This window comes from Nocardia neocaledoniensis (assembly GCF_029868625.1).
GTDB lineage: Bacteria > Actinomycetota > Actinomycetes > Mycobacteriales > Mycobacteriaceae > Nocardia > Nocardia neocaledoniensis_A.
Genome location: NZ_JARWOJ010000336.1, coordinates 1 through 50,143, shown reverse-complemented (window position 1 = coordinate 50,143; position 50,143 = coordinate 1). Strand labels below are relative to the sequence as shown.

The 50,143-nt window shown below is 70.4% G+C and carries 51 protein-coding genes and 1 riboswitch; of the genes, 23 read left to right on the top strand and 28 right to left on the bottom strand.

The window, feature by feature from the left end:
• Window positions 1–1,057, bottom strand: a 1,057-nt coding sequence (locus tag QH270_RS26040; protein ID WP_280346707.1) for an acyl-ACP desaturase, incomplete at its 3' end; no start/stop codon positions are given.
• A gap of 203 nt (window positions 1,058–1,260) precedes the next feature.
• Between QH270_RS26040 and QH270_RS26035 the strand changes: the two genes are divergently transcribed.
• Together QH270_RS26035 and fadD32 are read left to right on the top strand one after the other, a co-directional pair.
• Window positions 1,261–2,481 (top strand): KasA/KasB family beta-ketoacyl-ACP synthase, encoded by a 1,221-nt coding sequence (locus QH270_RS26035; RefSeq protein ID WP_280346706.1) that lies wholly within the window; start codon window positions 1,261–1,263, stop codon window positions 2,479–2,481.
• Between the two features lie 81 nt (window positions 2,482–2,562).
• The gene (gene fadD32 / locus QH270_RS26030) at window positions 2,563–4,446 is read left to right on the top strand and encodes a long-chain-fatty-acid--AMP ligase FadD32 (RefSeq protein WP_432420431.1); all 1,884 of its coding nucleotides are present in this window, start codon (window positions 2,563–2,565) and stop codon (window positions 4,444–4,446) included.
• A gap of 52 nt (window positions 4,447–4,498) precedes the next feature.
• On the opposite strand, the gene QH270_RS26025 is transcribed toward fadD32, so the two are convergent.
• The 5 genes from QH270_RS26025 to QH270_RS26005 form a co-directional block, all read right to left on the bottom strand.
• Window positions 4,499–6,091, bottom strand: coding sequence for an LCP family protein (locus QH270_RS26025; protein WP_280346705.1), 1,593 nt, complete (start codon window positions 6,089–6,091; stop codon window positions 4,499–4,501).
• Window positions 6,088–7,290, bottom strand: a complete 1,203-nt coding sequence (locus QH270_RS26020; RefSeq protein ID WP_280346704.1) for a L,D-transpeptidase — start codon at window positions 7,288–7,290, stop codon at window positions 6,088–6,090. The genes QH270_RS26025 and QH270_RS26020 overlap by 4 nt, the downstream gene beginning before the upstream one ends.
• Window positions 7,291–7,318: 28 nt before the next feature.
• Complete coding sequence (locus QH270_RS26015; protein WP_280346703.1) at window positions 7,319–7,864, bottom strand: YceI family protein; 546 nt, start codon at window positions 7,862–7,864, stop codon at window positions 7,319–7,321.
• Window positions 7,865–7,953: 89 nt separating this feature from the next.
• Window positions 7,954–8,148 (bottom strand): hypothetical protein, encoded by a 195-nt coding sequence (locus QH270_RS26010; protein ID WP_280346702.1) that lies wholly within the window; start codon window positions 8,146–8,148, stop codon window positions 7,954–7,956.
• Entirely contained in the window at window positions 8,145–9,371 is a 1,227-nt protein-coding gene (locus QH270_RS26005) for an MFS transporter (protein WP_280346701.1), read from the bottom strand. The genes QH270_RS26010 and QH270_RS26005 overlap by 4 nt, the downstream gene beginning before the upstream one ends.
• Window positions 9,372–9,475: 104 nt before the next feature.
• Here QH270_RS26005 and QH270_RS26000 point away from each other — a divergent pair, with 104 nt between their 5' ends.
• Window positions 9,476–10,318: a DUF72 domain-containing protein gene (locus QH270_RS26000; RefSeq protein ID WP_280346700.1), complete on the top strand. Its 843-nt coding sequence runs from the start codon at window positions 9,476–9,478 to the stop codon at window positions 10,316–10,318.
• A gap of 218 nt (window positions 10,319–10,536) precedes the next feature.
• Window positions 10,537–10,905: an Rv3235 family protein gene (locus QH270_RS25995; protein ID WP_280346699.1), complete on the top strand. Its 369-nt coding sequence runs from the start codon at window positions 10,537–10,539 to the stop codon at window positions 10,903–10,905.
• 5 nt (window positions 10,906–10,910) lie between these two features.
• Here the strand turns inward: QH270_RS25995 and QH270_RS25990 are convergent, their stop codons facing one another.
• The 3 genes from QH270_RS25990 to QH270_RS25980 form a co-directional block, all read right to left on the bottom strand.
• The gene (locus tag QH270_RS25990; RefSeq protein ID WP_280346698.1) at window positions 10,911–12,284 is read right to left on the bottom strand and encodes a metallophosphoesterase; all 1,374 of its coding nucleotides are present in this window, start codon (window positions 12,282–12,284) and stop codon (window positions 10,911–10,913) included.
• Window positions 12,285–12,456: 172 nt separating this feature from the next.
• Entirely contained in the window at window positions 12,457–12,912 is a 456-nt protein-coding gene (locus QH270_RS25985) for a DUF4254 domain-containing protein (protein ID WP_280346697.1), read from the bottom strand.
• A gap of 210 nt (window positions 12,913–13,122) precedes the next feature.
• Window positions 13,123–14,268 (bottom strand): acyl-CoA dehydrogenase family protein, encoded by a 1,146-nt coding sequence (locus QH270_RS25980; RefSeq protein WP_280346696.1) that lies wholly within the window; start codon window positions 14,266–14,268, stop codon window positions 13,123–13,125.
• Window positions 14,269–14,507: 239 nt separating this feature from the next.
• On the opposite strand from QH270_RS25980, the gene QH270_RS25975 reads away from it, so the two are divergent.
• Window positions 14,508–15,797 (top strand): hypothetical protein, encoded by a 1,290-nt coding sequence (locus tag QH270_RS25975; protein WP_280346695.1) that lies wholly within the window; start codon window positions 14,508–14,510, stop codon window positions 15,795–15,797.
• Between the two features lie 77 nt (window positions 15,798–15,874).
• Window positions 15,875–17,179 (top strand): hypothetical protein, encoded by a 1,305-nt coding sequence (locus QH270_RS25970; protein WP_280346694.1) that lies wholly within the window; start codon window positions 15,875–15,877, stop codon window positions 17,177–17,179.
• A gap of 8 nt (window positions 17,180–17,187) precedes the next feature.
• On the opposite strand, the gene QH270_RS25965 is transcribed toward QH270_RS25970, so the two are convergent.
• On the bottom strand, window positions 17,188–18,693 hold the full coding sequence (locus QH270_RS25965) for an AIM24 family protein (protein ID WP_280346693.1): 1,506 nt from the start codon (window positions 18,691–18,693) through the stop codon (window positions 17,188–17,190).
• Between the two features lie 159 nt (window positions 18,694–18,852).
• A riboswitch (guanidine-III (ykkC-III) riboswitch) is annotated at window positions 18,853–18,921 on the top strand.
• Between the two features lie 15 nt (window positions 18,922–18,936).
• On the opposite strand from QH270_RS25965, the gene QH270_RS25960 reads away from it, so the two are divergent.
• Both QH270_RS25960 and QH270_RS25955 read left to right on the top strand, forming a co-directional pair.
• Window positions 18,937–19,251 (top strand): DMT family transporter, encoded by a 315-nt coding sequence (locus QH270_RS25960; RefSeq protein ID WP_280346708.1) that lies wholly within the window; start codon window positions 18,937–18,939, stop codon window positions 19,249–19,251.
• Window positions 19,252–19,300: 49 nt separating this feature from the next.
• Window positions 19,301–20,725 (top strand): amidase, encoded by a 1,425-nt coding sequence (locus tag QH270_RS25955; RefSeq protein ID WP_280346692.1) that lies wholly within the window; start codon window positions 19,301–19,303, stop codon window positions 20,723–20,725.
• On the opposite strand, the gene QH270_RS25950 is transcribed toward QH270_RS25955, so the two are convergent.
• Window positions 20,726–20,956 carry a hypothetical protein gene (locus QH270_RS25950; protein ID WP_110041479.1) on the bottom strand — a complete coding sequence of 77 codons (231 nt, stop codon included), beginning with the start codon at window positions 20,954–20,956 and terminating at the stop codon, window positions 20,726–20,728.
• Between the two features lie 185 nt (window positions 20,957–21,141).
• Complete coding sequence (locus QH270_RS25945; protein WP_280346691.1) at window positions 21,142–21,618, bottom strand: MarR family winged helix-turn-helix transcriptional regulator; 477 nt, start codon at window positions 21,616–21,618, stop codon at window positions 21,142–21,144.
• Window positions 21,619–21,675: 57 nt separating this feature from the next.
• Here QH270_RS25945 and QH270_RS25940 point away from each other — a divergent pair, with 57 nt between their 5' ends.
• The 8 genes from QH270_RS25940 to QH270_RS25905 all read left to right on the top strand — a co-directional run bounded on the left by QH270_RS25940 (window position 21,676) and on the right by QH270_RS25905 (window position 27,185).
• Window positions 21,676–22,059: a cupin domain-containing protein gene (locus QH270_RS25940; protein WP_280346690.1), complete on the top strand. Its 384-nt coding sequence runs from the start codon at window positions 21,676–21,678 to the stop codon at window positions 22,057–22,059.
• 58 nt (window positions 22,060–22,117) lie between these two features.
• Window positions 22,118–23,035, top strand: a complete 918-nt coding sequence (locus QH270_RS25935) for a metal ABC transporter substrate-binding protein (protein WP_280346689.1) — start codon at window positions 22,118–22,120, stop codon at window positions 23,033–23,035.
• The gene (locus tag QH270_RS25930; RefSeq protein ID WP_280346688.1) at window positions 23,032–23,763 is read left to right on the top strand and encodes a metal ABC transporter ATP-binding protein; all 732 of its coding nucleotides are present in this window, start codon (window positions 23,032–23,034) and stop codon (window positions 23,761–23,763) included. Before QH270_RS25935 ends, QH270_RS25930 begins: the two co-directional genes overlap by 4 nt.
• Before the next feature lie 7 nt (window positions 23,764–23,770).
• Window positions 23,771–24,646: a metal ABC transporter permease gene (locus QH270_RS25925; protein WP_280346687.1), complete on the top strand. Its 876-nt coding sequence runs from the start codon at window positions 23,771–23,773 to the stop codon at window positions 24,644–24,646.
• A gap of 87 nt (window positions 24,647–24,733) precedes the next feature.
• Complete coding sequence (locus QH270_RS25920) at window positions 24,734–25,255, top strand: hypothetical protein (RefSeq protein WP_280346686.1); 522 nt, start codon at window positions 24,734–24,736, stop codon at window positions 25,253–25,255.
• A gap of 39 nt (window positions 25,256–25,294) precedes the next feature.
• On the top strand, window positions 25,295–25,636 hold the full coding sequence (locus QH270_RS25915) for an MmcQ/YjbR family DNA-binding protein (protein ID WP_280217024.1): 342 nt from the start codon (window positions 25,295–25,297) through the stop codon (window positions 25,634–25,636).
• 20 nt (window positions 25,637–25,656) lie between these two features.
• Window positions 25,657–26,199, top strand: a complete 543-nt coding sequence (locus QH270_RS25910) for a YaeQ family protein (protein WP_280346685.1) — start codon at window positions 25,657–25,659, stop codon at window positions 26,197–26,199.
• Between the two features lie 59 nt (window positions 26,200–26,258).
• Entirely contained in the window at window positions 26,259–27,185 is a 927-nt protein-coding gene (locus QH270_RS25905) for an alpha/beta hydrolase (RefSeq protein ID WP_280346684.1), read from the top strand.
• Here the strand turns inward: QH270_RS25905 and QH270_RS25900 are convergent.
• Window positions 27,160–27,741 carry a TetR/AcrR family transcriptional regulator gene (locus tag QH270_RS25900; RefSeq protein ID WP_280346683.1) on the bottom strand — a complete coding sequence of 194 codons (582 nt, stop codon included), beginning with the start codon at window positions 27,739–27,741 and terminating at the stop codon, window positions 27,160–27,162. The two genes, QH270_RS25905 and QH270_RS25900, sit on opposite strands and share 26 nt — an antisense overlap.
• 90 nt (window positions 27,742–27,831) lie before the next feature.
• Between QH270_RS25900 and QH270_RS25895 the strand changes: the two genes are divergently transcribed.
• Window positions 27,832–28,869 (top strand): beta-ketoacyl-ACP synthase III, encoded by a 1,038-nt coding sequence (locus QH270_RS25895; protein ID WP_280346682.1) that lies wholly within the window; start codon window positions 27,832–27,834, stop codon window positions 28,867–28,869.
• Between the two features lie 32 nt (window positions 28,870–28,901).
• Here the strand turns inward: QH270_RS25895 and QH270_RS25890 are convergent, their stop codons facing one another.
• Window positions 28,902–29,237 (bottom strand): hypothetical protein, encoded by a 336-nt coding sequence (locus tag QH270_RS25890; protein ID WP_280346681.1) that lies wholly within the window; start codon window positions 29,235–29,237, stop codon window positions 28,902–28,904.
• Window positions 29,238–29,327: 90 nt separating this feature from the next.
• Window positions 29,328–30,026 carry a class I SAM-dependent DNA methyltransferase gene (locus QH270_RS25885; protein ID WP_280346680.1) on the bottom strand — a complete coding sequence of 233 codons (699 nt, stop codon included), beginning with the start codon at window positions 30,024–30,026 and terminating at the stop codon, window positions 29,328–29,330.
• Window positions 30,027–30,062: 36 nt separating this feature from the next.
• Here QH270_RS25885 and QH270_RS25880 point away from each other — a divergent pair, with 36 nt between their 5' ends.
• The 4 genes from QH270_RS25880 to QH270_RS25865 all read left to right on the top strand — a co-directional run bounded on the left by QH270_RS25880 (window position 30,063) and on the right by QH270_RS25865 (window position 32,969).
• The gene (locus QH270_RS25880; RefSeq protein ID WP_280346679.1) at window positions 30,063–31,160 is read left to right on the top strand and encodes a winged helix DNA-binding domain-containing protein; all 1,098 of its coding nucleotides are present in this window, start codon (window positions 30,063–30,065) and stop codon (window positions 31,158–31,160) included.
• Window positions 31,161–31,375: 215 nt separating this feature from the next.
• A complete protein-coding gene (locus QH270_RS25875; protein WP_280346678.1) occupies window positions 31,376–32,044 on the top strand; it encodes an MspA family porin in 669 nt (222 codons plus the stop codon).
• A gap of 40 nt (window positions 32,045–32,084) precedes the next feature.
• Window positions 32,085–32,753 (top strand): MspA family porin, encoded by a 669-nt coding sequence (locus QH270_RS25870; protein WP_110041494.1) that lies wholly within the window; start codon window positions 32,085–32,087, stop codon window positions 32,751–32,753.
• A 27-nt stretch (window positions 32,754–32,780) separates the two neighbouring features.
• A complete protein-coding gene (locus QH270_RS25865) occupies window positions 32,781–32,969 on the top strand; it encodes a hypothetical protein (protein WP_280346677.1) in 189 nt (62 codons plus the stop codon).
• Between the two features lie 9 nt (window positions 32,970–32,978).
• Here QH270_RS25865 and QH270_RS25860 read toward each other — a convergent pair whose 3' ends face one another.
• From QH270_RS25860 to QH270_RS25850, 3 genes are read right to left on the bottom strand one after another with little or no spacing between them, the layout of a single operon-like run.
• Window positions 32,979–34,373: a sensor histidine kinase gene (locus QH270_RS25860; protein WP_280346676.1), complete on the bottom strand. Its 1,395-nt coding sequence runs from the start codon at window positions 34,371–34,373 to the stop codon at window positions 32,979–32,981.
• Window positions 34,360–35,067: a response regulator transcription factor gene (locus QH270_RS25855; RefSeq protein WP_280346675.1), complete on the bottom strand. Its 708-nt coding sequence runs from the start codon at window positions 35,065–35,067 to the stop codon at window positions 34,360–34,362. The genes QH270_RS25860 and QH270_RS25855 overlap by 14 nt, the downstream gene beginning before the upstream one ends.
• Window positions 35,068–35,120: 53 nt before the next feature.
• Window positions 35,121–35,702, bottom strand: a complete 582-nt coding sequence (locus tag QH270_RS25850; RefSeq protein WP_110041497.1) for a TerD family protein — start codon at window positions 35,700–35,702, stop codon at window positions 35,121–35,123.
• A gap of 132 nt (window positions 35,703–35,834) precedes the next feature.
• On the opposite strand from QH270_RS25850, the gene QH270_RS25845 reads away from it, so the two are divergent.
• Complete coding sequence (locus QH270_RS25845) at window positions 35,835–37,538, top strand: SulP family inorganic anion transporter (protein ID WP_280346674.1); 1,704 nt, start codon at window positions 35,835–35,837, stop codon at window positions 37,536–37,538.
• A gap of 150 nt (window positions 37,539–37,688) precedes the next feature.
• Here QH270_RS25845 and QH270_RS25840 read toward each other — a convergent pair whose 3' ends face one another.
• The 10 genes from QH270_RS25840 to QH270_RS25795 all read right to left on the bottom strand — a co-directional run bounded on the left by QH270_RS25840 (window position 37,689) and on the right by QH270_RS25795 (window position 49,277).
• Window positions 37,689–38,294, bottom strand: a complete 606-nt coding sequence (locus QH270_RS25840; protein WP_280346673.1) for an ABC transporter permease — start codon at window positions 38,292–38,294, stop codon at window positions 37,689–37,691.
• A 167-nt stretch (window positions 38,295–38,461) separates the two neighbouring features.
• Window positions 38,462–39,484: a medium chain dehydrogenase/reductase family protein gene (locus QH270_RS25835; RefSeq protein ID WP_280346672.1), complete on the bottom strand. Its 1,023-nt coding sequence runs from the start codon at window positions 39,482–39,484 to the stop codon at window positions 38,462–38,464.
• Between the two features lie 73 nt (window positions 39,485–39,557).
• Entirely contained in the window at window positions 39,558–40,130 is a 573-nt protein-coding gene (locus tag QH270_RS25830; protein ID WP_280346671.1) for a TetR/AcrR family transcriptional regulator, read from the bottom strand.
• 40 nt (window positions 40,131–40,170) lie between these two features.
• Entirely contained in the window at window positions 40,171–41,640 is a 1,470-nt protein-coding gene (locus QH270_RS25825) for a serine/threonine-protein kinase (RefSeq protein WP_280346670.1), read from the bottom strand.
• The gene (locus tag QH270_RS25820) at window positions 41,633–42,859 is read right to left on the bottom strand and encodes a DUF7373 family lipoprotein (RefSeq protein WP_280346669.1); all 1,227 of its coding nucleotides are present in this window, start codon (window positions 42,857–42,859) and stop codon (window positions 41,633–41,635) included. The genes QH270_RS25825 and QH270_RS25820 overlap by 8 nt, the downstream gene beginning before the upstream one ends.
• 4 nt (window positions 42,860–42,863) lie before the next feature.
• Window positions 42,864–44,318, bottom strand: a complete 1,455-nt coding sequence (locus QH270_RS25815) for a serine/threonine-protein kinase (protein WP_280346668.1) — start codon at window positions 44,316–44,318, stop codon at window positions 42,864–42,866.
• A 27-nt stretch (window positions 44,319–44,345) separates the two neighbouring features.
• Window positions 44,346–45,902: a serine/threonine-protein kinase gene (locus QH270_RS25810; protein ID WP_280346667.1), complete on the bottom strand. Its 1,557-nt coding sequence runs from the start codon at window positions 45,900–45,902 to the stop codon at window positions 44,346–44,348.
• Window positions 45,903–45,907: 5 nt separating this feature from the next.
• Window positions 45,908–47,092 carry a DUF7373 family lipoprotein gene (locus QH270_RS25805; RefSeq protein ID WP_280346666.1) on the bottom strand — a complete coding sequence of 395 codons (1,185 nt, stop codon included), beginning with the start codon at window positions 47,090–47,092 and terminating at the stop codon, window positions 45,908–45,910.
• 11 nt (window positions 47,093–47,103) lie between these two features.
• The gene (locus QH270_RS25800; protein ID WP_280346665.1) at window positions 47,104–48,573 is read right to left on the bottom strand and encodes a serine/threonine-protein kinase; all 1,470 of its coding nucleotides are present in this window, start codon (window positions 48,571–48,573) and stop codon (window positions 47,104–47,106) included.
• Window positions 48,574–48,728: 155 nt separating this feature from the next.
• Window positions 48,729–49,277 carry a TerD family protein gene (locus tag QH270_RS25795; protein ID WP_280346664.1) on the bottom strand — a complete coding sequence of 183 codons (549 nt, stop codon included), beginning with the start codon at window positions 49,275–49,277 and terminating at the stop codon, window positions 48,729–48,731.
• Window positions 49,278–49,722: 445 nt separating this feature from the next.
• On the opposite strand from QH270_RS25795, the gene QH270_RS25790 reads away from it, so the two are divergent.
• Window positions 49,723–50,103: a hypothetical protein gene (locus QH270_RS25790; protein WP_280346663.1), complete on the top strand. Its 381-nt coding sequence runs from the start codon at window positions 49,723–49,725 to the stop codon at window positions 50,101–50,103.
• Window positions 50,104–50,143: the final 40 nt, after the last annotated feature.

Sequence of the window (50,143 nt, the reverse complement as noted above, 5' to 3'; positions counted from 1 at the left end):
CCCCCCCCCCCCCCCCCCCCCCCCCCCCCCCCCCCCCCCCCCCCCCCCCCCCCCCCCCCCCCCCCCCGCCGCGCGGGCCGGCGCGCCGCGCGGCGCGCGCGAGCGAGCGGTCGCGCTGTTCCTCGAAGCGCGCCACGTCGGTGCGCAGGCGGTCGAGGAAGGCCGCGAGGTCTTCGCGGGCGCGCTCGCCGACGGCACCGAAATCGTTGCGCTCGAAGATGTTCCACTTGCGCAACACCGGCAGCAGGACTTCCTCCAGATGCTGGCGCAGGTCGTAGATGCCGTGCTTGGCCATCAGCACGCCGTTGCGCCGCCACCCCGGCATGCCGGCGCCGGGCATCTGGAAACCCTGCACGATCGTGTTGATGGCCGCCATGGTCTGGTCGGGCGCCAAGTCGAGCGCGGCCGCGCACAGGTTGCGGTAGAAGATCATGTGCAGGTTCTCGTCGGCCGCGATGCGGGCGAGCATGCGGTCGGCGATCGGGTCGTCGCAGACCCGGCCGGTGTTGCGGTGACTGACGCGGGTGGCCAGTTCCTGGAAGGTCACGTACGCGACGGAGTACAGTAGGCCGGCGCCGGGATCGGGCCGGATGTCGGCGCCGCGCGCCTTCTCGTCGACGACGGCCATCGCCGAATAGCCGTTGGTCATGTGGATCATGCGGGCGTTCTCGAGGGCGACCGGATCGACGCCGCGGGTGACGACCAGATAGTCGCGGATGACGATGCCGTGGCGGTTCTCCTCGGCGGTCCAGCGGCCCACCCAGGTGCCCCAGGCGCCGTCCTGGGAGAAGTTCTCGGCGATCTCGCGGTGGTAGGAGGGCAGATTGTCCTCGGTGAGCAGGTTGGTGATCATCGCCGCTCTGGCGACCTCGCCGAGCGCGGATTGCCCGGTGTCCCAATCGATGCCACCCAGCGCCGCGAAGTTGCGGCCCTGGTCCCACGGCACGTAGTCGTGTGGGTGCCAATCCTTGGCCATCGACAGGTGCCGGTCGACGTTGCTCGCCGCGATCGGCTCCAGTTCGATGAGCAGTTCCAACTGGGTGAGGTTCCTGGCCACGCTCGTACCCTTTCGGTCCGGTAGTGTTGCCCGTCGTCGCCGACAATAGACCCGGCACATCGCACCTCCGAACGACACGGGTGCGGAGGGTACTGTTTCGGAATTTGGGCGCGTCGCGCCGCGTGCATATACGCTCCACCAGTTCAGCTCCATCAGCGGTTCCCGATCAGTCGTGGCATAGCTAGAGAGAGTGAGCGAAAAATATGACGGACATCGTGGTCACAAGCCTCGCGGCGACCACATCGATCGCGGGTGACGTCGATTCGACCTGGAAGGGTCTGCTCAACGGCGAAAGCGGAATCGATGTCCTCGACGACTCCTTCGTCGACGATTTCGAGCTGCCGGTGCGGATCGGTGGCCACCTGAAGGTGTCCCCGGCCGCCGCGCTCACCAGGGAGGAAGCGCGCAGGCTGTCCTATGTCGAGCAGATGGCCGTGGTCCTCGGCCGCGAGGTGTGGCGCAACGCGGGCAATCCCGAGGTGGATCGCGACCGGCTCGGGGTCTCGGTGGGCACCGGACTGGGCGGCGCGGAATCCCTGATCTACGCGCGCGACAAGCTCAGCAACGGCGGGTACCGCAAGGTGTCGCCGTTGACGGTCGGGGCGATCATGCCCAACGGGCCCGCCGCCTGCATCGGCCTCGAATTGGGCGCGCGGGCCGGGGTCTCCACGCCGGTGTCGGCCTGCTCCTCCGGCTCGGAGGCGATCGCCAACGCGTGGCGGATGATCGTGATGGGCGATGCCGACATGGTCGTCACCGGCGGGGTGGAGGGCTCCATCCAGGCGCTGCCGATCGCGGCGTTCACCCAGATGCGCGCCATGAGCACGCGCAATCACGATCCCAAGGCGGCCTCGCGGCCCTTCGACGCCGATCGTGACGGCTTCGTCTTCGGCGAGGCGGGCGCGATGATGGTGATCGAGACCGAGGAGCACGCCAAGGCGCGCGGTGCGACCATCCACGCGCGGTTGCTCGGCGCGGGCGTCACCTCCGACGGCTTCCACCTCGTCGCCCCCGATCCCGAGGGCAGCGGTGCCGCGCGGGCGATGACCAGGGCGCTGCAGACGGGCGGGATCGGCAGTGCCGACGTCACCCACATCAACGCGCACGCCACCGCGACCCCGATCGGCGACACCGCCGAGGCCAACGCCATCGGCAAGGCGATCGGCGACCACGCCTCGGTGTACGCGCCCAAGTCGGCGCTCGGGCATTCGATCGGCGCGGTCGGTGCGCTCGAGGCGGTGCTGACCGTGCTCACCGTGCGCGACAGCATCATTCCGCCCACGTTGAACCTGGAGAACCAGGACCCCGAGATCGACCTGGACGTGGTCTCCGGTGAAGCCCGCCGCGGGCGGATCGACTACGCGGTGAACAACTCCTTCGGATTCGGCGGGCACAACGTCGCCATCGCCTTCGGTCGGTATTGACGATCGCCGCGGCGACGCCTGCCACTGCATTGCACGAGTTCAGCCTCTCGGCGAGGCATTGTGCGTTGAAAAGGATAGGGAATGATCGGCGACACTTTCGACGACTATGTGGACGAATCGGGCAATATCCGGATTCCCGGTGACCAGACCCTGATCGACTTCGTCGACAAACACAGCGAGGCCAACGGGGACGATCTGGCCTACCGCTTCATCGACTATTCACGCGAACGTGAGGGGGAATACCAGGAACTGACCTGGCGGGAATTCGGCGTCCGGCTCCGCGCGGTGGCGGCGCGGCTGCAGCAGGTGACCGAGCCGGGCGATCGGGTGGCGGTGCTCGCGCCGCAGGGGCTGGACTATGTGGTCGCGTTGTTCGCCGCCGTGTACGCCGGGAATGTGGCCGTGCCGCTGTTCGACCCGGAGGAGCAGGGCCACAGCGATCGGCTGCACGCCGTCCTCGGTGACTGCGAACCCGCGGCGGTCCTGACCGTCGGCACCGCGGCGGCCGGGGTACGCAAGTTCTTCCGTGAGCAGCCCGCCGCCCAGCGACCGCGGATCATCGCGGTGGAGGCGATTCCCGACACCGTCGGCAAGACCTGGCGCAGGCCCGACATCAATATCGACAGCGTCGCGTACCTGCAGTACACCTCGGGCTCCACCCGGGTGCCCGCCGGCGTCGAGATCACCCATCGCGCCGTCGGCACGAATCTGCTGCAGATGGTCGACGCGATCGGGATCACCGAGAACGCGCGCGGGGTCACCTGGCTGCCGCTGTTCCACGACATGGGGCTGCTCACGGTGATCCTGCCGACCATCGGCGGCAAGTTCATCACCATCATGTCGCCGAGCGCGTTCGTGCGCAGGCCCGCGCGCTGGATCAAGGAACTCGCTGCCCAGGCGGACGGCGCCGAGATCTACTCGGCGGCACCGAACTTCGCCTTCGAGCACGCCGCGGTGCGCGGGGTGCCCAAGGGCGACGAATCGCTCGACCTGTCCAATGTGATCGGCTTGATCAACGGCAGCGAGCCGGTCTCGGTGTCGTCCATGCGCAAGTTCAACGAGGCGTTCGCGCCGTACGGGTTGTCCAAGACCGCGATCAAGCCCTGCTACGGCATGGCCGAGGCGACGCTGTTCGTCTCGGCGACGCGCCGCGACGACGAGGCACGGGTGGTCTATGTCGATCGCGGACAGCTCAACTCCGGCCGGATGGTCGAGGTCGACGAGCACTCCGCCAACGCGGTCGCCCAGGTGTCGTGCGGGTACGTGGCGCGGTCGCAGTGGGCGGTGATCGTCGACCCGGACACCGGGATCGAGCGCAGGGACGGCGAGGTCGGCGAGATCTGGCTGCACGGCGACAACATGGGCATCGGGTACTGGGGCAGGGCCGAGGAGACCGCGCAGACGTTCCACAACCGGGTGATCGCCCGCCTGCCCGAGGGCAGCCGCGCCGAGGGCGCGCCGGACGACGCGCGCTGGATGCGCACCGGCGACTTCGGCGCCTACCACGACGGCGAGCTGTTCATCACCGGACGGGTGAAGGACCTGGTGATCGTCGACGGCCGCAACCACTATCCGCAGGATCTGGAGTATTCGGCGCAGGAGGCGAGCACGGCGCTGCGGCCCGGGTTCATCGCGGCGTTCTCGGTGCAGGCGGGACAGTTGCCCGCGGCGGTGCGCGAGGCGGGCGCCGACGCCGACGACACGGCCGAGCGGCTCGTCGTCGTGGCCGAACGGGGCACGGGTGCGGCCAAACTCGACCCGGGGCCGATCGTGGACACGGTGCGCGCGGCCATCGCGCGCAGGCACGGCGTCACCGTGCGCGATCTGCTGCTGGTGCCCGCGGGGTCGATCCCGCGGACGTCGAGCGGCAAGATCGCCCGGCGGGCCTGCCGGGCCGCGTACCTGGACGGCACGCTGCGCGGCGGGCACCGGCAGGACGCCTATCCGGACGCGCCCGAGGAGTGATCGGGGTTCGGCCACCGGGCCCACCGGTGGCCGAATCACGGTGTGGCCGTGATCAGTTGACGCAGGGGATGGTGTCGCCGATCGAGGTGGTCACCGGTTTGCCCGCGTCGGGCAGCGGCAGGGTGGAGGCGCCCGATGTGGTCGGGGTGGCGGTGGTGGTCGCCGTGCTCGGGCTCAGTTCGGCGGGCATCGTGAAGTCGGCGCCGACGACCACCCTGACATGGCCGTCCGCCACCGACGATGACGCGGAAACCGGTAGACCACCGAGGGTTTCGGCCAGCGCCCGAGCATCATCGGCCGCGCCCGGACCGTAGGTGACGGCGGAGATCGGGTCGTCCCCGGCGCCGTTGCCGACCTCGCCCGCCCGATAGCCGCGCGCGGTCAATGCCGTGGACAGGGCCGCCGCCTGCCCCGCGGCACCGCCCACGTTGTGGACATCCACGGTGCTGGTCGGCACCCGCGGTGGGGCGGTGGTTTTCGGCGCCTCCTGGCCGAACGCGGCCCGCACCTCACGCTTGATCGCGGCCGGGTCGACGATATTGACGTCCTGGCCGTTGATCACGTCGTAGCGCAGCACCGGCAGCGTGCGGAACTCCACCGGTAGCGAACCCGCCGCGCCCAGTTCGCGGGCGAAGTCGAACAGATTCCAGCCGTCGGAGAGCACGACATCGCGATGGGCCACATCCATCAGCTCGGCGAGCCTGCTCAGATTGGTGAGCGTGCCGGAATCCTTGAGCGACTTGGCCACCGAGGTGAGGAAGGCCTGCTGCCGGTGGGTCCGGTCCAGATCGCCGTTGCGCAGCCCGTGTCGCTGCCGCACGAAGGCCAGCGCCTGCGCGCCGTCGAGATGCTGACGACCCGCGGGGAACACGGCGCCGGAGAACTCGCTGTCGTTGACGGCCTGGTTGAGACACACGTCGACGCCGCCGACCGCGGTCGCCAGGTCGTAGAACCCGGCCAGCGAGATCTCGGCGAACCGGTCGATCGGCACCCCGACCAGATTGCGGACGGTCGTGACGATCGAGGCGCGACCCGCCTCCCTGCTGCGCCGCTCGAGCACCACCGGGTCGGTGACGCCCTGGTCGAGCAACTGGGCGTGCACGGCGGCCTTCTTCAGGCCGTACGCCTCCTTGATCTTCACCTGGGAGTAGCCGGGAATGCCGGTCACCGCCACGTAGTCGTCGCGAGGGATGGAGAACGCGACGATCTTGCTCAGGTCCGCCGGAATATGCAGCAGGATCAGGGAATTGGCGTTGTAGCCGCCCTCGGTGCCGTCGCCGGCGTGCAGCTGGTCGAGGACCTCCTTCGGCAGATCGTTGCCGTCGAGATCCTTGCGGGTGTCCAGGCCGATCAGCAGGACGTTGACGTCACCGCCACGCGAGCGCGGCGCGTCCTCACCGAGCGCGGTGGAATGGGTGAAGCCGGAATCGAAGCCGTTCTTCGCCGACCAGGCCAGGCCGGTGCCGGTGAGGACGGCCAGTGCGGTCGTCGCGCCGATCATCCTGGCCATGATCAGCCCGGCACGGCGCAGCCGGGCGCCGCGGGTGCGCTCGGTGCGCGCGACCCGCCTGCCGATGCGCTGTGGGCGGGGCACGGGTGGTTCCCGGCGCGGCAGGGGCGCCGTGCTGTCGTCGTCCTGGTTCACCGCAGTGCGCTACCCGCCTGCCACTGATCCCACGGCACGCTCCAATCGCCGTTCTGCCACACCTCGAGCGGGGCGCCACCGGTGTTGCGGATCTCCACTATGTCACCGGGTCGCGAGAATTCGTAGAACCAGCGGGCGTTCTCGCCGCTGAGGTTCAGGCAACCGTGGGAGACGTTGGTGTTGCCCTGTGCCCAGATCGTGTCGTCGAGCTGGTGCAGGTAGATGCCGTCGGTACTGATCCTGGTGGCCCAGCCGATGGCCTCCTTGTAGCCGAGGCGGGAATTCACCGGCAGGCCGTAGGTGGAGGAGTCCATGATCACCGGGTTGGCCTTGTCCATCACCGTGTAGGTCCCCGGCTGGGTCCAGAAGGTGATCGTCTTGCCCGCGACGACCTCGCTGCCGCCCATTCCCATCGACGTGGGCATGGTGCGGATCAGGGTGCCGTTCTCGAACACCCGCACCTGCTTGTCGTTGTCGTCGACGATGGAGACGTGTGAGGGCCCGATGGTGAAGCTGGTCCTGGTGTCCTCCTGGCCGTACATCCCGCCCCCGAGGTCCTTGCCGTAGATGTCGGCGGCGAGGGTGACCCGCGTGCCCGGCTGGTAGTAGTTCTCCGGGCGCCAGTGCGCGTTGCGGTCGTCGAGCCAGTACCAGGACCCGGGCACCGGGGGATCGGTGCCGACGGTCAGGTACTTCTCCGCGGTCGCGCGGTCGGGGACGTCCTCGTCGAAGTGCGCGACCACCACCGTGCCGACGCCGTAGCTGCCGTCCGGCGACAGCGGGGCGCCGCCGGTGGTGCGGAAGTACACCTTCGTCTGGTTGTTCGGCGCGAGCGTCGAGAACGACGAGGTGATCGGCCCGACCGTGCCGGTGACGGTGAGCGCCTCGGCCCGCACGGTGTAGGTGCGGCCGTAGCCCAGGGGCTCGGCGGGTTTCCATGCGGTCTGATCGGGGGTGAAGACGCCGTCGACGGTGCCGCCCTGCTCGTTGGTCATCGTGACCGCGGTGAGCTTGCCGTCGCTGGTGGCGACCCGGACCGGCGCGAGCGGGTCGATCTCGGTCGCGCGGTCCGTCGGCTCGACCGAGATCACCGGGGCCGGTGGCGCGGAGTCGGTGCCCTGGTCGGTGGTCGAGCCGCTACAGGCCGCGAGGAACAGCGCGAGCCCGGCGGCGAGCCCGGCCCGCCAACGTCTCCTCATGCGCCCCTCCTGTGCTCGGTGCCCGCCCTCAGCCCTGCAGACCGACCTCGACGTCGAGGGTCAAGGTGATCTTGTCGCCGATCACGGCGCCGCCGTTGGCCATCGGCATCTCGGTGGTGATGCCGAAGTCGCGGCGGTTGATCGTGGCGGTGGCGGTGTAGCCGGCGACCGGCGCGTCGGTCATGCCCGGCCCGGAACCGAGGAACTCGACCTCGAGGGTGACCGGGCGGGTGGTGCCGCGAATGGTGAAATCGCCGGTGACCTCGAATTCGCCGCTGACCGGACGGAATCCGCGCGCGGTGAAGGTGGCGACCGGATAGTTGCTCACGTCGAAGAAATCGGCGGTGGCCAGGTGTCCGTCACGCTGTGCGTTGTCGGTGGTCACCGAGGCGACCTGGATCTCCACGTCGGCGTCGGCGGTGCCGTCCGGGTGGACGACCAAGGCGCCGCTGAAGTCCTTGAACCGGCCGCGCACCTTGCTCACCATCAGGTGGCGCACGGAGAACTCGAGGGCGGAATGGGCCGGGTCGATGACCCATGTACCCGCGGACAGTCCCTGGGTGGGTGCCGACATGATCTCTCCTCACTGAACGGACCGGCCGCGAGGCCGACAAACGGTGAAGCGATGACGGCCCCCAGCCTAGCTCGGCGCGGGCGCCCGAGTCAGTCCTCGCTGCTCGTGCGTTCGCCGAGGAAGCGCAGCAGAGCCGGATCGGCGGAGGTGAAGCGGTCGACCTCCTGGCCGCCCGTGCATTCGAACAGGCCGACGGTCACCGCGTCGGCGGAGCGGTGCAGCACGCGCCACAGCGCGCCCGAATCCTGCCAGCGCCGCAGGACCTCGATCGGATCGGTGTTCACACCCGTTCACGGTAGTTGGCGGCGACGAGGGCGAGGCAGGCCGCGGCGATCAGCGCGGTGACCAGATACATGGCGGGATAGCCGAAGCCGAGGCCGCCGTGCAGCGCCGACAGGACGGCGGGCACGCCGAAGCCGAGGTAGCTCACCGAGTAGAAGACGGCGTTGAGCCCGGCCAGATCACCCGGACCGGCGATCCGCTCGATCTGCTGGAGACCGGCGACCAGGCCGATGCCGTAGCCGCTGCCGAGGACCACGGCCGCCAGCAGGGTCACCCACACGCTGAGGGTGGCCGCCGTCCACGCGGCGAGCACCATACCGACGGTGAGCAGCACCAGCGCGATCACCCCGGCGCGGGCGGTGCCGGGCCGGTCGATCCGCCGCGCCACCGACTGGATGAGGAAACCGCAGCCGAGCGCCACCATGGTGACCAGGGCCGAGAACGCGATCGGGGCCTGCTGCACGCGCGGCAGCATGAGCGTCGGCAGCACGGCGTAGGCGGTGGCGTTGGCGGTGAACAGCCACAGCGCGATCGGCACTGCGACGCGCAGGAACCGTCGGTGCCCGGCCGCGGGGATCTTCAGATCGTCGCGGAACCGGCCCGGATTCGGCTGCCGGAGCACCGTTTCCGGGGTGCGGCGCAGCCCGACGGCGGCGACCAGACACAGCGCGACGTTCACCAGGTAGGCCGTCGAATTCGGCAGCGGTCCCCACTGGGCGAGGAGCCCGGCCACGCCCGCGCCGAGCGCGAATCCGGCGGTCAGGCTCATCGCGGAGCGGCGCGCCCCGGAGCCGGCCGCCGAGGCGGTGTACGGCGCCTGGGACAGCTCCTTGACCCAGCTGCCGCCCACCGCCATGGCCAGGCCGAGCGCGACACCGCAGAGCATCCGCCCGGCCGCCAGCATCGGCACCGAGGCCGCGCCCACCGCCAGCAGCAGCGAACCGGCGGCCGCGATGAGCGGGGCGGGCAGCATGAGCGGACGCCGCCCCCACCGATCCGAGAGCGGACCGCCGATCAGGAGCGCGGGCACGATGCCGAGGACGTAGTAGAACAGCAGCAGGTCGACGGCCGTCAGTGGCAGCCCGTTGCCCTTGTACATGACCAGCAGCGGGGTGAACTCGTTGCCACCCCAGGCGATCGCCACGATCGCCGCCGCGACGCCGCGCCAGGCCCTGGTGTTCGTCTCCTGGGCAGCATCGAGCCGCTCGCTGGTGAGAATCGCCATCACAGGCCCTTTCCGTCTCGCGCGCACCGGGGCACGCTCGGAGGGCGAGTGGTGGCAACCGGTCTCATTTTAGGCGCGGCCTCGCGCTGTACTACCGTCGGCCTGTGCGTGAGCTGCGGGTGGGATGTGCGATGTGGACGCATCCGGAGTGGCAGCAACGGCTTCCGCCGCCGGGGGAGCGGCTGCGCGCCTACGCGGGTCACTGCGGCGCGGTGGAGGGCAACACCACCTTCTACGCGACGCCGGCACCGGAGACCGTCGCCTCCTGGGCCCGGCAGACCGACCCCGACTTCCGGTTCGTGCTCAAGCCGCCGAGAGCGGTCACCCACGAGCGCAGACTCGTCGACGCGCGAGCCGACCTGTGGGCGTTCCTCGACGTGATGGCGCCGCTCGGCCCGCGCGTGCACGCGCTGTGGATCCAGTTGCCCGCGTCCTTCGGCCCCACCGACCTGGGTGCGCTCGCCCGGTTCCAGCGCGAGGTGCCCGCCGGGCTGCGGTGCGCGGTCGAAGTGCGGCATCCGGCCTTCTTCACCGACGAGCGCGCCGCCGGGCAACTGGAACGGGTACTCGGCCGGATCGGCGCGGAGTGGGTGCCCTTCGATACCACGGTGCTGTTCGACGGCCCGCCCGGTGACCCGTCGGAGTACGAGGCGCGGGCCAAGAAGCCGCGGGTGCCGCGGCGGCTGCGGGCGCTGACCGAGTACCCGATCGTGCGCTATCACGGCCGTGCCGATGTCGACCGCACGGTCGCGGGCTGGCAACCGTGGGTCGAGACGGTCGCGGAGTGGCTGCGCGAGGGCCGCTCGCCGACGGTGTTCGTGCACACCCCGGACAACGCGGCCGCGCGGGGACTGGCGCGCCGCTTCCACGACACGGTGGCCGCCGTCGTGCCCGGGCTGCCGCCCCAGCCGACACCGGAACCGACCGAGCCGATGACCCTGTTCTGAATTCCGCGCGTGGTTGTCGGACCCTCGTGGCATGCTGTGCGCCAGCACTGGGGAGTGCGGGGCGGACTCGAAGGGGACGAGTGATGTCTACGGATCGGCTGTCGTTGTCGCACGCGCCGCAGTGCGAACCGGGGTATGGGGCCGAGAGCGCGGCGGGTGAGAGTGTGCCGCACCGTGTTCCGGGGGCGGGGCGTCGGCGGACTCCGAGTGGGAGTGGGTTGCGCAGGGCCGTGCGCGCGGCCTGCGCCGGTGGGGTCGAGGTGGTCGAGACCGGCGCGCAGCGGTTCGCCGAGCAGTCGGTGCGTCTGCTGCTCGAGGTGGTCGACCGGCGCAGGCAGGTCGACCAGTTGCGCACGGTCACCGAGCCGCGGGTGCTGGAATCGGTGCGCACCATGCTCGTTCAGGATCTCGCACCCGGCCGCGGGCTCGGCACGGCCACGGTCAAACACGTGCGGGTCACGCCGTCCGGGTCGGACGGCGCCGAGCTGTTCGCGTCCTATCAGCGGGGGTCGCGCGTCTTCGCGCTCGCCGGACGCATCGAACCGGCAAGGCAGCGTTGGCGTCTGGTCGCGCTGCGGATGTACTGACCGGGTCAGCGGGCGGCGCCGACGCCGGAGAAGTCGCGAGGCACCTGATGATTGCGGTCGACGAGGGTGCCGAGCGCGTGATCGGGTTGCAAGCCGAAGTATTGCCTGCGGGTGCGGTCGGTCCAGGCCAGTGCCGCGGCGGCGGCGATGCGGTGGAAGTGCACGGTGTAGCCACGCTCGTAGATACGCAGCAGCGCGTAGCCGCCGGGATATTCCTTCACGGCGGCGACCTCGAGGAATTCGACCTGCCCGGAATCGGGGCGGCTCATCCGGTTTCGATGCGTGTGCCCGGCCTGGTGCAGGAACACTCCGGGACTGCTCCGATAGCAGTCCTGCAGTGCCAGCGTGCTCGCCCGGTCGAGCACGAAGCCGGGACCGCCCGGATTGCTCAGCGCGGCATAGCGGGTCGCCGGGTGATGGCCGAAGATCAGGGTCGGCTGGTCTGGAGCCGCGGCCAGCAGCTCGCGCAACCGGGCCAGCTGTTCGGCCGAGAGCGTGCCGCCTGCGCCGCGACCCCGCGTGGTGTCGAGGCCGATCAGCCGGAGCCCGCCGAGATCGTGGCAGACGAGGCGCTGGTGGGCGTGGAAAGCCCAGCCCCAGTGATCCTTTCGGCCGCGCGCGACGTCGTGATTGCCGCGGCAGACGAGATAGTCGCGCCCGTGCGCGCCCCAGTCGTCGAGGCGCGCGCGGATTCCGGCGACCTGTTCGGCGGAGCCGCGGTCGGTGAGATCGCCCGTGACCACCAGATGGTCGGCCGCCCGTGCGGGCCGCCGGATGTCGTGCAGCAGGGCATCGGTCATCACCTGCGGGTAGTGGCCGTCGTCGTGGCGCAGGCCGGGCGGCAGTCCGGCGACGACCAGCCCGCTGCGCTCCTCGCCCCAGTGCAGGTCGTTGGCGAGTGCGATGGTCCGCAGCAGTCGTCCCGGCGGTGGCGGGGCGGTGCGGAAGACACCGGTGAGTTCCGGGGTACCGGGACGGCGGGTGACCCAGGTGCGGCCCGCCACCGCGCGCACTCCGTCCGAGCGGGCGGTGAATCGATAGCGGCGACCGGGTTCCAGGCCGGTGACCTCGGCATAGTGGTGCGCGGTGCGCCGCGCGTCGAAGTAGCGCGTCGTCGCGGTGGCGTGCCCGTCGGCCGGGGCGAGGAGCACTTCGGTGTCGGCGGCCGCGGGGCGCGGGGTCCCGGACCGGTCGCGCTGCCGCGTGGTCCAGGTGAGGATCGCGGTGTCGTGGGTGACCGTCACGACCTCGAGGTCGGTGACGACGAGCCGGGTGACCGCGCGGACGCGCGGGCGGGCCATGGGCGCGCGAACGGTGGCCGCCGCCGCGCCGGACGCCGCGTTCACCAGCCATGCGGTATGCAGTCGAGGATCGAGCATCGCCGAGCTCCGTTCGCCGTCTGCCGCTGACGGTACGGACGCCGGTTGAACGCGCATGGACCGCGACATGGCCGCCAACCACCGAGGCTGTGGCGAGCTCGGGTGGCGCGGTCGGCGCGTCGAAGGTGACCCGGCGGGCCTGCGCGCCGGCCGCCGGGCGATACACCTCCGGTTACTCGGTGCGCGGGCGGTTCCGGCTCGGCTGCGCGTCACCGTTTTCCGGCGTGTCGTCCTCGGGGCCGTCGGGCAGCCTGCGCGCGCCGTTGGCGACCTCGACGACGAGATCGTCATAGCCGCAGGCGAGTTCGTGTAAGCGCGTCTGCGCGGCGCGTAGTTCGGCCTCGGCGCCGCACGCCAGCGCCCGGTAGGTGATCGCGGCGAAGTGGGCCATCCGGTCGACGACGGCGCCGATGCTCTCGGTGTGCATGGGCGCGGTCGTGGCGGGCCGCGGTGAGCGCAGCACCACCCAGCGATCGATCTCGCACACCAGATGCGCCCGCTGCCAATCGATCTCACTGGTGTCGCCGGGCACCAGCTGTTCGCGGCGTTCGTGCAGGCCGGCCAGTTCGTGCGCGGCGTGCAGGACCGGATCGCTGGTTCCGGCGAATCCGCACACCGCCCGCATCATCTGGGCACGGTCCGGCAGTACCGGTTCCTGTCCGGGCTCACCCGATGAACCGCCGTCCGTGTCCACTGTTGCCGCACCGTCCTTGTCGTCTGGTTTGCACCGCTCCCGATGGACATTCGTCTCGGCGGCGACATCGGATAGGTCGAACAGAAAACCGGCCGCGAACAGCGATGCTGCTCACGGCCGGTCGAAATCCTCAGCGCGGGACCGTCACAGGCTGCGCGCGATGATCTCCTTCATGATCTCGTTGGTGCCCGCGTAGATCAGCTGCACGCGGTTGTCGACCCACATGCGCGCGATCGGGTACTCGTTCATGTAGCCGTAGCCACCGAAGAGCTGCAGACAGGTGTCGGCGATCTGCATGGCCTTGTCGGTGCACCACCACTTGGCCATCGCGACGGTGGGGATGTCGAGTTCGCCGCGCAGGTGCTTCTCGATGCAGTCATCGATGAACACGCGCGCGATGCGGGCCTCGGTGGCGACCTCGGCCAGCTTGAACTTGGTGTTCTGGAAACCGAACACCGGGCGGCCGAACGCCTCGCGCTCCTTCGTGTAGCGCAGCGTGTGCTCGAGGGCGACCTCCATGCCCGCGACCGCGCCGTGGGCCACGATCAGGCGCTCCTGGGGCAGCTGCTGCATCAGCTGGATGAAGCCCTGCCCCTCCTGGCTGCCGAGCAGGTTGGTCACCGGGACGCGCACGTCCTCGAAGAACAGCTCGGAGGTGTCCTGGCCCTTCTGGCCGATCTTGTCGAGCACGCGGCCGCGACGGAAACCGGGGCGATCGGCCTCGACCAGCACCAGCGAGACACCGGAGGCGCCCTGGGTGGGGTCGGTCTTGGCGACCAGGATGATCAGGTCGGCCTGCGCGCCGTTGGTGATGAAGGTCTTGGAGCCGTTGATGACGTACTCGTCGCCGTCCCGGATGGCCTTGGCCTTGACGGCCTGGAGGTCCGAGCCGGTACCCGGCTCGGTCATCGCGATGGCGCCCACGACCTCACCGCTGGCCATCTTCGGCAGCCACTGCTTCTTCTGCTCCTCGGTGCCGTAGGCGAGCAGGTAGTGGGCCACGATGCCGTTGTGCAGGCTCACGCCCCACGAGGTGTCGACCGCGCGGGCCTGCTCCTCCATGAGGACGGCCTCGTGCGCGAAGGTGCCGCCACCGCCGCCGTACTCCTCCGGGATCGACAAGCACAGCAGGCCGACTTCGCCCGCCTTGTTCCACAGGTCACGGTCCACGTGGTGCTGCTCGCGGTACTTGTCGATATTCGGCACGAGTTCCTTGGCCATGAACGCGCGGGCGAGGTCGCGCAGGGCGTCCAGGTCCTCGTTCATCCAGCTCGACCGATTCGCGGCCATCGAGTCTCCTTACGGCTCGGCACAGCACTGGCTCAGGGGTGACCAGTGGTTACAGGTACAGTGTGACCCACTATTGGCGACGTGGCAATAGTGGGTGTGTCGCTCGCGGCGCGCCGGTTTCGGGCAGCGGTGTGGCACCATCGGTTTCGCACGAGCGGGTGTATGGACTATTAATGGCGTGTGCCGTTCACACGTGTGGTCACCCGTCTGCCGTCGCGATGCCGGGTCGGTGGTCGGTCATGACCGTCGAGTCTCCCGTCGAAGACGACGTCAGCCAGCTCGCCCAACGCGTCGAACGGGCGCGTGGGCGCCTCGCCTATCAATTCGATCCAGCGCTCACCGACGCCCTGTCCGAAGACGAGCTGCGCGCCGAGCGCGAACTCGCCGAGCGGATCCGGGAACAGGATCGCGAACAACGCTGGAAACACACCCAGGCAATGGCCCAGGCCTCGGACCGGGCAAGGCAGACCACCGAAGCGATCGAGAAGGCCGACATGCGAGATCTGCTGCTCGCCAGAAAGGCGATGGCCGCTCAGCGGCGCGAATCGAGCCCGCACGCGAAGCTGGCTTCGCTGTATCGGCACCGGTCGTGGTCGCTCAAGGCGCTGGCGGGCGTGGTCGGCGCCGGCATGCTGTGGTCGGCGGTCAACGTCCAGCAGAACATCGCTCCCGGCGGCCCGACCGATCCGCTGTTCTGGTTCAGCTACCTGCTCGAGGCGATGATCAGCGTCTGCCTGATCATCATCATGGTCGGCACCAACAAGGTCGCCGAATGGGGCGTCATCGACAACCGGCGCCAGGTCGCGCTGGCCGAGATCGCCCTGCTCGGGCTCACCGTCACCCTCAACACCTATCCCTATGTGCGCGACGGCCGTTGGTACGACGCGGCCGTGCACGCGGTGGCGCCGGTGATGATCGGTGTCGCGCTGCTCATCCACGACGCGGCCAGCGCCCGCTACGGCCTCGCCATCACCAGGGCGACCAGCCAGATCAGGGACATGCCCGACCCGGCCGAGAATCTGCTCAACCGGCAAGCCGTGGAAGGGGTCCGGCTCACCTACACCCCGCCGATGACGGGCGCCGCCAGGGCCGAGGCGTTCGCCGCCGACCAGGCGGCGGCCACCGCGCCGGTCACCCGCGAACCCGCGTGGACACCCACCGAGCCCGTCGGCAACGGCAAGCCGACGGAGAAGCGCAAGCGGTTCGGCATCGGCAAGCCCTCGGCGGACAAGGCCAAGAAGTCCGTGGTGCCGCCCGCCGCGACTCCGGCGCCGGTCGTCGAGGCGAGCAAGCCGGACGAGCCCGCCAAGCCCGCCGAGGCGGTGCCCGCGGCGCGCAAGAGCGCGATCTCCGATATCGAGGCCCGCGTCGAGAAGGCCTTCGCGGAGGCCAACTTCGGCTACGAGGCGATCGAGCCGGTCAGCGTGTACGACACGGGCCAGTTCCGCATCGCCGAGAGCCTGGAGCAGGAGCTCAACGCCATGCGGGAGGCCCGCCGTCAGGCGCGCAAGGAGCGTGCGGGGTCCTGACCCTGTCCAGTGAGAGATCCTCGCTGAGCGGCTGATTCGCGCTCGCTACGACCACACCTGCGGTTATGGTGCAGCGCATGAACGGGCGTTGGGCGGTCTCCGCCACGGTCGGTGTGCTGTGCGGATACCTCAGCGGGTACGTCATCGGGCACACGCGAACGAACTACGCCGTCGTCGTCCGCGACGGGCGCGCGAGCTGGTTCGGTTCGGGACCCGGCGCCGCGGCCGTCGTCGCCGCGCTCATCGCGGTGGTGGTCGTGGTGGTGCTCGGCCGGTTCCGGGCCCGCTATCTCGTCGCGGTGGCGGCCGGCTTGGCCGGTCTGGCGATGGTGGTGGCCATCGCCACGCTGCAGTCGGCCGGAACCTGGTCCGAGCCATGGGTTCTCGGCAGCATCGGCGCCGGGCTGCTCATCGCGGTCGCGGTGATCCGGCCCGCCGCGCAGGTCTGGTTCGTCGTCGGGTCGGTGATCGCGGTGCTCTACGGCGCCCGCATCGACGAGAGCGTGGCACTCGCGCGCCGCTACGCCGACTACCTGCCCACCCGGACCGTGCCCGACCTGCCGGAGAGCTGGCCGCTGCTCGTCGCGGCCGTGATCGCCTTGCTCACCGCGGGTTTCGTGGTCGGCCGGGAGCGGATCGAACCGGTGACGGGTGGCCGCGCGGTGGCCGTCGGCGCCGGAATCCCGTTGGTGATGGGTGCGCTGATCATGGTGGTCGGTCAGCTGCCGGGCAATCCGTCGGTCACGGTGGCGGTGCTGGCGGTCGCCGGGACGGTCGCGGTGAGCTGGTGGTTGCCGCGCGCCGACGCGATCTTCGCGCTGACGATGCTCGCGGTGTCGGCGGCGATCGCGGTCGACCCGTCGGTGACGGTCGGCCCCGGCCGGGTCGGTCTGTCGATCCAGGTGGGGGTGCTCGTCCTCGGTGCGCTGGTCGCGATGGTGGCCCGCAGGGCGTGGTCCGACACCGCCGGCGACGCCGCGGCGGCCACTGATGGCCGGTGGGCACCGGTGGCCTGCATCGGGCTGCTCGGTCTGGTGACGCTGAGCGGACTGGCGCCGGTGCTGTTCGCCGACGCCACCTTCACCGACGTGGTCTTCCGCTACGTGCTGCCCGCCGCCATCGGGTTGGCGGTGGGCGCGAGCCTGCCTGCCGGGCCCCTGACGGTGATCGCGGTATCGGTGTTCCCCGTCGTCGCCAGGTTGTTCGAGAACAGCCGGGTCGCAGGGGAACTGGACACCGGATGGACCGCCTACGTCCCCGACACCTACTCCGTCGCCACCGACACCGAGCTGCCCATCATCGCCGCCACCGTGGTGATCCTCGGCTGTGCCCTGCTGGCGGCACGCAGGCGACCCGCGCCCGTCGACACGGACCAGTGCTGACCAGTCGGTCAGCCGAAGAGGCCGCCGCCGTGGCCTGCCGACTGGCCGCCGCCGGTGCCGCCGATGAGCCCGCCGGGCGGCAGCTCGGAGGGCTGCACGATGACGAAGCCGCGGCCGGAGAACGCGAGGGTGCTCGCCTCGCCGGTGCTGCGGCCCATCAGCCTGCCGAGGCCGAAGGAGTCGTTGCGCTTGATGCCGGTCTGCAGGCTCGACGACCATGCGACCGCGGCGTTCGGGTCCGCGTAGGTGGCCTGGTCGACGGTGAGGACGACGGGGGTGCCGTGGGTGGTGATGGCGATACGGCCCTGGCCCGTGAACACGCAGTTGAACAGACCGGCGTTGGAGGCGTAGCCCGCCGCGCCCTGGACCCGGCCGATGTCGTAGCGCAGGGTCGAGTCGAAGGCGAGCACGTTGGCGCCGTTGATGGTGAGGCCGTCGGAACCGTCGAGGTCGATGATGTGCACGTCGGCGGCGCTGTTGGCCAGGAACAGGTCACCGCGCCCGGTCACCTTCATCAGCGGCACGCCCTCACCGGTCAGGTGCTGCCGGATGGCGCGGCCGATGCCGCCCGAGCCGAGCGCCTGGAACTGCAGGTCGCCCTGGTAGGCCACCATCGACCCGGCGCGGGCCATCACCTCGCCGTTGAGGCCGACCTTGACCATCTTGCCGCCCTGCTTCTGGATGCCGAGGCCGGTGACCTCGGCGTGCGAGGGGTTGAAAAGGTCGCTGTGCACGGGCTGGGCTCCTTGCTGGGAGGCGTACGAGGGTTGCTGCTGTGCGGGGGCCGCCGGATGGGCGGGCGGTGGGGCGAACTGGCCGGGCTGCTGCCCGAAACCGGGCTGACCAGCGGGCGGCGGAGAGCCAGGGGCCTGCGGCAGGCCGGGTGGCGGTGGGAAGCCGGGCGTGGCGGGGTAGGGCTGGCCCGGCGGCGGGAACTGGCCCGCAGGAGGGACGGCAGGCGCGGGCTGATGCGGCAGCGGAATCGGTGGCTGGGCGGGTGCGCTCGGCGACTCGGGTTCGTCGTCGAGGTTCACGCCGAAGGCCGAGGCGATCCCGGCGAGTCCGTCGTCGTAGCCCTGACCGATCGCGCGCACCTTCCACGCGCCGTTGCGGCGGTAGATCTCCACGCACACCACACCGCTCTCGGTGGTGAGCCCGGGAATGGTGAAAGTGAGGGTGTCGGAACCGGATCCGATGGTGGCGGTGAGCTGGCCGACCGAGGCGAAGGTGGCCGGGCCGCGCCCGTCCAGGCTGGCGGTGACCACCACCTTGTCGACGTCGGCAGGCAGCGCCGAGGTCTGCACCTGCACCACATCAGGCCCGCCGTTGCCGTGCCGGTACACCACGCCGGGTCCGGTGGGCTGGTTGAAGAACACGAAGTCGGCGTCGGAGCGCACCTTGCCCGCGCTGTTCAGCAGCAGCGCAGAGACGTCGACCGAGGCCGAACTCGCCACGGTGACGGTGAGCTGATCGCCGGGCGCGGGCCGGTTCTCACCGGGTGCCAGCGCGGTCACGACACAGCACCCGAGGCTCGGGTGGATTGTCCGATTCGCAAGTGATCCACGGACTCGATAGTGCCGTGTGCGCGGCCGCCGCGCCAGCGCGGCCCGTCGGGCTCGGCGTGTGCCCGCGTGGCGCGGTTTGCCACGAAATGGCCGGTGTGAGAGCTTGGAACCGAGCCCGCATCGATGCGCGCTCCCGGACGAGAGGGCCGTACCCGGCGTGCGACAAGACGACCCACGGAGGTCGTGATGTCTGTGGCGTGGATCGTGCTCGTGGTGTCCGGTGTGCTGGAGGCGGTGTGGGCCACCGCGCTGGGCAAGACCGAGGGTTTCACCCGGTTGGTGCCGACACTGGTGTTCGCCGTGGCACTGCTGGCCAGCATGGCGGGGCTCGCCTACGCGATGCGCTCGCTGCCGGTCGGCACGTCGTACGCGGTGTGGGTCGGCATCGGAGCCGTGTTGACCGTCGTCTACGCGATGGCGACCGGTGCGGAACCGGTGACGGTCATGAAGGTGGTCTTCCTGGTGATGATCGTCGGCGGCGTGGTCGGGCTGAAAGCTGTCCATTGATCGAGTCGTTACCGCTGCGAACGGCCCTACCGCGCAGTAGGCTGCGGCCATGAGCTCCGCCGTCCATGGATTCACCGATGACGCACTCGGCACGTCGGACGCGGTGGGACTCGCCGCCGCCCTGCGCGCGGGGGAGGTGAGCAGGGCCGAGGTGATCGCGGCCGCGATCGCGCGGACCGAGCGGGTCGACCCCAGCCTGGACGCGGTGCAGCTGGCCTGTTTCGAGCGGGCGACCGCCGCGCCGGAGACCGCGGGCGTGTTCGCGGGCGTGCCCGCGTTCGTCAAGGACAACACCGACATCGCCGGGCTGCCGACGTGTCATGGTTCGGCCGCGTTCACCCCGCGTCCGGCCACCGCGACGGCCGGTCCCGGTGCGCAGTTCCTGCACTCCGGCGTGGTCGTGCTCGGCAAGTCGACGCTGCCGGAGTTCGGGCTCACCGCCAGCACCGAATTCACCTACCGGGCGCCGACGCGTAATCCGTGGAATCCGGAGTACTCCGCAGGCGCGTCCTCGGGCGGCTCGGCGGCGCTGGTGGCGGCGGGCGCGGTGCCGATCGCGCACGCCAACGACGGTGGGGGTTCGATCCGGATTCCCGCGGCCGCCAACGGCCTGGTCGGACTCAAGCCCACCCGCAACCGGCTGCTCGACCAGCCCGGCGCCAGGCAGTTGCCGGTGCACTTGGTCGCCGAGGGTGTGCTGACCAGGTCGGTGCGCGACACCGCGCACTATCTGGCCGCCGTCGAACAGTACCGGCCGAATCCGAAGCTGGCGCCGATCGGGCTGGTCGAAGGGCCGGGCGCGCGCCGGCTGCGGATCGGGCTGATCACCGAAGATGTGCTCGGCAGGCCCGTACACCCCGACAACGGCGCGGTTCTCGCCTCCGCGGTGGCGATTCTCGGCGGTCTCGGGCACGAGATCGTGGAGACCCGGCTCGACGTGGATCAGCGCTTCGTCGAGGACTTCAAGCGGTACTGGGCGGTGATGGCCGGTGCGATGACGCTCTCGTTCCGGCTCGGCCACCGCGGCCACTTCGACGCGGGCAAGCTCGACCCGTTCACCAGGGGCCTGATCGGGCTGACCACCCGCAATCCGCTCGGCGCCGCCGCGGCGGCCTGGCGGCTGCGCTCCGGAACCGCCGCCTACGACCGGCATTTCGCCGATGTCGACGTGCTGCTCACCCCGGTGCTCTCGCACCCGGCGCCGCGGATCGGGGAGCTCGCGCCCGGCCAGCCGTTCGAGGACTTGTTCGTCAAACTGGTCGACTACGTGGGTTTCACGCCGCTGAACAATGTCGGCGGCGGGCCCGCGGTGTCGGTGCCGCACGGGCTGCTCCCGCACGGGCTGCCCGGCTCGGTGCAGTTCGCCGCCCGTCGCGGGGACGAGCGGACCCTGCTCGAACTGGCTTACCAGCTGGAGGCGGCGAGCCCGTTCCCGCGCATCGTCGACAGTCCCGCCGCCGAGGGCGCCGCCTGATCAGCTCTGGCGCACCGCGACATTGATCGGGCGCAGCCGCCCCGGGCTCACGGTGCCCGCCTCGAACGCCCAGTGTTCGCCGTGCCAGCCCGGGAATTCGGCGTGCCAGCGGCCGATCAGCCGCGGGTCCTCGAGCGAGGTGATGACACCGGCCGAGCCGGTGTACTGCAGACGCTCGTACTTGTGCCGGGTGATGGTGTCGACCGTGGCGAGCGTGGCGAGTGAAGACATGACGATCCTGTCGGGAAACGAGATGGTGGCTGACGTGACGAGAAGCCCCGGACTCCAGTGGCCCGGATGCCGCGGTGGCGCGTCACCGCTCGATGCCGAGTATGCCGCGCGCTGTGAGACTACGCGCACACTTTTGAAAATCCTGTACTCCGAATTAACGGATACCTGTCATCGAACGGTAGCGGTCACCAGGACGGCCGGACCCGCCCCGGCGTGACCACCCTGGCGAGGCTGTTCCTGAGCTGCGCGAGGGCGTTCGGGCCGAGCGTGTGCGACCAGCGCGCGGCGAATTCGGCGAGCGCGGCGTCGGCCGCCCGCGTGCACGCCCAGCCGCGATCGGTGAGCGTGATCAGCCGGGCGCGGGCGTCCCGTGGATGCGGATTGCGGTCGGCGTAGCCCTTGGTGACCAGTTCGTCGACGAGCTGGCTCGCCGCCTGCTTGGTGACGCCGAGATGCTCGGCGATCTCCCCGATCGTCGCGCCGTCGGGCGCCATCCGGACGAAGGCGAAGCCGTGCGCGGGCCGCACGTCGGTGAATCCCGCCGCGATCACCCCGGCGTTGACCGCGTCGGTCACCTCGGCGGCCGCGGCCAGCAGCAGCAGGGGCAGATCGCCGGCGGGCGCGGGGTTCTCGGGCACGGCCGACATTCTGGCACTTGACATGTTGGTCAATCTACTTGACTATATGGACAAGTTGCTTGACTTTATGAGGAGCCGAACATGCCAGTCATCCGCGCCGACCAGGCCGAGGTCCACGAGATCCACAACGCCCGCTTCACCTCGCTCATCCGCCCCGGCCGCGGTAGTGCCGAGATCTGTGTCTGGCGGACCGAGGTCGCGCCAGGGTCGGAGGGGGTGCCGCACCGAATCCTCGGCGAGGAGGCCTTCGTGCTGCTCTCCGGCGAGGTGGTGATGACGATCGACGGCGAGTCGACGCCGATGACGCCGGGCGACGCGGCGGTCGCGCCGGCGGGTGCCACGATCGGGCTGAGCAATGCGACGACCGCGCCCGCGGTCCTGCTCGTCACCGTCCGGGCCGGGTTCGCCGCGGAGTTGCCCGATGGCTCCACTTTCGTCCCGCCCTGGGCGTCCGCAGCCGTCTAGCTGGCTGTTCCGAAGCCAGAACTTGAAAGTTTGGTCGCCCGAACAATATAATTCTGGAATGAAGGTTGGGTTTCGGGTCGCCGCCGCGACTGTGCTGAGTGTTCTGGCGGTCTCGCTCACCGCCTGTGGGGGAGTCGCCGCGGAGGACGACGGGAAGAAGGTGGTTCTCACCACCTTCACCGTGCTCGCCGACATGGCGCGCAATGTCGCGGGGGAGCACCTGCGGGTCGAGTCGATCACCAAGGCGGGCGCCGAGATCCACGGCTACGAACCGACGCCGGGCGACATCAAGAAGGCCGCCAAGGCTGATCTGATCCTGGACAACGGCCTCAACCTGGAGGCCTGGTTCGCCCAGTTCGTCGCCGATCTCGACGTCCCGCACGCGGTGGTCAGCGAGGGCGTCGCGCCGATGGACATCAGCGAGGACGCCTACCGCGGCAAGCCCAACCCGCACGCGTGGATGTCGCCGGTGAACGCGCAGATCTACGTCGACAACATGGTCCGCGCGTTCAGCGACCTCGACCCCGAACACGCCGAGGCCTACCGCGCCAACGGCGCCGCCTACAAGACCCAGCTCGGCGCCGTCCGCGACGACCTGGTCGCGGCCGTGAACACGCTGCCCGCCGATCAGCGGGCCCTGGTGACCTGCGAGGGCGCGTTCTCCTACCTCGCTCGCGACGCCGGGCTCACCGAGAAGTACATCTGGCCGGTCAATGCCGAGCAGCAGGCCACCCCGCAGCAGATCGGCGCCACCATCGACTTCGTCCGCCAGCGCGGCGTGCCCGCGGTGTTCTGCGAGTCGACGGTGTCCGACGCGCCCATGCAGCGGGTCGTCGAGGCCACCGGCTCGCGCTTCGGCGGTGTCCTCTACGTCGACTCGCTGTCGGAGGCCGACGGCCCGGTGCCCACCTACCTCGAGCTGATCCGGCACGACGCGACCACCATCGCGACCGCACTCGCCGGGGCGCCGCGATGACCACCGCGCCCGTCGTCGAGATCCAGGACGTGACCGTCCACTACGGTGACGTCCTCGCCCTGGACAATGTCGAACTGACTCTGAAGTCCGGCCGGGTCTGCGGCCTGATCGGGATGAACGGCTCGGGTAAGTCGACGCTGTTCAAGACGATCATGGGCCTGGTCACCCCGGATCGTGGCCGCGTGCTGATCAACGGTCGCCCGCCCGCCGCCGCGCGCAAGGCGGGCAGCCTCGGTTACGTGCCGCAATCGGAGGACGTGGACTGGACCTTCCCGCTCTCGGTTCGCGATGTCGTGCTGACCGGCCGCTACGGGAAGATGGGGTTCACGCGCAGGGCGAGCAGGGCCGACCGCGCGGCGGTGGCCGACGCGCTGGCCAGGGTCGATCTCACCGACCTCGCGGACCGTCAGATCGGCCAGCTCTCGGGCGGCCAGAAGAAGCGCGCGTTCGTGGCCCGCGGCATCGCCCAGGAGGCCACGATCTTGTTGCTCGACGAGCCCTTCGCCGGCGTCGACAAGCGTTCGGAGGCCACCATCACCAAGCTGCTGCGCGACCTGGCCGCCGACGGCGCCACCATCCTGGTGTCGACCCACGATCTCCACGCCCTGCCGCAACTGGCCGACGAGGCGGTGCTGCTCAATCGCAAGGTGCTCGAGCACGGCGATCCCGACGTGGTGTTGCGACCGGAGAACCTGGCCAAGGCCTTCGGCCTGGACGTGGACGAGTGAGGACACGATGAGTCTCGAAGAGTTCTTTCTCGACCCGCTGCGCTACGAGTTCATGGTGCGCGCGCTGGCGACCACCGTCACCGCGGCCGTGGTGTGCGCGGTGCTCTCGTGCTGGCTGGTGCTGATCGGCTGGTCACTGATGGGTGACGCCGTCTCCCACGCCGTGCTGCCCGGCGTGGTGCTGGCCTACATCGTCGGCTGGCCCTTCGCCGTCGGCGCGGTGATCTTCGGCTTCCTCGCGGTCGCGCTGATCGGCGTCGTGCGCGACACCAGCCGGGTGAAGGAGGACGCCGCCATCGGCATCGTGTTCACCACGCTGTTCGCGTTCGGCCTGGTCCTGGTGTCGGTGACGCCGAGTCAAACCGACCTGAACCACATCGTGTTCGGCAACCTGCTCGGGGTGGGCCGCGGCGAGATGGTCCAGATCATGATCCTGGCCGCGATCGTGCTGACGGCGCTGGTGCTCAAACGCCGCGACTTCACCCTCTACGCCTTCGACGCCACCCACGCCCACGCGATCGGCCTGAATCCGCGCGTCCTCGGCACCGCGCTGCTGGCGCTGCTCGCGCTCACCTCGGTGGTGGCGCTGCAGGCGGTCGGCGTGGTGCTGGTCGTGGCGATGCTGATCATTCCGGGTGCGACGGCGTATCTGCTCACCGACCGGTTCGCCCGCATGCTGCTGATCGCGCCGACGGTGTCGGTGGTGTGCGCGGTGACCGGGCTCTACATCAGCTACCACCTCGACACCGCCGCGGGCGGCATGGTCGTGGTGACCCAGGGCGTGGCGTTCACGCTGGTGTACCTGTTCGCGCCGCGGCACGGCATCATCGGGCGCCGGGTCGCCGCGGCGCGTGCCAGGGCGAAAGCTCCTGTCGCGAGCTGAATTTCGGCGAAAACGCGCCGCGACGGCCGTCCGCGCCGCACGATGTCGGTGGAACGTGTTTCAGTCGTGCGTGAAAGGTCGTCTCGGATGCTGGGTCTCGGGATAGTCGATGCCGCCGCGCTGTCGGCGGACGCGCCGGACGGTCGGCCGCGCCCGGTGCGGCGAGCCGCGCAGCTGGCGGCGTGGCAGGCGGTCTACTGCGTGGTGCTCGCCGTGGTCACGGTGGCGGCCACGGTGCTGATGCCCGAGGACTCGCCGCTGCCCGGCTATCTGGGCATCGCCCCGCTCACCGCCGTCGCGGCGCTGCTGCTCGCCCTGCTCACGCTGGGGTTCTCGGTGCGCTCGCGCTACGCGCACGCGGCGGGCTGGTACGCGGCGGCGCTGGTCGTGCTGATCGGGGTCTTCGGCCTGCTCGCCCTGCCCGCCGTCGTGCTGTCGGTGGCGGTGATCGTGCTGCTCGACCGGCCGGCGGCCAAGGACTGGTTCCGGGTGGAGGACACGCCGGAGCCGCTCGCCTTCCGCGACCACACCACCCGGGTCCCGGCACTGCTGCGTCCGCTCGCCGGTCCGCTCGGCGCGGGCTGGAAGGTCCTGCTCGCCGAAGGGTGACCTCGATTCCTGTCGGTCCCGGCTGGCAGGATGACGGCCATGGAGGTCACTGGGGAGGATGTTCGTGCGGTCGTCGCGTCGCTACCCGAGACGGTCGAGCAATTCGCCTGGGGCATGCCCATTTTCAAGGTCGCGGGCAAGCTGTTCCTGACGCTGCCCGAGGAGGAGACCTCGATGGCGGTGCGCTGCCCGATCATCGACCGCGACGAACTGGTGCTCGCCGAGCCCGCGAAGTTCTGGATCGCCGACCACGAGGCGAACAACCCGTGGGTGCGGGTGCGCCTGGCCGCGCTCGACGATCGCGAGGAACTCACGGCGATCGTCACCGACTCGTGGCGGCTGGCCGCGCCGCGGGCGCTGCTGGAGGACGCCGGGAGCTGACCGGTAGGCTCGGAGCTCCTATGGCACTCAGCGCAACCCTGCACCACTTCGCCGTCCAGCTCGCCGACGTCGACCGCGGCGTCTACGAGGACCTCGAACTGCGGGTCGCCCGCCATCCCTCGGAGACGCTCGAGTACATGCTCACCCGCATCCTCGCCTACTGCCTGCAGTACGAGGAGGGCATCGCGTTCAGCGACGGCGGCATCTCGGCCACCGACGAACCCGCCGTCCAGATCCGCGACCTCACCGGCCGCACCACGGCCTGGATCGAGGTCGGCGCCCCCGACGCCGAGCGGGTGCACCGGGGCAGCAAGCTGGCGGGTCGCGCCGCCGTCTACACCCATCGCGACCCGGCCAAGGTGCTGGCCCAGTACGCGGGCAAGAAGATCCACAACGCCGAGTCGATCCCGCTCTACAGCTTCGACCGCGCCTTCGTCGACGCGGCCGTCGCGCTGATCGACCGCCGCAACACCGCCACCCTCTCGGTCACCGAGGGCGTGCTCTACCTCGACCTCAACGGGACGAGCCTGCGCTCGGAGATCACCGAACAGCCGTTGGCCTGAGTCGCGGGAAGACCCAGGGCCACCCGGTTACGCTGACAAGCGACGAAGCGGAGGAACGGGTGACCAGCGTGATGAGCCGGGTGGTGATCCCGCGATACCTGCGGCTGACCCGCGCCAACAGTGCCTACATCGATGCCGACGCCGCCAGGGCGCGGGTGCTCGAACGCAGCCTGCGCCCGCTGTCCTACGCGCCGCCGCGCCGGCTGCGCGGTGTCGAGGTCACCGTCGCCGAGGTGGACGGCTGGCCGGTCTACACCCTCACCCCGGCCGACGGGGTGTCGCGCGGCGGGCTGGTCTACGCCCACGGCGGCGGCTGGGTGGGCGAGATCGCTTCGCAGCATTGGCATCTCGCGGCCAGGCTCGCCGCCCAGGTAGGTCTCACGGTCACGGTGCCGATCTATCCGCTCATCCCCACCGGCACCGCCGCGGCGGTGATTCCCCGGGTGGCGGAGCTGGTCTCGGCGAGCGGCGAACGGTACGGCCCGACCTTCCTCGCCGGTGATTCGGCGGGCGGCCAGATCGCCCTGTCCACCGGTCTGCACCTGCGCGACACCGATCGACCCGCGCCACCGCGGATCGTCCTCATCGCGCCCGCCCTGGACCTCACCCTGGAGAACCCGCAGATCGAGCTGGTGCAACCGCGTGATCCCTGGCTCGGCAAGCCGGGTGGCCTGGTGTTCGGAGAGATGTGGAGCGGGACGCTGCCGATGACGGACCCGATGGTGAGTCCGCTGTTCGGCGAGTTCACCGGCCTCGGCCCGCTCACCGTGTTCACCGGTACCCGCGACATCCTCAACCCCGATGCCAGGCTGCTGCTCGGCAAGGCGCGGGCGGCGGGCGTCGACATCGACTTCCACGAGGGCCACGACCTCGTCCACGTCTACCCGCTGACTCCCAGCCGGGAGGGCGAGCTCGCCCGACGCCACATCGTGACCACCCTGCGCGCCGATCTCGACCGGCTCAGCGCTGGGCGAGGTGGTGGTTGAGCAGGATGGTCAGCTGGGTGACGGCCTGGTCGAACGGGTGGGCCGACTTGAGTGCCCGGCTGTGCACGATCGTCCCCTCGATCGTGGTGAGCAGGAAACCGGCGATGGAGACCGCGCTGGACCGCTCGATCCCCGCGGCGACGAGCCCGTCGGCCAGCCGGGCCGTCCACTCGGCGAAGGCCTGACCGGCGATCGACTGCACGTCGGGGTCGAGTTCGTCCAGGGCGGCGGCCATCATGAACGACCCGGCGCGGTAGTCGGACTTCTCCAGCGGGATACGCCAGAAGGCGAACAGGTCGGTGAGCCAGTGCTGGGCCGACGGCGCGGTCTGCAGGGCGTCGGCCATGGCGCTGACGTGCGAGTACACCAGTCGCGACACGATGCGGGCCGCCGTCTGCACCAGCTCGCCCTTGCCGGAGGGGAAGTGCTGGTACAGCGAATTGCGCGAGGTGTTGCTGCGTTTGAGGAGTTCACTCAGCGCGGCGGCGTGGACGCCGTGCTCCTGGACGGTACTGATGGTGTGTTCGATCAGTCGGGCGCGTGGTCCGGCCGCCATCCGATTTCCTCCCAAACCCTTGATTGAACCGATCGGTCCATGTTAAACCTGATCCAGCGTGAACCGATCGGTTCATTTGGAGAGGATGCCATGCCCACCCCCATCGCCACCGCAGTTCCGGTCACCCATACGGGAATTCTCGGCCTCGGCGTGTACCGCCCGCGCCGGGTCGTGCCCAACGCGGAGATCGTCGACGCCATCGATTCCTCGGACGAGTGGATCCGGACCCGCTCCGGCATCGCCGCGAGGCACTGGGCCGAGCCCGACGAGACCATCGTCGGGATGAGCGTCGCCGCCTCGCGCGAGGCGCTGAAGGCGGCGGGCGTCGACGCGGCCGAGATCGACGTGGTCGTGCTCGCCACGTCCTCCCAGATGGTCCTCGGGCCCTCGGCGGGCGCGGTGGTCGCCACCGAACTCGGCATGCACGACACCGCCGCCTACGACGTCTCCGCCGGGTGCGCCGGGTTCTGCTACGCGCTGGCCGACGCGGCGAATCTGGTGCGCTCCGGCCAGGCCCGGCATGTGCTGGTGATCGGCGTGGAGCGGCTCTCTGACCTGCTCGACACCACCGACCGCAGCTGCGCGTTCATCTTCGCCGACGGCGCGGGGGCGGTCGTCGTCGGCGCGGCCGAGCAGGAGGGGATCGGCCCGGTCGCCTGGGGTTCGGACGGTAGCCGCACCTCGGCGATCAAGCAGGACAAGGACTTTCAGGAGTATTTCGCGGAGGTCGCCGCGGCGGAGGCCAGTGGCGGCACGTCGGTGCGCCCGTACATCCGGATGAACGGCACCGAGGTCTTCCGCTGGGCCGTCACGTTCCTGGAGAAGGCGTGCCGTGACGCGCTCGACCGCGCCGGCGTCGCCGCGAGCGAGCTCGACGCCTTCGTTCCGCACCAGGCCAACATCCGCATCACCGACGCCCTGGTGCGCACCCTCGGCCTGCCGGACACGGTCGCCATCGCCCGCGACATCATCGAGACCGGCAACACCAGCGCCGCCTCCATCCCGATGGCCATGGAACAGCTCATCCGCTCGGGTGGCGCGAACCCCGGCGACACGGCCCTGCTCCTCGGGTTCGGCGCCGGCCTGGCCTACGCGGGCCAGGTCGTCCATCTGCCCCCGATCGCCTGAGACTCCGGCGATCGGCGCGGGATCGAACGGGCTCAGGCGGTGGGCTGCGGCGTGCGCTGGGACTTCTTGTCTCGGACGGGGATCGCGTAGGCCGCGCCGTCGCGGATGCCGAATTCGAAGCGGCAGGGGAACAGGGAGGGTAGGCCGGTGGAGCGTAGGTCGTAGTTCGCCGCGAGGGTCTGCATGGCCCAGTTCTGCAGCGAGTCCGGCAGGCGCAGGGTGGTGCCGTCGACGCAGGACACGTAGGCCTGCGTCCGCTCGCCGTCGATGGGCAGGGGGTTGCGCAGACCGACCGCGCCGACTTCCAGAATCCGGCCGGCGTTGTGGGCGGAAGAGACGCTCGGCAAATCCAACTCGATGTCGTCCATGCGGGAAACCGTAACGCAGCAACTATCCAGGGAACACGGAAATCGAGAGCCCTTGACCGATCTTCGCAAACCTCGCCGCGGTGGGTGTGATCAGCGTGGGGCCGTCCAGACCTGAGCCATGGTGAACGGCTGGCCGCGCAGGTGGGCCCACTTCGGTTTCACCGTCAGCCAGGTGTCGTCGACCAGCGCCTCGCGCAGCTCGGTCAGCCGCAAGCCCGCACCGACCCCGGCGGTGACGTGGTCGCCGACCAGGTGCAGATGGGTGCTGATCGCCAGCGGCTCACCGGACACCGTCGTGTAGTGCGTCGGCATCCCCGTGACCATCATGAACTGCGGGTGATAGCTGACCAGCACGAAACGGCCGCCGGGCGCGAGCAGGCGGCGTGCCTCGGCGTAGAACGGCGCCAGCTCCGGCAGGTGCTCGTCGACCAGCGCCGAGATCACCAGATCGTAGGCGCCGCCGGGCAATCCGCTGTCGCGCACATCGGCCCTGGTGAGGGTGGTGTGTGCCGCGCGCTCGGCGGCCAGTGCCAGCATCCCCGAGCTGGTGTCCACCCCGTCGATCTCGGCGACACCGTGCGCGCGCAGCCACCCGCCGGTCCGCCCGGTTCCGCAGCCGAGGTCGGCGGCCCGCGCGATCCCGCCCCAATCCAGGTCGAGCCGTTCGAGCAGGGCGAGGTCCATCTCGTCCATGACGGTCTGCTCGTAGGTCGCCGACCACCCGTCGTAGCCGGTGACCGCGTCCACCGTGCGATAGTTCCGGCGATCGAAGTCCGCGAAGCTCGGCATGTCGGCCAGTATTCCGCATGCCTCTATCGTTGACGGATGAGTGGATCGACCGTGCTCGGCGCCAGGGCGCTCAATCGCGCGACGCTCGCCCGCCAATTCCTGCTCGACCGCGCCGAGGTCCCGGTGCTCGACATGATCACCCACCTGTGTGGTGTGCAGGCGCAGGAGCCGCAGGAGCCGTTTCTCGGATTGTGGTCGCGGGTCAGGGATTTCGCGCCGAAGGAGCTCGACGCGCTGCTCACCGGCCGTCAGGTGGTGCGCGCGCATCTCATGCGCCGCACCGTGCACCTGGTCAGCACGGCGGACGCGCTGGCCTGGCGGGCCAGGCACGACGGCATGCTGCGCCAGCGCGTACTCACCACCTACAAGCGAGAGCTCGCCGGGGTCGACGTCGACGAGCTCGCCGCCGCGGCGCGCGCCCTGCTCGCCGACGGCGAACCGCGCTCGATGGGCGAGACGGCCAGGGCGCTGGCCGACCGCTGGCCCGAGGCGAACCCGAGGGCGGTGGGGGAGTTGGTGATCGCGGCGCTCGTGCCGACCGTGCAGTTGCCCCCGCGCGGGCTGTGGCAGGTCAGGGCGGGGGTGCGCAACACGCCGGTCGAGCAGTGGCTCGGTCGTCCGGTCGACCCGCCCGCTCCGGCGGGCACCGACCCCGTCGGCGCGGAGCTGGTGCGGCGCTACCTGGCCGCCTACGGCCCGGCCGCCTCGGCCGACCTGCGCGCCTGGTCCGGGCTGACCGGCCTGCCCGCCGCGGTGGCCGCGGTGCGCCCGGAGCTGATCACCTTCCGCGACGAACGCGGCCGCGAACTGCTCGACCTGCCCGACGCGCCGCGCCCCGACCCGGAAACCCCGGCGCCGCCGCGCTTCCTGCCCGCCTTCGACAACGCGATCCTCGGCTACCACGACCGCAGCCGGATCATCGACGACGCCGATCGTGGCCTGTCGGTCGCCGGCGCGCGCGTGGTGCTGGTCGACGGTCGGGTGTCGGCCTCGTGGACCGTCGATGACGGCGTCGTGACGGTCGCCCCGCTGCGCGCGCTCACCCGTGCGGAAGCGCGGGACGTCACCGAAGAAGGCCAGCGCATGGCAATGTTCTTGTCCGGCAACGACAGTGACCGCGTCCGCATCGTGTGACAGTCGCGCACGGAAATATTGCGATCAGTTTGCGATGACTGTCATATCGCCGCAAAGAGCCCGAAAGGTTCCCGTCTCGCGAGCTTCATCGTCGGGCCGTGGCGCGGTCCTCGGCGCGCCACCGGCGGCCGGAAAGCTCGGCTGAGCCGTCGACGCGCCCCGTACGGGTGGCCTGCGTCGGCAGGTGTGACCGCTCGAACCTGATGAGGGGAAGTATGAGAATCAACCGTATTCGCGGTACCCGTGGCCTGCGCGCCGCCGGCACCGGTGTGGCCGTGCTCGCGCTGGGCGCCCTGGTGGCCGGTACCGCGGGCGCCGACGCGTTCGTCCCGCTGCCCGACGGCGAGCGGGCCGGACCGGGTGTCACGGTGAAGCGAACCGGTGAGCGCGCCCTGGTCTCGCCGTCGCTGGCCGCCAACGGCGCGGGCCGCGTCGCCTGGGTCTCCGGCACCGTGACCGCCGACGTCACCGCCACCCCCGAGGGCGAGGTCGGCCCCTACAACGGCCCGGCCGACAAGCCCGGCTCGAACAACTCCTCCACCCACGGCGCCTCGCAGCTCAACACCGGCTACATCGTCGGTTGCCAGGTGGCGATCGGTGACGACGCCATCTCGGCGGGCCTGTCCGGCGGCATCGACCTGTCCGGCGGCAGCCTCGGCGGCTCGGTCGGCCTCGATCTCGGCCCCGGCGAGGTGAAGTTCGTCCAGATCGAGAAGAAGGACATCCTGAAGGCAGGCACCTACTCGGTCGAGTACCAGGACGTCGAGATCGAGGTCCAGGGCTGCGGCGGCTACGCGCAGGCCCGCTCGTACAGCGTCGTGGAGATCATCGGCGACCACTACTCCAAGACCACGCTCTACGGTGCTCCGTTCAGCATCGGCTGAGCGCCCGCAGAGTCCGACTTCGATCCGAGGAATGACACACATGATCGACCGTAAGAATTCGGCCCGCCTGGCCGGTCTGGCCGGTGCCGCCGCCGTGACGCTCGGCCTGCTGTCCACCGGTGCGGCCAACGCCGACACCTTCGTCCCGTTGCCCGGCGGCGAGGTCGTCAAGACCCTGTCCGACGGCACCACCGTCACTGTGCGCCTGGTCGGCGAGTCGGCCAACATCAACCCGTCGATGGGTTCGACCCCCGTGCACCGCAACGCCTGGGTCTCCGGCAGCGCGCAGGTCGAGGTGGCCGGTGACAACGCCAAGGGCGGCAAGATCTACCCCGGTTACGTCGTGGGCTGCCAGGTCAACATCGACGGCGGCGGCGTCGAGGGCGGCGTCGAGGGCGAGAGCAGCTGGGACGGCGAGGACGTGAGCGTCGGCGCCTCCAGCGGCGCCGAGCTGAGCCTGGGCCCCGGCCAGGCCACCTCGTTCTACGTGCTCGACATCGAGAAGGCCGACGACTACGGCAACGAGGACCACGGCACCAACAACAAGTTCAAGGGCAAGAGCGGCTCGGTGACCTGGGCCGACTCCACCATCGGCCTGTCCGGCTGCGGCGGCTACGCGCAGGCGCGCGCCTTCGTGAAGGTCAAGGTCGAGACCGAGAACGTGAGCTCGACCGTCACGCTGTGGGGCCAGCCCTTCAGCATCGGCTGATCTCGGCCACACCCGACAGTGGGCCCGGTGCGACACGCGCCGGGCCCGCTGTCGTCGGTCGGGGTGTGGTCACCGGAATCGGAACTCGCCCAGGGCATCCGGACATCTGGCCCGTCGGCGGCGGTGGCCGCGCGATGGTCGTCCTCCTCCGAACCGGCGCCGCGACGACCCGATCCGGTGACCGGCACCGAGAATCCCAACGGTTCGTTGCGATGACTCCGTCGGCTACTTTGCGATCGTGTGACAAAGGGTTTCTATCGCCGGAATAGTCAGCACGAATCGCGCGCCACCGCCCGGGCGATCAACGCAGCACAGGGTGCCGTGGTGCCCGGCGACCGTCTCGGCGACGAGCGCCAGGCCGATGCCGGTGCCGCCGGTGGCCCGGGAGGCGGTCACGAAGCGCTCGAAGATCCTGGTCCGGTCGACGGCCGGCACCCCGGGCCCCGCGTCGTCGACGATCACCGCGATGTCCGTGCCGCGGCGTTCGACCGCGACGCCGACCAACCCGCCACCGTGCCGGTCGGCATTGGCGAGCAGATTCACCAGCGCGCGTTCGAGTTCCATCCGCCGCCCCCGCACCGTTCCCTGGTCGCGAACGTCCAGCAGTTCCGGCGCCGCGTCGCGGCTGGCCAGCAGCTGGGTGAGCAGTTCGGCCAGCGACAGCGGCGCCGGATCGGAGCGATGGATGCCCGCCTCGGCGCGCGCGAGGGCGAGCATGTCGTCGAGCAGGCCGCGCAGATAGGCCGTCTCCTCCTCCAACAGTTCCAGCGCGGCCCTCGGACGTTCGGACAGTTCCTCGCGATAGCCGGCGAGCACGGTCGTGGTGGTGGTGAGGGTGGTCAGCGGGGTGCGCAGTTCGTGGCTGAGGTCGGAGACGAGGCGTCGTTCCCGCTCGATCCGGTCCTGCAGGGCGTCGACCATGGCGTTGAACGCGTCGACGGTCGTCGACAGGTCCTGGTCCGGCGAACTCGGCAGGCGCAGTTCGTGTTCCCCGGAGGAGATGCGCGAGGCGGTCGCCGCCACCTGCCGCAGCGGGCTCAGCGCGCGGTGGGCCGCCCACGCGCCGACGGCACCCGCCACCGTCACCGACAGCGCCGCGCAGGCGAGCAGGATCGTGCGCAGCATCCGCAGGGTGGACTCGAGCTCGTTCAGCGGCGCGAACTCGTAGAGGACCGCGCCGTCGTCGACCGGCGCCCACACCCGCAGGTACGGCTCGCCGCCGATCCGCACCCGGGTCGCCGTCTTCGGGATGGGCACGGCCGGATCGATGACCGGCGGCGTCACCGTGGTCAACCCGTCGTCGGCGCCGGCGATCGACCACCGCCCGTCCCGGTGCAGCAGCGCCAGAGTCCCGGTGGACAGGTGCAGCCGGTCGACGGCCTGTTCCCCGGTGACGCCGGGATGCTCGAGCCGCAGGCGCAGCAGTTCGGCGTGGATCTTGACCGCGCGTTCGACGCTGCGCACCCGCTGCGACTCCATGTAACTGGTGCTGATGCCGTACACCGAGCCGGCCAGCACGAGCGCCACCAGGCCCGCGCCGAGCACGAACGCGGCCATCACCCGGCCGCGCAGGCCGCGCGAGCGCCACGGCCAGGGAAGGGCTCGGTCAGTCTTGGACATCGAGCCGGTAGCCGAGCCCGCGCACGGTGACGATCAGCCGTGGGTCGGCGGGATCGCGTTCGATCTTGGTGCGCAGCCGCCGCACGTGCACGTCGACGATGCGTTCGTCGCCGAAGAACCCGCGGTCCCAGATCTTCTCCAGCAGCACCTGTCTGCTCAGCACCAGGCTGTCGTTCTGCGCCAGCTCGCACAGCAGCCGGAATTCGGTCAGGGTCAGGTGCACCTCGCCGCCGTTGAGGCGCAGCGAGCCGCGTTCGGGGGACAGGATCAGCCGCCGGTCGAGCGCGGCGTCGAGGACCAGTTCGGTGACGTCGCGATCGGTGGTGTTCCTGGTGCGACGTCGCAGCGCGCGGATGCGGGCGGTGAGCTCCTTGACCTCGAACGGCTTGGTGACGAAGTCGTCGGCGCCTGCCTCCAGCGCCGCCACCACGTCGTGGGTGTCGTCGCGGGCGCTGACCACGATGATCGGCACATCGTGCTCGCGGCGCACCTCCCGGATGCAGGTGAAGCCGTCCATGCCGCCGAGCATCAGGTCGACGATCATCACATCCGGCGCGCCGAGGTCGCGCACCTGGTCGAGCGCCGCCTCGGCGCGTTCGGCCTCGGCGACGACATAGCCCTCGTCCTCCATCGCCAGCCGCAGCGACGTCCTGACCCGGGTGTCGTCCTCGACGATCATCAACTGTGCGCTCATCACATACCCTTCGCTACGGCAACCACCGTAGCCGGGCCGGGTATCCGCGCTGGTTACTGGATGGCGAAGCGCAGCAGCGCCTGCCGATCGCCCTGCTTGATCTTGCCCTTGCGGTCGAGGACCTCGAGCTGCCAGACCGGCCCGTTGCGGAAGGCGCGGGCGATCGCGTTGGCGTTCTCCGCGCCGAGCAGTGAGGGCCAGATGTCGGCGACCGGCTGGCTGTCGGCGCCGGTGGCGTCGTAGATCTTGAACGAGACGTTGTTGGCCTTCTCGAACGAGCTGCCCTTCTTGAACGCCGCGGCGACGAACACGATCGCGTCGATGCCGGTGGGCACCTGGGCGAAGGTGACGTGCACCGTCTCGTCGTCGCCCGTGGCCGCGCCGGTCTGCTCGTCACCGGTGTGCAGCACCGCGCCGTTGCCGAGCGGATCGAGCGAGTCGAGGCCGGCGAAGCGCACCGGTTCGCCGCCCTGCAGGAGCACGGCGATCAGGTCCAGGTCGACGCCGCGCTTGCGCCGCGCCATGCCGAGCAGGCCCCCGCTGGAGCCGGCCGACGGGTCCCAGCTCACCCCCACGCTCATCTTGGTGATGCCGGCGAGGTCGGCCGCGCCGTCTTCCTTCTTCAGCGTAATCACGTTCCCAGGCTACGGACTCGCGGAGGAGCCTGCAGCGCAACGGGTTTCGCCTGGTCAGCGGACGCGCGCCGACGGTGCCGGGCGTGTCGGTCACTGTCGGATCGGGGCGCGGGGGAGCACAATAATCGGATTGTGTTGGAGCGAGCACTGCCGGGTCTGCGGCAGTTCCGGAACTATCGGCGCGCGTGGCTGCGTCCGGACGTGGTCGCGGGCGTCACCGTGGCCGCGTATCTGATCCCGCAGGTCATGGCGTACGCGACCGTCGCCGGGTTGCCGCCGGTGGTCGGGCTGTGGGCGACCATCGCGCCGCTGGCGGTGTATGTGCTGCTGGCGACCTCGCGGCAGTTGTCGGTCGGGCCGGAGTCGACCACCGCGCTGCTCACGGCGGTGGCGCTGGCGCCGCTGGCCGCGGGCGATCCGGCGCGCTACGCGGCGCTCGCCGCCCTGCTGGCTCTGCTGGTCGGTGGGTTGTGCCTGCTCGCGTCGGCGGCCCGGCTCGGTGTGCTCGCCGATCTGCTGTCGCGGCCGGTGCTGATCGGCTATCTGGCGGGCACGGCGGGGCTGATGATCGTGTCCCAGCTCGGCCGGGTCACCGGGGTGCCGGTGGACGGGCAGTCGGTGATCGCGCAGCTGCGCTCGTTCGCGGCCGGTATCGCGGACTGGCACCCGCCGACGGCACTGCTCGCGGGCTCGGTGCTGGCGGTGCTGGTGGTGCTGGCCAGGTGGGCACCGCGCGCGCCGGGGCCGCTGCTGGCGGTGCTGGCCGCGACGGTGGCGGTCGCGGTGTTCTCGCTGGAGCGCTTCGGGATCGACGTCATCGGGGAGGTGCCCGCCGGACTGCCGGTGCCCGGCCTGCCCGCGATCGCGGCGGCCGATGTGGTGGCGCTGCTGCTGCCCGCCGCGGGCATCGCGGTCGTGGGCTTCTCCGACAACGCGCTCACCGCACGGGCCTTCGCCGCCCGGCACGGTGAGCGGGTGCGGGTCAACACCGAACTGGCCGGGCTCGGCGCGACGAACGTGGCCGCCGCGCTCACCCACGGGTTCCCGGTGAGTTGCAGCGGCAGCCGCACCACCATCGCCGACCTGATGGGCGCGCGCAGCCAGCTCTACGCCGTGGTCACCCTGGCCTCGGTGCTCATCGTGCTGTTCGGGGCGACCGGGGTGCTCGCCCAGTTCCCGACGGCCGCCCTCGGCGCTCTGGTGGTGTACGCGGCGCTGCGCCTGATCGATGTGCCGGAGTTCCGGCGGATCGGCCGGTTCCGGCGCAGCGAGCTGTTGCTCGCGCTGGTCACCGCGGTCTCGGTGCTGGTGCTCGGGGTGCTCTACGGCGTGGCCGTCGCGATCGCGCTGTCGGTGTTCGATCTGCTGCGCCGGATCGCACGCGGCCACGACGCCGTCCTCGGCTTCGTGCCCGATGTGGCGGGGATGCACGACGTGGACGACTATCCGGAGGCCGAACCCCTCGCCGGGCTGGTGGTGTACCGCTACGACGCGCCGCTGTTCTTCGCCAACGCCGACGACTTCCGCGAGCGGGCGCTGGCCGCGGTCGACTGGTGGGCCGACCGCAGCGGGGAACCCGTGCGCTGGTTCGTGCTCAATGTCGAGGCCAATGTCGAGGTCGACCTCACCGCCCTCGACGCCGTCGAGCAGGTGCGGGCCGAATTGGCCGCGCGCGGCATCGTTTTCGCCATGGCCCGCGTCAAACACGACCTGCGCGCCGACCTGGACGCCTTCGGCCTGACCGAGCGGATCGGCCCCGACCACCTGTACCCCACCTTGCCGACCGCGGTCGAGGCCTTCCGCGCCGCGCGATCCGCGGATCCGCCGACAGGGTGATCAGTGATCGGAGCGATCGTCACGGCAACGGCTCGACGGCGCGGGCCCTCCGGCGAGTGCGGGCCGCGCCGTGCCGAGGTGGGACCGTGCGTTTCGGTTGCCCGCCCCGGACAGTCCAGGGCGGGCAGCGTTGTCGCGTGGGCTGTTCCGTCAGGCGAGGGCGGGGGCCATGGCGCGGCGGCGCGGTTCCAGGGCGGCGGCGACGAGGTAGCTGCCGCCGCCCGCCAGGGCCAGGACCCAGTACGGGCTGGCGCCGTCGAGGAACAGGGCGGCCGAGGAGGTCAGGGCGAGCCAGGCGCCGAGGGCGTATTGCAGGACGTCGCGATAGGCGGCACCGCCCGCCAGGTAGAGCAGGCCGACGATCAGGCCGGAGCCGGTCGGCCAGAGCAGCATCTTCAGATCCGGCTGTGCCAGTGCCGAACTCAGCGCGGTGATCACGAAGAACAGCGCGCCGAAGCCGATCAGCCAGGACACGGCGAGCAGATTGCCGACCACCGCCTCCCGGCCGGTGGCACCGCGCTGGGCTCGCATCGTGACGACGCTGGTGATGACCATCGCCGCCAGCAGCCCGCCGATCAGCAGCGCACTCGGCAGCACGGACGGCAGCCGCAGCAGCGGATCGGCGCCGTGCGACAAGGCGTACGCGCCATGGCCGAGCAGCCAGGCGAGTCCGAAACTCAAGTAGGACGGACGGTTGTCGAGCAGGACACGCAGGGCGGTCGGGCGGGACTCGGTGGTGGAAAGGTGCTGGGACATCACGGTTCTCCTCGGTGGCGAGTGTGGATGGGGCAGTGATCGGATCGGCATGGTCGCGGGTCACGACGGCGGCGCCGGGCACGTTCGGGGCGTGCGAATGCTCTGGAAGGACAAGCCGGCCGGGGCATGTCGGTGCCGCGCGTGACCGTGCTCGGACGGAAGGGTGCTCAGGCGACGAGGACGACCTTGCCGACGACGGTGCTCGACTCGGCGAGCGTCATGGCGCGGGCGGCGTCGGTGAGCGGAACCCGAGCGGCGACCTGGGCGCGCAGGTCGCCGCGCGCGGCCTGCGCGAAGACCTCGCCGAGGTCCGCGGCGATGCGGGCGCGGAAGCGGGGGAGGTTACGCTTGCCCGCCCACAGATTGAAGAAGTGGGCATTGCGCTTGTTGGGCAACGCGTTCCAGAGCAACAGCCTGCCCAGCAGTTTCAGTACGGGCAGCCGCGAGTTGCCCGCGTCGTTCTTGGTGGCCGCGGTGCCGTAGGAGACCAGGGTGCCGTGCTCGGCCAGCAGCGCGAACGAATCGGCGATACCGGGCCCGCCGATGTGGTCGAAGACCGCGTCGACGCCGCCAGGCGAAAGCTCCCGAACCTGGTGCGGCACATCACCCCGGTAGTCGATCCAGGTCGCGCCCAGTGCCCGCACCGCCTCGGCATTGCGCGCCGAGGCCGTCCCGATGACGCGAATCCCGTTGGCGCGCGCCAACTGTACGAGCGTGGAGCCGACGCCCCCGTTGGCGCCGTGCACCAGAATGGTCTGCCCCCGCTCGACTTTCGCCGTGCGGAACAGCATCTGCCAGGCGGTGATCCCGTTGACAACGAAGGTCTCCGCGGCGGCGGCATCGAGCGCGGCCGGCACCGGCACCAGATCCGCGGCGTCGAGCACGGCGTGGCTGGCCCACCCGCCGACCTTGGTCAGCGCGGCCACCCGGGTGCCGACCAGCGCCGGATCCACGCCGATACCGACCTCGGCGACCGTGCCGACCAGGTCGTAGCCGGGGACGAACGGGAAGGGGGGCTGGTCGTAGTACTTGCCGCGCCGCATCTGCTGCTCGGCGAACGAGACGCCGCTCGCCTCGACCCGGACCAGGGCCTGCCCGGCGGCGGGTGTCGGCAGCGCGCGCTGGGTGACGAGCAGGCCCTCGGGCTCGACGCGACCGGGCAGGACGATTTCGGTGACGGTGGTGGACATGACGGGACTCCTAGTGTGTGACTGGTCAATCACTCGATGGGTCGAAAAAATGCCCCGGGCGGGGCATGGCTGGTCAGCGGGGTTGTGGGTGGCGGATGCCCTTGGTGACGATCCGGGCCCAGGGGCTGGTGTCGCCGTCGAGGTCGAGGGTGGTGATCAGGTGGCACAGCTGCCCGAAGGCGATGTAGCGCTGCACCAGATCGTCCTCGGCGCCGGAGCGCTGCTTGGCCAGATCGGTGACCTTGGCCAAGCCGTCGCGCATCGCCTGTCCGATCTCCGGGACGTCGGCGACCGAGAGCGCGTGGACCTGCAGCATGAGCAAGTTCTTGTCACCGATCAGCTCGGCATAGGCGCCGCCCATGTCGTAGAGGATCTGCTCGGGTGTCGCGTCGGCCGCGGCCCCGGCCGCACCGGACGACATTGCCGCCGCGATCTGCTCGAAGCACCGTTCCAGCGCCGCGACGAACAGGGCGACCTTGCCCTCGAACAACTTGAACACATAGGCGGGGGAGATCTGCGCGGTCGCCGCCACCGTGGTGATCGGCGTGCCGTGGTAGCCCGTCCGGGCGAACTCCACGATCGCGGCGTCGACGACGGCGTCGCGCCGGAGATCCGATCGGGAGAGGGTCGCTCCGCTCTTGCTCATGTGAGTGACTGTACACTCACTCTTTCTCGGGCGTCAACACCTACAGTGGGCCGTCGCGCCACCAGCGGTCGAAGAGGTCCTGGCCGGAGGTGCCGCCGGTGACGGTGAGCGCGCACTTGGCTCGCGGACCGTCGGCGAAGCTGAGCTGCAGCTCGCCGGCGGGGAGGTCGACATCGGTCGTGTCGCTCCAGCGGATATGGCCACGACCGCTCGCGCGCTGCCAGTCCTCGTCACCGATGAGCCGGGTCGCGCGCGAGGACGGCTTGAACTCCGCGACGGGTTCGTCGGTGCCGCACTGCAGGATCAGGCGGGAGACCGGCTCACGATTGCCGTTGCAGGCGAGCGTGTGTGTCGAATAGCGGGTTTCGCCCGCGTCGATGGGGCGCTGGTTCTCGTCGACGGGGGAGCACAGGATGCCTTGAAAGCCGCTGTCCGCCTTGGTTTTCGGTAGCAGCCCGGGGAAGGCATCGATCACCCATTGGTGCGCGGCCCAGGAATTCGGATCCAGCGGCGCCGCCGAGGAGTTGGGTCCCGGCCCGCCCGGCGCGGACGAGTCACGGTTCAGCACGACGACACCCGCCGCCGCGAGCGCGGCCACCGCGGCCACGGCGCCCAGCGCGATGCCGAGACCACGGCGCCGGGTCGGGCGGCCGAGCGACGCCGACTCGGGCTCGACCCCCAAGGCGCCGGCCGCCGCGCTCGCGAGCTCACCGCAGCTCGCGTAGCGCCGCTGCGGATCCTTGGCCATCGCGCGGGCGATCACCTCGTCGATCGCGCGTGGCAGGCTCGCGACGGCACTCGGGCGTGGGGGCGGTTCGGTCAGGTGTGCCGCGATCACCGCGTCGACACTCGCGCGAGGGAACGGTTTCGCGCCGGTCAGCAGCTCGTACAGGGTGCAGCCCAGCGCGTAGACGTCGGCGCGCTTGTCGACGGCGGCTCCGGTCAGCTGTTCCGGGGCGGCGTAGGCGACGGTCGCCAGGATCGTTCCCGCCTGGGTCAGCGTCGTGCCCGCCGCCGCCTTGGCGATGCCGAAATCGGTGACAGCGACCCGATCCGGTTGTCCCGGAATCACTTCGACGAGGATGTTGGCCGGTTTGACATCGCGGTGCAGCATCCCGGCCCGATGCGCGTGATCGAGCCCGCGCGCGACGCCGGTGATCAGATGCGCCACCCGGGGCGGGGTCAGCGCACCCTCGCGCGAGAGCGTGGCCGCGTCGGGGCCGTCGATGAACCGCATGGCGATCCACAGCTGATCGCGCTCGATGCCCCGGTCGTAGACCCCGATGATGTTGGGATGGTCGAGCTGGGCGGCGAGTTCGGCCTCGCGGACGAAACGCGCGCGGAACTCGGGGTCGGCGCCGAACTCCGCCGCGAGCACCTTGAGCGCGTCGCGGCGAGGGAGGCGGGGATGAGCGGCGACATACACCGTGCCCATGCCGCCGCTGCCGAGCACACGTTCGATCCGATACCCCGCGAACACAGTGCCCGGCGGCAGGATTCGGCTACCCACTGCGCACCAGCAAGGCATATTGGGCGGCGGTGCGCTGCTGTGCGTTCGCCGGACTCCAACCGGTGAGCGTGGCGGTGTACCTGCCGTAGAGCACGTGGCAGGCCGCCTGATGGGGGGACGCGGGGGACGAACGGAGCTTCGTGCAGTACACATCCGGGACCCCGGCGGGGTTCTCGAGGAGCTCGGCGGGGTTCACCGCCTGCCGCTCCACCTCGAACACCTTCCGTGCGCTGACCGCGTCCGGAAACCGCTCGAGCACGTCGAAGTCGTTCATGGCGACGATCTCGATCGGGTCCTTGAATCCGTAGTGCTTCATCAGCCGGGTCGCCCGTGGTCCGAGGACCACACCGTAGACCGACAGCGCGGCCGACCAGCCCGCGTTGGTGTCGACGTCCGAGGTGACCACTGTCGGATAGGTCCATCGCCCCGGCCCGAAGGGCAGCAGCCGCGCCTGCATGCCGTCGCGGTCCAGCGGCAGGGTGTCGAAATCCTCGGGTGGGGTTCCGCGGAAATCGGCGAGCCGGGGGATCTGCGCGTCGAACACCTTGCGCACCATGTCGGTCAGCACCTGCTGATCGGGACTGGTGTGCCCGGCCAGCGCGCTGATGACGAACGAGCCGTGGGCATAGGTGGCCGCCATGGTCGGCACGCTTGGCCGCCAGTGCGCGAACGCGCCGGGGTACCCCTCGACGCGCACGTCGACGTTGTCCGGGCTGATCGCGGCATCGGTCGCGTTCATCTGCCTGGCGGCCAACCGGGCCGACTGATCATCGGGAAAACGCAGCAGCAGCACGGTCAGCAGCCGCGAGGCGCCGACCTCCGGCCGCTTGCCGAACAGGTTGCGATCGCTGCCGCTGACCGCGAATCCGGCCAGCATGCTGTGCGATTCGAGCGCCTCACGAACCCGCTCGGCGAGCAGGCCCGCCGCGGTCAACGGTGTCGGCAGCGGCGCGGTCCGTTCCTGGACGCCGTAGGTCAGCGTCGGATCGACCTCGACGGGGTCGAGCATCACTTCGCCCATGCGCACCGACTCCAGCACGCGGCCGTACTTGTCGTTGCTGGTCGTCGGCGCCGCCATCGGGTCGGTACCGTGCGACCCGACGTCCAGGGTCGCCAGGTGGACCTGCTGCGGCGACGGCTCGCCGTGGCGCACACACCCGCCGAGCACCGTCAGCGCCGCGGCAACGGCGAGCACTGTCCGAAATCGCTGCGACACCATCGTCCTACCTCTGCCCCAGTGGCGCGTCCGGCCACCAGCGTTCCAACAGCGCCGATCCCGAGTCGCCGCCGGAGACCCGGAGACGGCAGAAGTTCCGGTCGGGGCCGTCGAAGATCGCGTCGAGACGGCCCATCTTGAAGCCGTCGGTGGTCGTGATGGTGCCCCAGCGCACCTTGCCGGTGTCCGCACCGCGGGTCCACCGCTGCTCGCCTTCGATGACGATCTCGGAGGTGTAGCCGGCGATCTCGGCGCGGTCGGCTCGGCAGATCACCGACACCAGCTCGGCGGGGTCGCGGTCACCGAGACAGGACACTCCGCCGACCTCGGCCCGCTGCTCGATGGGCAGGAGGTCGCCGTTGCCGTCGACGTGCACGCAGTCGTGCATGTCCTGGTAGCCGACGGCCGCCGGCGCGACGGGCAGCAGGCGCGGGAGCGCCTCGGCCGCCATGGCCGCCGCACCCCAGGCCGCGGAATTCGTGGCGACGCCGGTGGGCTCGGCGATCGTGGCCGCGGCGTCGTCGCCGTCTGAGCCGACCATCAGCGAAACGACCACCGCCACAACGACTGTCGTCACGGCAGCCGCACCGGCGAGCCACCAGGACCGACGAGGCGGACGCGCGACGGGTGCGCACGCGGCACGTGCCGCGGCGGCCAGAGCGCCGCAGCTCTGATAGCGCTGCGCCGGGTCCTTGGCCATCGCCGTGGCGATCACCGCGTCCAACGCGGCGGGCACTCGGCTGTTCGCCGCCGAGGGGCGCGGTGGCGGCTCGGACAGGTGCGCGTACATGACCGCCGCCGGACTGCTGCGCGGAAACGGAACCTCGCCGGTGAGCAGCTGGTACAGCGTGCACCCCAGCGAATACACATCGGCCCGGTGATCGACGGGATCGCCGCTGATCAGTTCGGGCGCGGCGTAGGCCAGCGTCGCGGTGAAACCCACGTCCCCGGACAGTGTTCCGTCGCCATCGGCCACCCGCGCGATCCCGAAGTCGGTGACCAGCACCCGGTCCGGCTCGCCCGGTTCGGTGGTGAGCAGCAGGTTCGCGGGCTTGACGTCACGATGTTGCAGGCCGACCCGGTGGATCTCGTCGAGGCCGTCGGCGGCTTCGGACAGAATCCGCAGCGCCCGCTCGACCGGAAGGGCGCCCTCGCGCCGGATCAGCTCCGCGACGTCGCCGCCGTCGACGAACTGCATGGCGATCCACAGCTGATCCTCGTGCTCGCCGCGGTCGCGCACCGCCACCACATTCGGATGCTGCAGCCGCACCGCCACTTCGGCCTCGCGCAGGAACCGCGCGCGGAACTCGGCGTCGCCCGCGTGCCGGTCGGACAGGATCTTCAACGCGTCGTTGCGGGGCAGCCGGGGATGGCGGGCCAGGAAGACCTCACCCATCCCGCCCGCGCCGAGCCGCCGCTCGATCCGGTATCCGGCGAATTCCGTACCGTCCGAGACCGTCACCGGCACCGCCCTCCTGTTGCCCCACGATCAGAACGGCGCATTCGGCCACCACCGGTCGTAGAGGTCCTGGCCCGTCTTGCCGCCGCCGACGACGACCATGCAGAAGTTGCGTCTCGGCTCGTCGAAGGAGAGTCCGATCGTGCCCATGTCGCCGCTGGCGAGTGCCAGGGTGGACCAGGTGATCCGGCCGCGTCCGGACGCCCGACTCCAGGTGTGGTCGCCGAGGATCACGACCCCCGGCTCGTCGACCAGAGTGTAGGGGCTGCGGTTCGTCGAACACTCCACGTAGACATCGCGAACGGGGTTTTCGTCGCCGGTGCACGAGATGCGGGCGATGGGATCGGGCAGCACATCGAGGTCGGCCTGCTTGCTGATGCCGTCCTCGCCCCTGGTGATCGCGGCGCAGCGGATGCCCTGATGCCCGGTTCGGGTCGGTGTGGCGGGCAGCAGCTGGGGCAGCGCGTCGACGATGAAAGAGTAACGGCCCCAGGTCACTCCGGTTGCGGTGGTCGGCGCGGCGGGGCTCGCCGCCGGTTCGCCGCTGTCGCGGGTGAGCACCACCGCGACAGTCGCCGCCGCAACGAGGGTGACGACCGCGGCCGCGATCGCGGCGTACCGCGGCCCTCGATTCCGTTGCCGCGGTGGCCGGTCCACCGCGGTGGGCGCGGACGGCGACTCCACCGGGACCGCCGCGGGGCGCGGCAGCGGTGGCGGGGACGCCACGACGGTCTGCTCGACCGCGACGCCGAAGGCCGCCGCCGTCGCCGCCGCCAAGGCGCCGCAGGAGGAAAAGCGTTCCTCCGGATTCTTCGCCATGGCGCGCGCCATGACAGCATCGATCGCGGGCGGCAGTTCCGGCCGGATCGTGGTGGCGCGCGGCGGCGGCGCCATCAGGTGCGCCTGCATCACCGCGACCACCGAATCGCGCGGGAACGGTTTCGTGCCGGTGAGCAGTTCGAACAGGGTGCAGCCGAGGGCGTAGACATCGGCCCGGTGATCCACGCGCTGCTCGGTCAGCAGTTCCGGCGCGGCGTAGGCCAGGGTCGCCACGACCGTCCCGACCGCGGTGAGCGCGGTGCCGTCACCGGCCGCCCTGGCGATGCCGAAATCCGCGACGAGTACCCGCTCCGGCGCGTCGTCGACGGGTTCGAGCAGGATGTTGGCCGGTTTCACGTCGCGGTGCAGCAGACCGTTGCGGTGCGCCTCGTCCAGCCCTCGGGCGGCCTCGGTGACGATGTGCACGGCGCGTTCCGGCGGCAGTGCCGACTCGCGCCGCAGCAGCGCGGCCACATCGGTCCCGTCGACGAACTCCATGGCGATCCACAGCTGGCCGTCCTCGACGCCGCGGTCGTACACCGAGACGATGTTCGGATGGTCCAGCCGGGCGCTCAGTTCGGCCTCGCGCAGGAATCGCGCGTGGAATTCCGTACCGGCACCGGCGTTCTCGGGGAGTACCTTGAGCGCGTCGCGGCGGGGCAGTCGCGGATGGGCGGCCACGTACACCGTGCCCATACCGCCCGCGCCGAGCACGCGCTCGATCCGGTATCCGGCGAAAAAGGCTCCTGAGGAATATGTTCCGGGCATCGGCACTACTCGCTGTTCACCAGCAGCGCGTACTGCGCCGCCGCTCGATGGTGCACGTCCTGGTAGTCGCGGCTGAAGACCACCGCGACGTAGCGGCCGTACCGGAGGCGGCAGCTGAACCGGGTCATCGGTGCGCTGCCGGTGCCTCGTTCCGCGCAGTTGATGTCGACCATGCCCGCCGGTGGCGGCACCGAGGACCTCGGATCGTCCTGCTGCAGGCCCGAGAAGAATCTGGCCGCCGTCGCCGCGTCGGCGAAGCGCAGCAGCCGGTCGAACCGGTTGAGGCCGGTCAATTCGGGGACCTCGGGGGAGGGGCTGGCGAAGTGGCCTGCGCGCGGACCGAGGACGATGCCGTGTGGCTGTACCAGGCTGTCCCAGCCCGCGGTTTCCGCGAGTTCCGAGGTGACCACCACCGGATACGGCCAGCGCCCCGGCGCCTCCGGCACCATGCGGGCCAGCATGCCGTCGCGGTCGAGCGGCAGGTCCGCGAGAGCCGCGGCCGGGGTGAGCTCGACATCGCGCAGCAACGGCTGCTGCTCGGTGAAGGCCTTGCTCGCCAGCGTCGTCAGAACGCCGAGATCGGGTGTGGTGTGCCCGGCGAGCACGGTGACGACGAAGGAGTCGACGGCCATCGTCGCCGCCAGCGTGGGTACCGTCGGACGCCAGTGTGCCCGCGCCGTCGGGTGGTCCGGAATCGGAACCGCGACGTTGTCGGGGCTCACCGCCGCGTCGGCGGAGTCGATCTCGGTCGCCGCCTGGCGCGCGGCATCCGCGTCGGGGAAACGCAGCAGGGTGATCTGGACGATCCGGCCACTGCCGATCGCGAACTGGCGCGTATCGCTGGCCCCCACGGTGAAACCGGCGATCATGCCGTGCCGTTCCAGCACCTCACGGGCCGGATCCGCCAGCAGCGTCACCGCTTTCGCGGGAGTCGGCAGCGGGTCCGAGCCCGATCGGGTGCGGGGGACGTTCAGCGCGGGATCGACCCGGGCGGGGTTCGCGACGAGCTCGCCGATCCGCACCGACTCGATCACCCGGCCGTAGTTCTCGTTGCCGCGTGCGGGTGCGGCCAGTGGATACCGGTTGTACGGGCCCACATCGAGGGTCGCCGGGTCGGGCACCGGCATCGGATCACCGGTCACCGCGCAGCCGGTGAGTGCGGTGAGGACCACACCCAGGGCGAGTGACATACGTGCGAGTTTCACAGCGGCGCCTCCGGCCACCAGGCGGCGCGCAGTTCGGTGCCGTTGCGCGCACCGGTGACGACGAGGTAGCAGAAGCTACGGTCGGGATCGTCGAAATACACCCGCAGGTAGCCGGTCAGCTGTGGCGCCTTCACCCGGTCGAGATAGGTTCCCCAGTGCAGGTTTCCGTGGCTCGACGATCGCGTCCACTGTTCGCTGCCCTCGGCGCGATCGTAGGTGGGCGGCGGCGCGATCGGTGAGCGGTCGGCGTTGCAGACCACGTCGATCGTCTTGGCCGGCTCGCTGTTGCCGAAACACAGGATCCGGCCGACCGGCACGTACACGTCGACGGAGACGTTCTTCAGTCGCTCGTCGATCGGATTGCATCCCCACATCTCCTGATACCCCGCCCCGAACTGCCAAGCGGGCAGCAGCTCCGGAAAGGCCTGCACCACATAGGTGTACGCACCCCAGGACACCGCGTCCACACCCGTCTGCGGGCCGAGCGGGATCGTGGCGGGCGAGTGCTCGGACCCGGTGCGGCTCACTCCGAGGATCGCCGCCGTCGCCGCGAGCAGGACCACCGCGGCCGCGGCTCCGAACACCAGCCGACGTCGCCGCGCCGGCGGCCGGGTGACAGCCGTCAACCGCACCGTCCCCTGCGCGGCCGCTTGCACCGCCGCGGCCAGCGCGCCGCAGGACTGGTACCGCTCGTCGGGGTCCTTGGCGAGCGCGGTGGCGAGCACCGTGTCGAAACCCGGTGGGAGCCCGGCCTTGTCGAGCGTGGGCGGGGGCTCGTGCAGGTGGGCGTACATCACCGCGGCGGGGTTGTCACGGGGGAACGGCACCGACCCGGTGAGGAGTTCGTGGAGCACACAGCCCAGTGCGTAGACGTCGGCGCGGTGATCCACCGCCCCGCCGTTGATCTGCTCGGGTGCGGCGTAGGTCAGGGTGGCGCTGATCCCCGGGCCGGTCGACGCGGTGGGGGCGTCGGCGGGCCTGGCGATCCCGAAATCGGTGACCAGGACGCGGTCGGGTCGGCCGTCCTGTTCGGCGACAAGGATATTCGCGGGTTTCACGTCCCGGTGCAGCACGCCCTTGCGATGCAGGGCGTCGAGGCCCTTGGCCACCTCGGTGACGATCCGGACGGTCCGGTCCAGCGGCAGCGCGGCCGGGCCGCGCCGGATCAGCTGCGCGAGGTCGACACCGTCGACGTACTGCATCGCGATCCACAACCGGCCGTCGTACTGGCCGCGATCGCGCACCGCGACCAGATTCGGGTGATTGAGCCGGGCCGCGATCGTGGCCTCGCGCAGGAACCGTTCGCGGAACACCGGATCGCCGGTGAGGCCGTCGGACAGGATCTTCAGCGCGTCCTTGCGGGGGAGGCGCGGATGCTGGGCGAGGAAGACCGTGCCCATCCCGCCCATGCCGAGGCGTCGCTCGAGGCGATACCCGGCGAAACTCATGCCCTCAGAAACAATCAACTGTCATGCTTCCCGAACCGATCAGCGCCGGGACCCTTCCGGCGCGTGCCGGCCGCTGGGCGCGGTCGCGCGGGGCGCAACCGGAGCCGGAGACCCGGCCGACGGCCCGACTATAACCGACCGGCGGTTACGCCAGGCGCCAACCGGTCGAGCCGCTAGCCGAGGTATCCGGCTACGAGGGGAACGGCGTCGGCGATGTGCTCGGCGTGGATCGGCGCCAGGACCGGCGTGAACTCCCAGCTCCCCTGCGGGGCGTGCAGTTTGCCGATGACGATCGCGGTGTGCGAGGCGGCGTCGGCGAGGTCGAAGCGGACCAGCTCGATGCCGGTGACATTGTCGACGACCCGGCAGAACCCGTTGTCGATCTGGCCGAAACGCTGGCCGGTGTAACAGCTCACGAGGAAGACGATGGTGGTGATGGCCGGGTCGATCCTGGTGAGGTCGACCACGATCGCCTCGTTGTCGCCGTCGCCGTCGCCGGTGACACTGTCGCCGAGGTGGCGGACCGTGCCGTCGCGGGAGGTCAACTGTTCGTGGTAGGCGACATCGACGAAGTCGGGTCCGGCGAACAGCAGCGCGGCGGCGTTGAGATCGATGTCCTTCTTCGCGCCGACGAGGAGTCCGTCGGGGTTGGCGGGATCCCAGCCCAGGCCCATCGTGACGTGCTCGAGCGGCGGTCGGTGCTGGGGCAGTGATCCGGTCATGCCGCATAAACATGCCGTAAAGACGGCGGCATTGGCAAATGCGGCGTTCGCCTCGGTTATGAGGTGATTCACTCACCGGTGGTCGATTGTCTGACCGATTCGCTATTGCCGACTCGATCGAATGCAATTGTTCCGGCCACCCGCGTGTCATTTCTCGTTCATCTACATGAAGGAATTGTCAACGGTTCGGGTCGGCGGGAATTCAAATGTCGTGAAACTCGGATCATGCCGCCTCGCTATGAAGTTGCCGGATTCGAGGTTTACTTTTCGGCAGGCGTTCGGCGTGCGAGTATCGGCGCGGAACGCCGATCGCCAACTGTTCGCCCGACTTGTCGGTCGTGTTGCGGTGTGTTAATAATTCATCGCCGGGGGATTCGATATTCCGGGCCGCGAGAACCGGTGAATATCGCCTCGCGATGCGTCACCTTTGATGAGGAGAAATTCTGTGAGCAAGTTCCGTGTGGTCGGTGCAGCCGTTGTCGTCGCGACCGGTCTGATGCTGGGTGCCGCGGGCACCGCCGCCGCTGCCGACGCGCCCAGCACGGCGTCGGCCGATTTCTTCAGCGGCAGCGCGAGCTACCCGGTGAAGCCGACCGCCACCACCCCGGCCCCGAGCACCGCGTCGGCGGAGTTCTTCACCGGTCTGGGTTCGGGCAGCTCCGCTCCGGCCACCGTCGCCGACGCCCCCAGCACCGCTTCCGCCGAGGCGTTCAGCGGCAGCGCGAGCTACCCGGTGAAGCCGACCGCCACCACCCCGGCCCCGAGCACCGCGTCGGCGGAGTTCTTCACCGGCCTGGGTTCGGGCAGCTCGGCGCCGGCCGCCTGACCCGCCACGTGCGAACCTGCCGCCGCCCGGGAAACCGTCC

What these genes read in the sequence shown, in the direction of transcription:
- QH270_RS25880 (WP_280346679.1), top strand. Translation starts at nt 30,063, where the DNA reads ATGAGTGGATCGACCGTGCTCGGCGCCAGGGCGCTCAATCGCGCGACG.
- fadD32 (WP_432420431.1), top strand. Translation starts at nt 2,563, where the DNA reads ATGATCGGCGACACTTTCGACGACTATGTGGACGAATCGGGCAATATC.
- QH270_RS25985 (WP_280346697.1), bottom strand. Translation starts at nt 12,912, where the DNA reads ATGATGCGGGCGGTGTGCGGATTCGCCGGAACCAGCGATCCGGTCCTG.
- QH270_RS25810 (WP_280346667.1), bottom strand. Translation starts at nt 45,902, where the DNA reads ATGCCCGGAACATATTCCTCAGGAGCCTTTTTCGCCGGATACCGGATC.
- QH270_RS25830 (WP_280346671.1), bottom strand. Translation starts at nt 40,130, where the DNA reads ATGAGCAAGAGCGGAGCGACCCTCTCCCGATCGGATCTCCGGCGCGAC.
- QH270_RS25970 (WP_280346694.1), top strand. Translation starts at nt 15,875, where the DNA reads ATGAACGGGCGTTGGGCGGTCTCCGCCACGGTCGGTGTGCTGTGCGGA.
- QH270_RS25930 (WP_280346688.1), top strand. Translation starts at nt 23,032, where the DNA reads ATGACCACCGCGCCCGTCGTCGAGATCCAGGACGTGACCGTCCACTAC.
- QH270_RS25835 (WP_280346672.1), bottom strand. Translation starts at nt 39,484, where the DNA reads ATGTCCACCACCGTCACCGAAATCGTCCTGCCCGGTCGCGTCGAGCCC.
- QH270_RS25920 (WP_280346686.1), top strand. Translation starts at nt 24,734, where the DNA reads ATGCTGGGTCTCGGGATAGTCGATGCCGCCGCGCTGTCGGCGGACGCG.
- QH270_RS25925 (WP_280346687.1), top strand. Translation starts at nt 23,771, where the DNA reads ATGAGTCTCGAAGAGTTCTTTCTCGACCCGCTGCGCTACGAGTTCATG.
- QH270_RS25895 (WP_280346682.1), top strand. Translation starts at nt 27,832, where the DNA reads ATGCCCACCCCCATCGCCACCGCAGTTCCGGTCACCCATACGGGAATT.
- QH270_RS25915 (WP_280217024.1), top strand. Translation starts at nt 25,295, where the DNA reads ATGGAGGTCACTGGGGAGGATGTTCGTGCGGTCGTCGCGTCGCTACCC.
- QH270_RS25950 (WP_110041479.1), bottom strand. Translation starts at nt 20,956, where the DNA reads ATGTCTTCACTCGCCACGCTCGCCACGGTCGACACCATCACCCGGCAC.
- QH270_RS25855 (WP_280346675.1), bottom strand. Translation starts at nt 35,067, where the DNA reads ATGAGCGCACAGTTGATGATCGTCGAGGACGACACCCGGGTCAGGACG.
- QH270_RS25980 (WP_280346696.1), bottom strand. Translation starts at nt 14,268, where the DNA reads ATGGCCGCGAATCGGTCGAGCTGGATGAACGAGGACCTGGACGCCCTG.
- QH270_RS25805 (WP_280346666.1), bottom strand. Translation starts at nt 47,092, where the DNA reads ATGTCACTCGCCCTGGGTGTGGTCCTCACCGCACTCACCGGCTGCGCG.
- QH270_RS25935 (WP_280346689.1), top strand. Translation starts at nt 22,118, where the DNA reads ATGAAGGTTGGGTTTCGGGTCGCCGCCGCGACTGTGCTGAGTGTTCTG.
- QH270_RS25860 (WP_280346676.1), bottom strand. Translation starts at nt 34,373, where the DNA reads ATGTCCAAGACTGACCGAGCCCTTCCCTGGCCGTGGCGCTCGCGCGGC.
- QH270_RS25820 (WP_280346669.1), bottom strand. Translation starts at nt 42,859, where the DNA reads ATGGTGTCGCAGCGATTTCGGACAGTGCTCGCCGTTGCCGCGGCGCTG.
- QH270_RS25940 (WP_280346690.1), top strand. Translation starts at nt 21,676, where the DNA reads ATGCCAGTCATCCGCGCCGACCAGGCCGAGGTCCACGAGATCCACAAC.
- QH270_RS25885 (WP_280346680.1), bottom strand. Translation starts at nt 30,026, where the DNA reads ATGCCGAGCTTCGCGGACTTCGATCGCCGGAACTATCGCACGGTGGAC.
- QH270_RS26020 (WP_280346704.1), bottom strand. Translation starts at nt 7,290, where the DNA reads ATGAGGAGACGTTGGCGGGCCGGGCTCGCCGCCGGGCTCGCGCTGTTC.
- QH270_RS26005 (WP_280346701.1), bottom strand. Translation starts at nt 9,371, where the DNA reads ATGGCGATTCTCACCAGCGAGCGGCTCGATGCTGCCCAGGAGACGAAC.
- QH270_RS26015 (WP_280346703.1), bottom strand. Translation starts at nt 7,864, where the DNA reads ATGTCGGCACCCACCCAGGGACTGTCCGCGGGTACATGGGTCATCGAC.
- QH270_RS25890 (WP_280346681.1), bottom strand. Translation starts at nt 29,237, where the DNA reads ATGGACGACATCGAGTTGGATTTGCCGAGCGTCTCTTCCGCCCACAAC.
- QH270_RS25975 (WP_280346695.1), top strand. Translation starts at nt 14,508, where the DNA reads ATGACCGTCGAGTCTCCCGTCGAAGACGACGTCAGCCAGCTCGCCCAA.
- QH270_RS25875 (WP_280346678.1), top strand. Translation starts at nt 31,376, where the DNA reads ATGAGAATCAACCGTATTCGCGGTACCCGTGGCCTGCGCGCCGCCGGC.
- QH270_RS25900 (WP_280346683.1), bottom strand. Translation starts at nt 27,741, where the DNA reads ATGGCGGCCGGACCACGCGCCCGACTGATCGAACACACCATCAGTACC.
- QH270_RS25840 (WP_280346673.1), bottom strand. Translation starts at nt 38,294, where the DNA reads ATGTCCCAGCACCTTTCCACCACCGAGTCCCGCCCGACCGCCCTGCGT.
- QH270_RS25990 (WP_280346698.1), bottom strand. Translation starts at nt 12,284, where the DNA reads ATGCTCGATCCTCGACTGCATACCGCATGGCTGGTGAACGCGGCGTCC.
- QH270_RS25945 (WP_280346691.1), bottom strand. Translation starts at nt 21,618, where the DNA reads ATGTCAAGTGCCAGAATGTCGGCCGTGCCCGAGAACCCCGCGCCCGCC.
- QH270_RS25795 (WP_280346664.1), bottom strand. Translation starts at nt 49,277, where the DNA reads ATGACCGGATCACTGCCCCAGCACCGACCGCCGCTCGAGCACGTCACG.
- QH270_RS25955 (WP_280346692.1), top strand. Translation starts at nt 19,301, where the DNA reads ATGAGCTCCGCCGTCCATGGATTCACCGATGACGCACTCGGCACGTCG.
- QH270_RS25910 (WP_280346685.1), top strand. Translation starts at nt 25,657, where the DNA reads ATGGCACTCAGCGCAACCCTGCACCACTTCGCCGTCCAGCTCGCCGAC.
- QH270_RS26035 (WP_280346706.1), top strand. Translation starts at nt 1,261, where the DNA reads ATGACGGACATCGTGGTCACAAGCCTCGCGGCGACCACATCGATCGCG.
- QH270_RS25870 (WP_110041494.1), top strand. Translation starts at nt 32,085, where the DNA reads ATGATCGACCGTAAGAATTCGGCCCGCCTGGCCGGTCTGGCCGGTGCC.